We start from the raw sequence: 57,488 nt of genomic DNA, 5'->3' as shown, positions 1-57,488 counted from the left end.
CCGCCCCCAGCTTCATCGAGCGCGACCCGCAACAGGTCGTGCAGGACCTGGTCGCCCAGTACGAGGCCATGACGGGGCGCACGCTGTATCCCGCGCAGATCGAGCGCCTCATCATCGACTTGGTGGCATACCGGGAGAGCCTCACGCGCGAGCTGATCCAGGACACGGCGGCACAGAACCTCGTCGCCTTCGCACGGGCGCCGTTCCTGGATCACCTCGGCGCGCTGCTGGGCGTTACTCGCCTCCCAGCGTCCAGTGCCTATGTCACGGTCCGTTTGGAGTTTCAGGCGGCACTGACCCAGGCCGCCACACTGCCCGCGGGCTGGCGCGTCGAACTGCCCTCGGGACAGGTGTTCGTGACGGACGTGAGCGGCGATATTGCTCAAGGCACCACCGTGTACGAGTTCGTGGCACGCGCCCAGGAGGCTGGCGCAGACACCAATGGCTGGCCTCCGTCGATACTGCGCGCGCTGGACGAGCCGCCCGCGCCGTTGGAGTCGCTGCGCACGGTGTCGGTCACTCGGGGCGGCGTTGCAGCAGAGACGGATGAACGCTACCGTCTGCGCATCAAACTGGCGCCCGAGGCATTCAGCTACGGATCGGAAAACCGCTACCGCTTGACCGCCATGGCCGCGGCGCCTTCGCTGCTGGATGTGCGGGTGTGGAGCCCGCGGCCGGACGGCTCCGTCAGCGTGGTCCTACTGGGGGCGGACGGCGTGCCGGGCCCGGAAGTCGTCGCGCAGGTGCAGGTCGCACTCGACGACCCGAAGGCGCGCATGCTGGGCGACCGCATCACGGTCTATGCCGCCAGCCCGGTGGACTACGCCATTTCCGTGCGCCTTGACGTGGCACCCGGCTACGTCGCAGACCTGGTGCTGGCCACCGTCGAGCAGCGTCTGCGCACCTGGGCTGCGCAGCAGGCCAACCGCCTGGGCGGCGACCTGGTGCCCGCGCAGGTCATTGCAGCCGGTGCCGGCGTGGCTGGGGTGTACGACATGCAGGTGCTGGCACCCGCCCAACGGGTGCTGCAGGCCCACGAATGGCCGCGCCTCACCGCTTTGACCGTATCCCTTGGCCGGCAGTTGATCGATGGCTGACCTACTGATCCAGCCGTCGCTGGGCCAGGACGCCAACCTAGTCGCGCTGGCCCGTCTGCCCGAGCGCATCACCCATTTGGACATGCGGCCGCTGCTGGTCTATGACGTTGCCAACGTGGCTGCGTCCGCTCTGCCTTACCTCGCCGAACAGTTCAACATCGTCGGGCCGGTGTGGCAGTACCTGCAGGATGACGACGCTAGGCGTGCCGCCATCCTGGGCGCTATCGCTTGGCACAAGGCCAAGGGTACGCCGTGGTCAATCACTGAGGCGCTTCGCTGGATCGGCGTGCCTGCCGTGCCAGACGATCTGCGCAGCATGCCTTCGCAATGGGCCGCTTACGAGCTGGTGCTGCAACACCCGCCAGCGCCTGGCCAGGTGCCTGCCATCGTGGCCCTGGCGCAATTTGCCGCACCAGCTCGCGCCCACCTGGTGCGCGTGTACAACGCACTCAACGACGTGCGCCCCATCGTCCTGGATCGTGGGCCGGCGCTGGACGCCGGCATGCTCGATGGCTATTCGGGGGTGCCTGGGACGACAGGCGTCGTCGAGTCCTTCGGCATACGGCGCGGGGGCACGTTGCCAACGCTGTCGCCAGGATCGCCCGTGGGCATTGCCACCCACGTGCGCGTATCCGTCTCTCGCTACGACGACATGCCCGTGCTGGACGTGTGGCGCCTCGACTCCAAGGTGCTGTCCGGCCTGTCCGGCGGTTCCATGGAGCTGGTGGCCCACATCAGTACGGCCTTGCAGCCGGGTGGAGGCACGTTGCTTTCCTCCCGCATTCCGACGTCGGTGTCTGCTTGGACAGCACCTCCAGCCGTGGGCTGGCGAGTCGATACCGCGGCCAAGACAGCGCCCGTGCCCATTCACCCCGCACGCTACTGGAATGGCCCATGGGACGGCCCGTGGCGTGAGCACTTCCAACTGATTTCCTACGAGGAGCCTTGAGATGGCCGTTTTGCAAAACCGAGGGCGTGTTGCGATTGCGCGAGCCGTCGCCGCCATGCCGATTTATCTGGCCTGGGGACGCGGCCTGCCGCAATGGGACGCGCAGATCGAGCCCGAGCCCACCACGTCGCTGACCCTGGTTGACGAGATCGGGCGGCGGCTGGCGACATCGGTGCAGTTCGCGGAGCCGCACGCGGATGGCGAGATCGAACTGCCCGACGCAAGCCGCTATCGCGTCAGCGTCGCCGAGACCAAGTGGCTTTACGTCACGTGGGTTTTCAACTACGCGGATGCGGCGGGCGAGACGGTGCGCGAACTGGGGGTATTCCTGGGCGGCGAACTGGTCGCGGGCCTGCCTCCAGGGCAGCGGTACTTCACGGCCGCCCAGGTCGCCCAGCCAGGTGACCTGTACACGATGGAGCGGTTCGACAAGTTCACCCGCTCTGCCTCCACGCGCCAGGTGCAGGCGTTTGTGCTCCCGTTCTAAAGGTCGCCATGTCCACCACCATCCACAACCGTTTCGACCCCGCCAAGAACTTTGATGCCATCAAGTTCCGGCAGGACAAAGTGCTGCAGAGCGCCGAACTGAACGAGCTGCAGTCCATGGCCACCGCCCGCGTGCGTGGCATCGCCGATGCCTTGTTCCGCGACGGCGACGTGGTGCGCGATGCGCGCATCGTCATCAACTCCCTGACCGGCGCGGTGCAGGCCGAGGCGGGAGCGATCTACCTGCAGGGCGCTGTGCGCGGGGTTCCTACCGGCGAGTTTTCAGTGCCCGTGGCAGGGATCGTCAATGTTGGCATCTATCTCATAAAGGTCACGGTCACCGAGGTGGAAGACCCCTCCCTGCTGAACCCGGCTGGAGGCACGCCCGCGTACCAGGAGCCGGGGGCCTGGCGCGAGAAGGTGCAGCCGGTCTGGGGATTTGCTGGCGACGGCGGTGATGGCGAATTCTTCCCGGTTTGGGTGGTGGAGGATGGGTTCGTCCGCGCTAAGGAAGCGCCTCCGAACCTGGATGCTGTCACGCAGGCACTTGCGCGGTATGACCGTGACAGCGCAGGCGGGTCCTACATCGTCGACGGGCTGGAAGTGGTGATGGCGGCCGATCTGCCGTCCGGCGAGCAAGTGTTCACCGTGGCGGAAGGCCGCGCCCGGGTCGCAGGCTACCCCATCGAACTGCAAGCCGGGCGCCGCCTGGTGGCCGCCACCGCTGCCGAACTGCTGCTGATCGACAGCGAGCCGCACCAATCCACCACGGCCGGCGCGCAGCGCATCGACATCAGCCGTCCACCGTGCAAAGGCGTGCCGCAGGTTCGCATCACGTCCCGCAAGACCGTCAACATCGTGCACGGTGGCTTTGCCGGGGCGGCAGACCCCTTGCCCGACGCCACAGTCATCCAGATCGAAAAGGTCCAGCAGGGCGCCACGGTATACAAGACCGACGGCAGCGACTACAAGCTCACCGCCGCACAGGTGGACTGGAGCCCGGGCGGCGCGGAGGTGGCGCCTGGCAGCAACTACTCGGTGACCTATCTGTACGTGGCCACCATCGTGCCCACTGCAGTCGACAGCCGAGGCTGCACCGTGGAAGGCGCCGTGCCTGGCACGCTCATGCTGGTGACCTACCAGCAGCAGCTGCGCCGCATCGACCGGCTGTGCCTGACGCGGGACGGCGCCTTCGAATGGTTGCGCGGCATCTCCAGTCCGTGGAAGCCCACCGCGCCGGTGGTGCCCGATGACATGCTGGCCATCGCCAGCGTGTACCAAACCTGGGATGCCGAGCGGCGCGTCGTGAACGACGCCGTGAAGGTCGTGCCCATGGCACAACTGCTGGGCTACCGCGAACGGCTCGATAGCGTGATTCTCGACCTGGCTGAACTTCGCCTGGCCAGCAGCGCGCAAGGCTTGGATTCCGGCATCAAGAAAGGCATCTTTGCCGACCCTTTCCTCTCGGACGACCAACGCGACGCCGGCATCGCGCAAACAGCCGCAATCGTGCGCGGCTCGCTGCAGTTGCCGATCACGCCGACCGTTTTCGCCCTGGGTGCCAATCTGCCCGAACGCATGGCTCCAGCGCATGGCTACCGCGTGGTGCTGGCGCAGACCATGCGCACGGGTGCCATGCTGGTCAACCCATACCGCGCGTTCGAGCCGATACCCGCTGCCGTCACGCTGACGCCGAATGTGGATCGGTGGACCGATATCGTCACGCAGTGGGCTTCGCCAGTCACAGAGCGCCTCTATACGGGCTCCGGCACGCAGTCTTCCTTCGCGGGTTCGGGGGTGTCCTCCCGCGTGCTTTCCGAAAAGACGACCGACATCGAAACGCTGCGGCCCACCACGGTGCGCTTTGACCTGGCAGGTTGGGGACCCGGCGAAGCGCTGGGCGCGGTGACCTTCGATGGCCTGGCGGTCCAGGCGGCGGCACTCCCTGGCCGAACGCTGGTGGCGAGCGCCAATGGCGAACTGTCGGGCACGTTCGTCGTGCCGGCCAACGTGCCCGCGGGTGCGCGGGTGGTGCAGTTCTCCGGGCCGCTCGGCTCCAAGGGTTCTCAGACCTATATGGGCCAGGGCACCACGCTGCTGCGAACGCAGCAACAGGTGACCACGGAAACCTGGGCGCTCTCATACCCTGCGCCTGTGTCTACGGGCGGCGCGGTGTTCGGCCCCAGCGGCGCCGGCACGACGCCCACCCAGATCAACAGCAAGTGCAGCAGGTGGCTGTACGACGGCTATTTCGACCCTTTGGCGGAGACCTTCGTTCTGGACGAACTCACCCAGTGCGCGGGCATCGATCTGCCATTCACGGCCGTGGGTGGGCCGGTCGTGGTGCAGATTCGTGAAACGGCGAACGGCGTCCCCAGCCAAGCCGTCGTGGTGGAGGCACGGGTTGCCAAGGATGCCATCCAGTTGCAGGGATTCACACGCATCAGCTGGCCGCCTGTACTGCTGCAGGCGCGGCGCGAATACGCCATCGTGGTGCTTTGCGACGACGCCACCACCGCCGTGGCCATCGCCGAGCTGGGCAAGCAAGACCCCACCGCTGGGTATGTCACAAGCCAGCCGTACCAGGTCGGCGTGCTGCTCTCGTCCTCCAACGCATCGACGTGGACGGCGCACCACGACCGCGACCTGTGCTTCCGTTTGCTGGGAGCGCAGTACTCGGAGAACGAGCGCGTGATCGACCTCGGCACCGCCAACCTGGTCGCGGCCACGGATCTGATGGTCCTGGGCTTTGCAGAGCGGCCATCGGCCGCCGCCAACCTGTTTTTCGAGGTGCAGTTCCCGGCAGAGATGCAGAACGAAGTGGTGCGCCTGACCGATGGACAAGTTGTCTGGCTGGCGGCTCCCTTCACCGGCCAGGTGCATGTGCGGGCGCGGATCAGCGGAGACGCCACGCTGGCCGCCGTGCTGCAGGCCGGCATGCAAATGGTGGCCGGGCACATCGAGGCGACAGGCACCTACGTGTCCCGCACCGTTGCAGCCGATGCGAACAGCCGCGTGAAGGTGGTTTTCGAGGCCGACATTCCAGGCGGGTCTGCGGTGCAGGTGCATGTGCAGGGAAGCCAAGCCAACGCGCCCTGGGTACTGGTGCCTTATGTGACGGTCAGCACCACCACGGCTGGGGTGCGGGAAATCACGCACCAACTGGAGAACTTCAATGCCGGCGCGGGCGCTCGCGTGCGGCTCACCTTGACTGGGGGCACAACGGCCCGCCCACAAGTGCGCAACCTCCGTTGCGTCGTTCTGTGAAGGGAGGTCGTCCATGCCTGCATTGACCGATTACCGACAACCCGGAAACCCAGTGGACGAGCGCACCGCGGTGCTGCAATTGCCACTGCCGCACTGGCTCAACGATGGGCTCGACGATGTGATGCGCCTGCGTGCAGCGTTCGGTTTGATCGACACTGCGTACCGGCTGCTGGACATGGGCAAGGCCGACGCCGCCACCGTGGCGCAGGCCCTGGCAGGCAAGGTGGGCGCAGCCCAGCACGAAGCGCTGGCTGCGAGCGTAGGCACCAAGCTGGCTGCGGACTTCTCCGGGTTTTCGCTGCCCCAAGCGCTCGACGGGACCGAAGTTCTTGCTCTCAACAAGGCCGGCGCCACGGCGCGCTCCAGCCTGGCCGACCTGATGACGTGGTTGCGGACGAAATCTGGATCGTGGGCCGAGGCTCAGAAGTTCCTGGCCGGCTTACAAACTCCGGCGATCAATGGCGGGCAGCTCGCCGGCATGCGAAATCGCATCATCAACGGAAAGGCCGATCACGCGCAGCGCGGCACCAGTTCTGCGGGCGTCACGATTGCATCGGGTGTGTATCCGGTGGACCGATTCGTCTTTACGGGCTCTGCGACCCCAGCCATCGCCACGGTGGAGCAAGCCATCGATGGCCCCGCGGCAGAGCCCGGCTTGCGCCGCAGCGCGCGGGTGACCGTCACCACCGCGGACCCCGCGATGGGATCGGGCGAATCGGCGGGGCTGCAGCAGGTGATAGAGGGCTACAACATCGCCGACCTGTTCGGAGCCACCTTTGCGGTCTCTTTCTGGGTGCGTTCTGCACGGGTCGGCGTGCATTGCCTCGCACTGTTCAACGCGGCTTTCGACAAGTCCTACGTGGCGGAGTACACCGTCAACGCGGCCAATACCTGGGAGTACAAGGCGATCACGGTGACGGGAGGACTGCCGGCAGCGGGTGGTTGGAACCTTACCAATGGTGCCGGCCTTTACGTCCGGTGGTGCCTGGGCGTGGGTGCCGGGTATCAGACACAACCGGGCGCATGGCGTGATGCGCTCTTTCTCGGCAGCGCAAGCCAGGTGAACTGCCTGGACACCGCGGGCAACGTCTTCGCATTGACGGGCGCGCAGCTTGAACCAGGCCCGGTGGCCACGCGATTCGAGCACCGTCTGCATTCACAAGAGCTGGATCTCTGCCGCCGCTACTTCGAGCAGATGAACAATGCCAACGGCTACGCATATGCCACCGGGATGGTGCCCAACAGCACCCAGGTCTGGGCACCGCTGAACTATGCCGAAAAGCGCGCCTCGCCGACTATCACCTTCCCCGGAACGCTAGACAAATTTCAGTTCCAAATCGCGGGCGGGACCGCCTCATGCACGGACCGCCCCTTCGCCAGCACGGCCGGGGGGAAAGCCGCATTTTTGATTTTGCCCAGCACCAGCGCGGGCTTGGCATCCGACAGCAAAGCATGCCTGTGCCTGCTGTCAGGTGATGCGCGCATCAACATTTCCGCGGAGCTTTGACCATGGACGTGTACCAGCTCACAGCAACCACCGTGGTGATTCGCTTGACCGACGGCGCCAGCATTCCATCGGACCCGGACAACCGCGATTTCGCGGACTACCTCTCATGGCGTGCCGCAGGCAATGAACCTCTGCCTTACTTGCCACCGCCAGCGCCACCAGTGCGCGTTCCAGACGAAGTGAACATGGGCCAGGCCCGCTTGGCCTTGTTCGACCTCGGCAAGCTCGCCACGGTCGAGGCCGCGCTGAATGCGATGCCTGATCCAGGGCGGACCCGTGCGCGCATCGAGTGGGACTTCCGACCGACTGTGCGCCGCGACAGCCCCCTGGTCGCACAACTGGGCGGAGCGTTGGGCCTGGACGCCTCGGCACTGGACGAACTCTTCATCCACGCAGCCACCCTTTGATTCGAGCGCCCGCCTCAGCACTGCCATGCCCCCTTTATCCACTTACCTCAGTCAGCCCGTGTATCTGTTGCCGCTTCTCTTTACCGCGTTGCTTGGATTGCTGACTGGGTGCAGCGGCGGTGGTCCCGATGATCGCGCCCCAGAGTTGCTTACAGCCGAGATCTACGGGGACAGCATCGTCCGCAGCCCAGGAGGGGCGGATCGCGGTGCTGACCGGCATCGTCGGCCTGCCGGTATCCGAGGCGTTCCCCGCGCCCTGGGTGGCGCGCGGTGCCGAACTCAACGCCATCACGCGGGGTGGGGCGAGGCGTACGAAGGGCCGAAGGATGTGATCGACTCTGTGCATCGCACACAGGACGCCAGCGACCGGCTGGCCGCGCGCCTGGCGGCGGCAATGAGGAGGGCGATCCACTCATAAAAGACGGGCGACCCCTGCCGGTGCGGTAACACCGGCAAGAGCCCCAACCTGCAGATCAAGCCTGCAAGCCGACAAGGCCCGCCACCCGGCCGAGGTCGAAGTCCTGAACGACGTCAACGGCGACCTGGTCAACCTGTACCGGGTCGTCACCCACCACCTGGAGGAGTTCGTGCGCCAGTTCAAATGGGCGCTCACCAGTCGGCAGGTGTTCAAGTGGCTGCAGGAGACGCGGCCGGAAACCCTCACCGACGTCCAGCGCGCCGCCCGGTTCTTCTACCTGCAGCAGCAGAGTTTCGGTGGCAAGGTGGCTGGCCAGAGCTTTGGCACCGCGACCACCGCCCCGGCCATCAACCTGCTGCGTATCGAGGAAAACCTGTCGGCCGCCCATCTGCGCCTGGCTGGCGGCACCTACATCGAGCATCTGGACTGGGCGGCCTGCATCGACCGTTATGACCGGCCACACACCTTGTTCTATTTGGACCCGCCGTATTGGGAGACCGAGGGCTACGGCGTGCCGTTCCCCTGGGAACAGTACGCGGCCATGGCAACCAAGCTGCGCACACTCAAGGGCAAAGCGGTGGTCAGCATCAACGACCACCCAGCCATCCGGGAGTGTTTCGCCGAGTTCGACATGGAGGCGCTCAAACTGGACTACACAGTAGGGGGTGGAGCCAATCGAGTCGAGCGCGGCGAGCTGGTGATTTACAACTGGGATCGCAAAGCGGAGCCTGCGGGACTCTTCTGATGCAATTTGCTTTCACCCGGCGTAACGACAGGGCGGGACGTTTTTCGCAGATGAGAAAATCGAGTTTTCGCGCCGCGCTTCACAAGCAGCTTATTGCGCGGCCAAGGCAGGCATGGACCACTTCACCCGCTGCCTCGCGCTGGACGAGGCCGCCAAGCCCAACGGCGCCAAGGCCTGCTCGCTGGCGCCCGGCGTGATCGACACCGACATGCAGGCCCACCTGCGCGATGCGAACCCTGCCGACTTTCCCGACGTGCAGAACTTCGCCAACCTCAAATCGGGCGGAATGCTCACCTCGCCCACCGAGGCCGCCGCGCGCGTGCTGGCCTGGCTGGAGCGCGCCGACTTCGGCGAATCGCCGGTGGCGGATGTGCGCGACGCTTGAAGCTGTAGCATCGGCGAATCCGGATTGCTATTACTTCAATAGCACCATGCCGCCGTGAATCATGCGCTGGAGGCCTTTTTGGCCAACCATTGATGGCCTACCCCGGCCCGAATTTCCCCCTCGAAAAATGAAGACGAAACCAATGATCCGCCGCCTGCTTTCCTTCACCGCGCTGGCCCTGGCGCTGGGCGCCACCGCCCAGGCGCAAACGGCGGCGCCTGCCGCTGCCTACCCCACCAAACCCGTGCGCCTGATCGTGCCGTTCCCGCCCGGCGGCGGCACCGACATCCTTTCGCGCCTGGTCGCCACCAAGCTGACCGAGGTGACGAAGTGGACGGTGGTGCCCGACAACCGCGCGGGTGCCGGCGGCACCATCGGCATCACCGAAGCCGTGAAGGCGGCGCCCACGGGCTACGACCTGGTGATGGGCCAGAAAGACAACCTGGTCGTCGCGCCCTGGCTGTACAAGAACCTGCCTTGGGACCCCACGAAAGACCTGGTGGCCGTGGCCCACGTGGCCTATACGCCCGTGATCATCGCCACCGGCGCCAACTCCCGCTTCAAGACGCTGGCCGACGTGGTGGCCGCCGCCCGCGCCGAACCGGGCAAGATCACCTATGGCTCGCCCGGCAACGGCACCACCATCCACCTGGCCGGCGACCTGTTCGAGAAGGCCGCGGGCATCAAGCTGAGCCACATTCCGTACAAGGGCTCCAACCCGGCGCTGATGGATGCGCTGGCAGGCAACGTGGACCTGCTGGTCTCCTCCGTGCCGTCCGCCATGGGCCAGATCAAGTCGGGCAAGCTGCGCCCGCTGGCCGTCACCTCGGCCAAGCGCAGCACCTCGCTGCCGGACGTGCCCACCGTGGCCGAATCGGGCTACAAGGGTTTCGATGTGAGCTCGTGGTACGGCATCTTCGCGCCGGCAGGCACCCCTGCCAGCGTGGTGACCACGGTGAACGCCGAGGTCAACAAACTGCTGGCCTCGCCCGAGATGCAGGCGGCCATCCAGGCCCAGGGCGCCGAGGCCGAATCGCTGTCGGCGGCGCAGTTCTCGGCGCTGCTCAAGTCCGACTACGCGAAGTGGAAGGGCATCGTGGAAGCCTCGGGCGCCAAGATCGAATGACCGATCGGCCAGCCCCATGAAAAACGGCTCCCTCGGGAGCCGTTTTTTGCGGCGCGGCTTTCGAAAAGCCGCGCCGTGCGTCCGCAAGGCTCAGTCGCGCACGACCAGCACCGGCACGTGGACGACGCCCAGCACGCGCTGCGTCACGCTGCCCAGCACCAGCTTTTCGAGCCCGCGGCGGCCGTGCGAGCCCATCACGATCAGATCGGCCTGGGTGGTTTCGAGCGCGCGCAGGATGCCGTCGTGCACCGCATGGCCTTCGCCGATCACCGTGGTCACCTGCACGCCGGCTTGCTGCAGGGCGTTCTTGGCGCCTTCCAGGGCCTCGTTGGCTTCCTTGGTGGCGGCGCTCAGATACTGCGACTGGCCGTAGGCAAAGTCGGCGCCCACGCCCGTGAAAGGGTACGGGTCCACCACGTAGAGGGCCGTCACGGCCGAGCCGAACGCCTTGGCCAGACCCGCGGCCTTGGCCACGGCCGTCATCGAGGTCGGCGAGCCGTCCACGGGAAGCAGGATGTGCTTGAACATAGGAACTTCTCCTTTCGGTTGATGGATCAGGCAGGGCCTTTTGCGGGCAGCGGGCTTGGAGCCCGCCAGGCCGCCTTCAGGCCCGAGTGTCGCGGCGGCCGGCGTTCTGGCCGTTGATCCGCATCAAGTCATGCGGCATGGGCCGGTTTTTCGACCGCGTCCTGGAAGCCCCCGCGCCGGCAGGTCACGACCAGCGTGTCGCGGAACCCGCCGGGCGCCAGCGGCTGAATGGGCGTGGTCTCGTGGATCATGCGCGCATCGTCCAGCAGCATCAGCGACCACGGCTCGTTGAGCGTGAAGCGCTGGCCGCTGGGACCCGACGCTTCGAATATACGCGTCTCGCCGCCCTTCACGCCCTCGCGCCCCACCAGGAAAACCGCCACCAAATCCACGCCGTCGCGGTGCGCGCCCTCGGGCGTCGGACGGCCGATGCCGTCGGTGGTGTCGATGCGGAACTGGTGCGCCTCGATGAACCAGCGCTCGGGCTCGGTGGCCAGTGCCGCCTGCGACACCCGCGCCAGCGCCGCCAGCAATTGCAGCCACGCCGGGCGCACCACGGTGGTGTCCAGCATGGGTGCGAACCAGCGCTGCATGCCGCCGTGCAGCGCGTTGTACTCCACCGGCTGCCAGTGCGCGCGGTGCGGCACGGTCTGCACGCTGTCGCCGTCCGAGACGAAGCACGCGTGGCGCCGGCGCCGGTAGCGTCCGCCGTCCTTCAGGAATTCATCGGGCGGCAGGCCGCTCCAGTCGGCGTGCAGGGCCTGGAGATCGCCCAGCGGGCAACCGATCCATGCCGCGGTATCGGCAGGCCGCAGCACGGCATAACCGGCGCTGCGCAGATGGCTTGCCACTTGGTCCGGTGGCAAATACGGAGGGGGAAAGGTGATGTGCGCCATGGCGGCCAAGCTTAACCCGGCAGGGGCGTGGAACCTGGCCCCAAAGTTCCAGCCAACGGCAGGCGGCGGCACGGCCGTGCAGTAGCATCGCAGAGCCCCGCCACCCCCAGGAATTTCCATGTCCCATGAACGCCGCCACTACGTCCGCGTGGCCTTCGATGCGCCCGCGCTCTTGACCACCGGCCTCGGGACCTTCAGCGTCCAGGTGCTGGACCTGTCGCTGCAAGGCGCTCTGCTGCTCCTGGGCGACGAGGCGCCGGTGGCGGACCTTCCGCGCGGCGCGCCGTGCCAGCTGGTGCTGCCGCTGTCGGACGACAACGACCACATCGCCATGTCGGGCGACATCGTGCACATCGAAGGCCGGCAGGCGGGCCTGCAATGCCGCACGATGGATCTGGACAGCGTGACCCACCTGCGCCGCGTGATCGAGCTGCAACTGGGCGATCCCGCGCTGCTGGAGCGGGATCTGGCGGAACTCATCGCGTCGCACGCGGCGCATTGAAAGCCTGGCGGCGCCGGCGCCGCCTCGCCCGCAAGGCTGCCGATTGGGCCGAGTGGGCCGAGTGGAGGCGCCCCGTCAGGCCGGTGCGGTGGGGTCGGCGAGTTCGGACTCCTGCAGCGCCCGCCACATCACCTTGCCGCTACCGCTCTTGGGAAGCGCATCCACCAGTTGCACGATGCGGGGCACTTTGTACACGGCCATGTTGTCGCGGCACCAGGCGATGATGTCGTCGCCGCTCACCTGGCCCCGGTATTCCTGGCGCAGCACCACGACGGCCTTGACCGTCTCGCCCCGGTAGCTGTCGCGCGCCGCGATGATGCAGGCTTCCTGGATCGCAGGGTGGCGGAACATGAGGGCCTCGACCTCGGCCGGCCACACCTTGAAGCCGCTGGCATTGATCATCCGCTTGAGCCGGTCGGTCAGAAAGAAATAGCCCTCCTCGTCCACCCGCCCCAGGTCGCCAGAACGGAAAAAACGCTTGCCGTCCAGATCGATGAACGCCGCCTCAGTCGGCCCGGGCAGCTTCCAGTAGCCGCTGAACACGCCGGGGCCGTGCATGACGATTTCGCCCTGCTCGCCGGGTGGCAGCTCCTGCAGGGTGTCGGGGTCGATCACGCGCGAGTCGGTGCTGATGAAGGGAATTCCCAGGCACTGCTGCTTGGGATGGTCGGGCGGATTGGTGTGCGACGGCGCGGCGGTTTCGGTCAGGCCGTAGCCTTCGGTGTAGCGCAGGCCGTATTGCTCGAACAGCCGCTGCGCCACCGCCTGCGGCATGGCGGCGCCGCCGCCGCCGATGTACGACAGGCTGGACAGGTCGTACTGAGCGAAGTTCGGGCTGCCCATCAGGTCGATGACCATCGTTGGAATGTTGGTCCAGTTGGTCACGCGGTGGCGGGAGATGAGCCGGCCGGCCAGGTCGCGGTCCCAGCGCGGCATGAGCACCAGCGTGGCGCCCACGTAGAGGCACGAGTGCATCACGCTGACCATGCCGGTGATGTGGAACATCGGCACGACGGCCAGCGTCACGCTCTCCGGCGTGGCCGTGCTCCACAGGCTGCTGGCGACCGCGTTGTGCATGATGCTGCGGTGCGGGTGCATGCAGCCCTTGGGCAGCCCGGTGGTGCCGCTGGTGTAGGGCAGCACGGCCAGGTCTTGCGGCCCCACTTCGATGCCGGGCGGCGGTGCCGTGCAGGCCATGGCGTCTTCCCAGGCGTGCACTTGGCCGCCAGCGAGCGGCGGCAGTGGGTAACGAGTGCAGAGCCATTCCTGCCAGGCGGGCGGAATCGCATCCGCCCCGGCTTCCTCGACCGAGAACGCATCGGTGAACTGCGTGACCACCAGGTGCGCCAGCCCAGTGCCTGCCGGCAGGGCATCGCTGGCGCGGGTCAGTTCTGGCGCGAGGTCCGCCGTGGTGATGACCACGCGCGCGTCGGGGTCGGTGATGTAGTGGGTGAGCTCTTGCGCGCGGTTCATCGGGTTGACGGGCACCACCACCGCGTTGGCCCGCAGGATCGCGAAATGCGCCATCACCAGTTGCGGGCAGTTCTGCATGCACAAAACCACCCGGTCGCCTTTTCGCACGCCCAGCGAATGCAGGTGCGCTGCCAGCCGCTGCGCGCCATCGGCCAACTGGCGGTAGGTCAGCGCCCGGCCGAAGAAAACCAAGGCCGGTTTATCGGGATAGCGGTGGGCGCTGATCGCCAGGTTGTCCCAGAGCGAGGTGGCCGGAGGCGTGAGCGTGTGCGGAAGACGGCGAGGCCAGAAGGCATGGTGTGCGGGCATGGACGATTCGATTCCTTTGCCATGCAGCCTATTGTTCTTGCGCAGGCCCAGCATCGGGGATGCCCCCTACAGAGCGTCGCGTGGGCGACCCTGGCTTTCCGTGGGGCCCAAAGCCGGACACAGGCGGGGGCCGCAATGGTGCCAGGACGGAGACTTTTGTAACCGCCTGTCCCGCATCCACGGTTTGAGCGGGTTTGCGCGGCGACGCCGCCGCGCGCATCAACGACAATGTGCGGCTGGGCCGAACGCCCTGCCCCTGCCGGCACTGCCGGGCCGGGCAGTCCGCGCGGCGCCGTTCTTTCGATTTCTGCGGCAAGGCCTGTGCACAGGCCCTTGCCCAGCCAATCTTGCGGGTTTTACGGACAACATGAACATTGTCATTCTTGACGACTACCAGGATGCAGTGCGCAAGCTGCATTGCGCTGCACGCCTGGACCCCTACAACGCCAAGGTGTACACGAACACCGTCAAAGGGCTGGGCCAGCTTTCGGTGCGCCTCAAGGACGCGGACATCATCGTGCTGGTGCGCGAGCGCACCCACCTGTCGCGCCAACTGGTCGAAAAGCTTCCGCGCCTGAAGCTCATCGCGCAGACCGGCAAGGTCGGCTCGCATGTCGATGTGGCGGCCTGCACCGAGCGCGGCATCGCGGTGGCCGAGGGCGTGGGCTCCCCCGTGGCGCCAGCGGAGCTGACCTGGGCGCTCATCATGGCGGCGATGCGGCGCCTGCCCCAGTACATCTCCAACCTGAAGCACGGCGCCTGGCAGCAGTCCGGCCTGCGCGCGGCGTCCATGCCGCCCAACTTCGGCATCGGCACCGTGCTGCGGGGCAAGACGCTGGGAATCTGGGGCTACGGACGCATCGGCCAGATCGTCGCCGGCTACGGGCGCGCCTTCGGGATGAACGTGCGGGTGTGGGGGCGGGAAGCTTCGCGGGCGCAGGCCCTGAGCGACGGCCTGCAGGTGGCGACCACGCGGGAAGAGTTCTTTGCCCAGTGCGATGTGATTTCGCTGCATCTGCGCCTGAACGACGAGACGCGCGGAGCCATCCGGCTGGAAGATCTGTCGTGCATGAAGCCCACCGCACTGCTGGTGAACACCTCGCGCGCGGAGCTGATCGAAGCCGATGCACTGATCGCGGCACTGAACCGCGGACGCCCCGGCATGGCGGCGGTGGACGTGTTCGAGAGCGAGCCGATCTTGCAGGGCCACGCCCTGCTGCGGCTGGAGAACTGCATCTGCACGCCCCACATCGGCTACGTGGAGCAAGACAGCTACGAGCTGTACTTCGGCGCCGCATTCGACAACGTCATCAACTACATCAAGGGCACGCCGACCAACATCGTCAACCCGGGCGCGCTGCAAGTCCGGCGCTGAGCGCCTTTGGCAGGCTGGCCATGCTTTTCAGCCAGCGCCAAGAATGAAAAAAGGCCTCCGCATGCGGAGGCCTTTTGCTTTCGGCGAGCGCCGCCGGTCTTTCAACCCGCGGCGCTGCTGCGTCCTCAGTTCAGAGGCGTCTTCTTGCCGTCCTTGTACACGTACAAGGTGATGGCGGGGTTCTTCAGTTCGCCATTGGGTTCGAAGGCGATGTTGGCCGTCACACCCTTGTAGTTGGACTTTTGCAGTTCAGGGATGTAGACCTTCGGGTCCCACGAGTTGGCACGCTTCATGGCATCGACCAGCAGCATGGTGGCGTCGTAGGTGTAAGGGCTGTACACCTGGAACTGGTTGGGGTACTTGGCGTCGTACTTGGCGCGCCATGCGGTGCCGCCAGGCATCTTGCCCAGCGAAGCGCCGCCTTCGGCGCAGACCACGTTGTTCAGCGTCTTGGCGCCCGCTGCGAGCTTGGCGATCTCGGACGTGCAGATGCCGTCGCCACCGAAGAACTTGACGTTGCCCATGCCCAGTTGTTCCAGCTGGCGCAGCATGGGGCCGGCTTGGGGGTCCATGCCGCCGTAGAACACCGCATCGGGGTTCTTGGACTTGATGGCCGTCAGGATGGCCATGAAGTCGGTGGCCTTGTCGGTCGTGAACTGCTCGTCCACCACCTTCATGCCCTTGGCCGTTGCCGTCTTCTTGAACACGTCGGCAACGCCTTGGCCGTAGGCCGTGCGGTCATCGACGATGGCCACGGTCTTGAGCTTCAGCGTGTCGGCGGCATAGAACGCCAGGCCAGCGCCCAGGGCGTTGTCGTTGGCGATGATGCGGAACGTCGTCTTGTAGCCTGGCTTGGTCAGGTTGGGGTTGGTGGCGGCGCCGGTGACGTGGGGAATGCCGCAGTCGTTGTACACCTTGGAGGCAGGAATGGTCGTGCCGGAATTCAAATGGCCCACCACGCCAGCAACCTTTGCATCGCACAGCTTCTGTGCAGCGGCGGTGCCTTGCTTCGGATCTGCGGCGTCGTCTTCCGCCTGCAGTTCGAACTTGATCTTCTTACCGCCGATCGTGACGCCTTGTGCATTCAGTTCTTCAACTGCCATGCGCGCGCCGTTTTCGTTGTCCTTGCCGTAGTGAGCTTGCGGGCCGGAAACCGGTCCCACGTGACCGATCTTGACCACTTGCTCTTGTGCAGAGGCCGCGCCGGCAAAAGCCGCGATAGCGGCAACCACGGTCAGTTTCAACTTCAGTTGCATATGAATCTCCATTAAGGGGTGAGCGCTGAGAAATATTGTTGTGTCTCAACGCCGGAAACATATCGCAATTTATGGGCCAGATCACTAGGGAACACGATGAAATGCGGCAGAAACCACAGGGGAATACCCTGTCACTGCCCATTCCTGCGTCAACCGGGCGCCGTTCCCGGGTGGCTGGCCAGCTCTTCGGCCACGGCTTCGTACACCGCGTGGCGCACCACGGACTCCACTTCCTCGCGCAGGCGGGGCACGATGGAGCGGGTCTGTTCGAGCACCACCGTGGCGATCGCCTCGCGCAGGCGCTGGTCCAGCACCACGTCCACGCGCTGCATCACGCGGTGGATCACCACTTCCTCGATGTCCTTCAGGCCTGGAGCGGGCCTTGCGAAGACCGCAGGTGCCGGGGCGGCCGAGGGCGTGGGTGTCGAAGGCAGCGTGGGACGCACTGGCGGCAAGGGGTGAGGCGCCGGGTTCGGCAAGGTGCGCGCCACGGCGGGCACAGCCACCGACGGTCGAGGCACCGACGGTCGAGGCACCGGTGCGGGCACGGGCGATACCGCAGGAGCGTGCGGCACGGAAGGGCTCACGGCACCCTTCACTGGCACGCCCGGCTGCCCCACGCCGGGTACGCCGTCCGCCAGCTGCACCACATCGGTGAGCGTGGGCACGAATCTGGGAGGGGCCTTGGGCGGAGGGGAAGACATCAGGCGCCTTTCAGAACGAGGTCGTGCCGAACGATCTGGTAGCCCCGCGCCGCATAGTGGCGCCAGCGATCGCGTGCGCCGCTGCGGTCGGCCTCGTCGTGCGCGCTGACCACCTCCACCAGCTTGCCGAAGCGCTCGAAGCCCTGCGGCACCGTGCCGCCCAGGTTCAACAGCACTTCGTGATGGGGCACGCGCCGCAGGTCCTGGGCCAGCAGCACGGGCGAAGCCTCGCGCAGTTCCTCGCCGTCTCGATCGTTGCAGTGCGCAACGAAATCCTGCGGCGCCATGGCCCACAGCGCGCGGTCGAGGCTGTCGAGTTCGGACTCCGGCCCGGTGATCACCAGCCGTGCATCGCTGCGCAGCACCTTGCGCGCAAAGCGGCACGCATAGGCCAGCTTGTCAGGCGCATTGAAGTGGAAAGCGATTTCCGTCATGTCATCCAGGCCGGGCCGTGGCAACGATCAGCGGGCGGCCGCGCGCGGTGCACGCACGGCCTTCGCGGCGGGCTTGCGCGCCACCACGGGCTTGGGCTGCGCGGCGGCATCCAGCAGGTAGTGCATCAGCAGCGCCACCGGCCGACCGGTCGCACCCTTGGCGCCACCGCCCTTCCATGCCGTGCCGGCGATGTCCAGATGGGCCCACGGCGTGTCGCCCACGTAACGCTGCAAGAATTTCGCCGCGGTGATGGCGCCGCCAGCGCGGCCGGCCACATTGCCCATGTCGGCAAAGTTGCTCTTCAGGCCCTCGCCGTATTCGTCGTCCAGGGGCATGCGCCAGCACGGGTCGAGCGCCGCATCGCCCGCCGATTGCAGGCTTTGCGCCAGCGCATCGTCGGTGGCGAACAGGCCGCTGCGCAGGCCGCCCAGGGCAACGACGCAAGCGCCGGTCAGGGTCGCGATGTCCACCATCGCCGCTGGCTTGAAACGCGCGGCGTAGGTGATGGCGTCGCACAGCACGAGGCGGCCTTCGGCGTCGGTGTTCAGGACTTCGATGGTCTGGCCACTCATGCTGGTGACCACGTCGCCGGGCTTGACCGCACGGCCATCGGGCATGTTTTCGCAGGCGGGAATCAAACCCACCACGTTGATCGCGGGCTTGAGCTCGGCCAGCGCGCGGAACACGCCGAGCACGCTGGCCGCGCCGCCCATGTCGAATTTCATCTCGTCCATCTCGGCGGCAGGCTTGATGGAAATGCCGCCGGTATCGAAGGTGATGCCCTTGCCGATCAACACCGTGGGGGCCTGGCCGCGCGGGCCGCCGTCGTAGCGCAGTTCGATGAATCGCAGGGGCTCTTCCGATCCCCGTGCGACGGCCAGGAACGCGCCCATGCCCAGCTTGGCCACTTCGGCCGGCCCCATCACCTTGCACTGGATGGAAGGGAACTTGGCCAGGGCCTTGGCCGCACCGGCCAGCAGCGTGGGCGTGGCATGGTTGGCCGGGCGATTCGCCCACTCGCGGGCGTATTCGATGCCCGACACCAGCGCCACGCCCCGCGTGAATTCCGCCTTGGCCGCGGCCGCATCGGCCACGCCGACCACCACGCGAGAAAGCACCTGCGGCTCGGTCTTGGATTTGGTGGCGGTGTACACGTAGGTGGCTTCTGCCAGCGCCTGCACGGCGGCGGCAACCGCGCCAGCGGCAGGGGCCGCGGCAAAGCACACGGCCGCGCGCTTGATCTGGGGCGATTTCAGCAGCGAAGCCGCGGCCAGGATGGCCTGGCGCGTGGCGCGGGGCGAACCGTCGCCACCGCCCAGCAACACGACTCGGCGGGCTGACACGGCAGGCATCTGGTAAAGCTGCAGGCTCTTGCCGGCCTTCGTGTCGAAGTCGCCGTTCTTCAGGGCATGCGCGATCAGGCTGGGCAACGCACCGCCTGCGGGTTTGGCACCCTCTGCCACCACCACGGCGAGCAGGTCGCATTTCTCGGTGGCAGCGCCGTCCAGGCTCAGGGTCTTCAGATCGAAGTTCATAATCGGTGTTTTCCTTCGAGCCAATGTTATTCGATTCATCCATTCGCAAGGAGCTGGCGCGCAGCTTCGGCGCGACCCTGGTGGTGCTGGTCACCGTGGTCATGACCATGATGCTGATCCGCACGCTCGGCCAGGCCTCGCGCGGCAGCGTCAATCCGTCCGACGTGATGCTCGTCATGGGCTTCACGGTGCTCGGGCAATTGCCCACCATCCTCAGCCTGAGCCTCTTCGTGGCCGTGGTCGGCACGCTGTCGCGCATGTACCGCGACAGCGAAATGGTGATCTGGTTCGCCAGCGGCCGGGGCCTCATCAACCTGCTCTCTCCCTTGCTGCGTTTCGCGTGGCCGGTGATGCTCGTGATCGCGACGCTGGCGCTGGTGATCTGGCCCTGGGCCAATCAGCAGATCCAGGCGCTCAAGGTCCAGTATGAGCAGCGTGGCGATGTGGACCGCATCGCGCCCGGCGAATTCCAGGAATCCGCCAACGGCAGCCGCGTTTTCTTCATCGACCGCGAAAGCCCTGATGCCGAGCAGGCCAGCAACGTCTTCATCGCCTCCACCGAACGCGGCCGCGAAACCGTCACATCGGCCCGCAGCGCCCGGCTGGAGACGCGCAACGGCGAACGCATGGTGCTGCTGACCGATGGGCAGCGGCTGGAGACCACGGTGGACAAGCCCGGGCTCAAGGTGAGCGAATTCATCGAATACGGCACCCGCATCGGCTCGGCACCCGCAGGCGCGCAGGACGAGCAGGCCGTCAAGACCCTCTCCACGCCCACGCTGCTGGCCTCGGCCGAGCCCGCGTTCCGCGCCGAGCTGGGGTGGCGCTTCGGGCTTGCGGTCGCCGCGCTCAACTTCGTGGTGATGGGCCTGGCGCTGGCCAGCGTCAACCCCCGCGCGGGGCGCAGCAGCAGCCTGGTACTGGCGCTCTTTGCCTTCGTCGTCTATTACAACCTCATGACCCTTGGACAAAGCTGGATCAGTTCCGGACGGCTCGGCGTGGTGCCTTTCATGCTGCTGCTGCATGGCGGAACGCTGGCGCTGGGCGTGACGCTGCTCACGGCGCGGCACCACCGCTGGTCGCCCAGCATGCTGTGGCGTCGCGGAGTGCGCGCATGAAGACCATCCGCCGCCTGATCTACCGCGAGGCCCTGTCGGCCGTGGCGTTCGTCACGCTCGGGTTCCTCGCGCTGTTCTTCTTTTTCGACATGGTGGACGAGCTGCGCTGGGTCGGCCGCACCGGGCCTGAAGGCTACCAGCTGTCCCACGCCATGCTGTTCGTGGCGCTGAGCATTCCAAGCCATCTCTACGAACTGCTGCCGATCACGGTGCTGATCGGCACCATCTTCGTGATGGCGCGGCTGGCGCAAAGCTCGGAGTTCACCATCATGCGCACCAGCGGCCTGGGGCCATGGCGTGCGCTGCGCACCCTGCTGGTGCTGGGGCTGGGGTTCGTCATGCTGACCTTCGCCGTCGGCGACTACATCGCGCCGGTCACCGACCGGGCGGCACAGCTGGTCAAGGCTCGGCACCTGGGCCAGTTGACCACGGGCGCGACCGGCGCCTGGCTGAAGGAACGCCAGGGCAGCCATTCGATGGCCGTGAACGTGCGTGCATTGAGCCCCGACGGCGGCATGCTCAACATCCGCGTGTTCGAGTTCGATGCCGATGGCCGGGTGGCTTCCACGCTGCAGGCGGCCAGCGGCACCTTCGCCAGCGACCACTGGGAGCTGAAGCAGGTCAAACGCAGCGTGTTCCACCGCAGCGGCGACGCCGAAGCCCGCGTGGAGCGCCTGCAGGAGGCCGAATTGCGCTGGCCCACGCGCATCAGCACCGACATGGTGTCGGCCTCGCTGCTCAAGCCCGACCGCATGGCGACCATCGACCTGTTCCAGTACATCCGCCACCTGGAGTCCAACGGCCAGGCCGCGCAGCGCTATGAAATCGAGTTCTGGCGCAAGGTGTTCTACCCCTTGAGCTGCCTGGTGATGGTGGTGCTCTCGCTGCCGTTCGCCTACCTCCATTTCCGCTCCGGCGGCATCGCGGGCTACGTGTTCGGCGGGGTGATGGCAGGCATCAGCTTCTTCCTGCTGAACAACGTGTTCGGTTATGCGGGCAACCTGCAGAACTGGTCGCCCTGGCTCACGGCGGCGGCGCCGGGGCTGATTTATTCGGTGCTATCGCTGGCGGCCTTCGGCTGGCTGGTGCTGCGCCGTTGACCGAACGAGAAAGACTGCCTGAGTGAACACCCCTGCCCCCAAAGGCGTCGTCCTTTTCGCCCACGGCTCGCGCGACCCCCTCTGGCGCGCGCCGATGGAGGCCGTGCAAGCCCATCTGCAGCAGCACCGCCCGGAGTTGCTCGTGCGCTGTGCGTACCTGGAGCTGACCACGCCCGACCTGGCACAGGCCGTCGCGGCGCTGGTCGGCGAAGGCGCCCTGCATGTCACGGTCGTGCCCATGTTTCTCGGCACCGGCAAGCACGCGCGGGAAGACCTCCCGCTGCTCGTGCAGGCGCTGCGCGATGCACACCCCGACGTTCACTTCACGGTACAGGGAGCGATCGGCGAAGACCCACGCATGACGGCACTGATGGCTGAAATCGCTGGCGAGTCTTGACCTGACCGGGATGGCGCAAAGCCAAAGCGCTGCAAACCGCTGGGTAAAAACGGGGTTCACTCGGCTTTTCGCGTGTTTTCTTTAGATTGCTGCAGCATAATGACCGCCTTCTTTAGCAGCAATAAGATATGAACCTGCACCAATTCCGCTTCGTTCAGGAAGCCGCGCGCCGCAATCTCAACCTGACCGAAGCCGCCAAGGCGCTGCACACGTCGCAGCCTGGCGTGTCGAAGGCCATCATCGAGCTGGAGGAGGAATTGGGCGTGGACATCTTCGCGCGCCATGGCAAGCGGCTCAAGCGCATCACCGAGCCCGGCCAGCATGTGCTCAAGAGCATCGAACTGATCATGCGCGAGGTGGGCAACCTCAAGCGCATCGGCGAGCAGTTCAGCGCGCAAGACAGCGGCACCCTCAGCATCGCCACCACGCACACGCAGGCCCGCTACGTGTTGCCGCTGCCCGTGGCCAAGCTCCGCGACGCCTATCCCAAGGTCAACATCAGCCTGCACCAGGCCACGCCCCATGAAGTGGCGCGCATGGTGATCGACGAAGTGGCCGAGATTGGCATGGCCACCGAATCGCTGGCCGACTACCCCGATCTCGTGACCCTGCCCTGCTACGAATGGCAGCATGTGCTGGTGATGCCCACCGCCCACCCGCTGGCGCAAAAAGAGCGCCTGGGCCTGGACGACATCGCGCACGAGGCCCTCATCACCTACCACCCTTCCTTCACGGGGCGCGGCAAGATCGACCAGGCGTTCGCGGCCCGCAAGCTGCAGCCGCGCATCGTGCTGGAGGCGATCGACTCCGACGTGATCAAGACCTACGTGCGCCTGGGCCTGGGGATCGGCATCGTGGCCGAGATGGCGATGCGCGACGATCCGCTGGGCGACCTGGTGGTGCGCCCGGTGGGGCACCTCTTTGGCCAGAGCGTGGCGCGCGTGGCCTTCAAGCGCGGCGCCTACCTTCGCAACTTCGTCTACAGGTTTGCCGAGCTGCTGAGCGACCGCCTGAACCGCGAACTCATCGCCCGCGCCATGACCGGCCACGTGAACGACTACGAGCTTTGATCGTCACCCCGGCGTCCCACCCATTTTTTGTCCAAAGCCCCGTTTTCGCGCCATGACCTCCCACGACAGCACCCCGCGCACGCCCGTTTTCCCCAGCAAGCTGCCCCAGGTGGGCACGACCATCTTCACCGTGATGTCGGCCCTGGCGGCCGAGCACGGCGCCGTGAACCTCGGCCAGGGCTTTCCTGACTTTCACTGCGATCCGGCGCTGATCGACGCGGTGGACGCCGCCATGCGAGCAGGCCACAACCAGTACCCGCCGATGGCTGGCGTGCCCGCATTGCGCGATGCCGTTGCTACGAAAATAGAAGCGCTGCACCGCCGTAAATACTGCGCCAACACCGAAATCACCATCACGGCCGGTGCCACCCAGGCGATCCTGACCGCCATCCTGGCGACGGTGCACGCGGGCGACGAGGTGATCGTGCTCGACCCCTGCTACGACAGCTACGCGCCCAATGTGGCGCTGGCCGGCGGCACCGTCGTGCGCGTGCCGCTCACGCCGGGCAGTTTCCGGCCCGACTTCGGCAAGATCGCCGCCGCCATGACGGCGCGCACCCGCGCCATCATCATCAACAGCCCGCACAACCCCAGCGCCACGATCTGGACGGCCGACGACATGCGCACGCTGCAGGAGCTGCTGGCACCCACCGACGTGCTGCTGATCAGCGACGAGGTGTACGAGCACATGGTGTTCGACGGCGCGCAGCACGAAAGCGCGGCACGCTTTACCGGACTGGCGGCGCGCGCGTTCATCGTCTCCAGTTTCGGCAAGACCTTTCACGTGACCGGCTGGAAGGTGGGCACCGTCGCCGCCCCGGCCGCGCTGATGGCCGAGTTCCGCAAGGTGCACCAGTTCAACGTGTTCACCGTGAACACGCCCATGCAGCACGGGCTGGCCGCTTATTTGAAAGACCCGGCGCCCTACCTGCAGTTGCCTGATTTCTACCAGGCCAAGCGTGATCTCTTTCGCCAGGGCCTGGAGGGCTCGCGCCTGCGCCTGCTGCCCAGCACGGGCAGCTATTTCCAGTGCGTGGACATTTCTGCCGTGAGCGATTTGAACGAAGCCGACTTCTGCCAGTGGGTGACCCGCGAAGTGGGCGTGGCGGCGATTCCGCTGTCGGCCTTCTACGGCGATGGCTTCGACCAGCGCGTGGTGCGGTTTTGCTTCGCCAAGCAGGACGACACGCTGCGCGAGGCGCTGCAGCGGCTGCGCAAGCTCTGAGCGCCGCGAACGGAGCCGCAGCGCGTTCCGCTCGCCAGCGCCCAGCCTCAAAAACCGGCCCGGTCGCTGAAGGCCCAATGACCGAGGACGCACGCACCAGGCTTTGCGGGGCAGAGCGAAATCACTGCAGTCAGGTGCTTTCAGCAGCCCGTCACGTTGGGTGGATGGTGCGCCGCACACGCTGCAAAAAGCGGATGGGTTGGGGCCTTCACGCTTCGAACCGGGCACCGCCGCCGGCCAGGCGCCGGTCGCAGCGGCGGCCAAACGGTGCGATGAACGGGCCCTGGGCTCAACCCTTCTGCGCCATTGCCGCGAGCACCTGCCCCTCGCAATGGCCGAATCCGATGGAGCGGTAGCCCTCGCGTTCGCCGCGGGCACGCAGCATGACGCTGTCGCCGTCCTGCAGGAAGGTGCGCTGTTCGCCGTTGTCCAGCACCAGGGGGCGCTTTCCGCCTTGCGACAGTTCGAGCAGCGAGCCGCCCTGGTCCGGCCCAGGCCCGGATTGCGTGCCCGAGCCCAGCAGATCGCCCGGCTGCAGGTTGCAGCCCCCACCGTGTGGTGCGCCAGCAATTGCGCCACGGTCCAGTACGAATCGGCGAAGTTGGAGCGCATCAGCCGCTGGTGCGGCAGGCCGTTGCCGCGCATCGCGGCGGTCTGAAGCCAGACCTCCAGCTGCAGATCGAACGCGCCGTGCGCGCGGTTGTCGGCACTGTCCAGATAGGGCAGCGGCGGGGGATGGCCTTCGGGGCGCACGAAGCCCGTGCGGAACGGGGCCAGGGCCTCCATCGTCACGATCCAGGGCGACAGGGTCGAGGCGAAGTTCTTCGACAGAAACGGGCCGAGCGGCTGGTACTCCCAGGCCTGGATGTCGCGTGCCGACCAGTCGTTGAGCAGGCCCAGCCCGAAGCAATGCGACTCCGCCTCGGCCAGCGGCACCGGTTCGCCCTGGGCATTTCCGGTGGCCACGTAAATCGCCATCTCCAGTTCGTAGTCCAGGCGCTCGCAGGGCCCGAAGCGCGGCGTGCCGCCCGGGCTGGCCGGGCCCAGTTGCGCGACCGGGCGGGCGAACCGCTGCCCCGACACGCCCAGCGACGACGCGCGCCCGTGGTAGCCGATGGGCACCCAGGGGTAATTGGGCAGCAGCGGGTTGTCGGGTCGGAACAGCCGGCCCACGGCCGTTGCGTGGTGGATGCTGGTGTAGAAGTCGGTGTAGTCGCCGACGCGCGCCGGCAGCGCATGCTCCGCCTCGGCCTGCGGCACCAGCGCAGGCTGCCAGCGCGCGGCACCGGGCGCGCCGGCCCGAAGGCCGTCGGACAACGCCAGGCGCAGGGCGGCGCGGGCCGGCTGGCCACGGGCCATCAGCGGGTTGAGCGTGCCGTCCTCGGTGCCTTCGAGCGCCGCCGCCGCGTCGCCAGCGAGCCACCCGTCATCACGCAGCGCGAGCAGGTCCACGATCTGGTCGCCGATGGCGGCGCCGGGGCGAAACCGCTCGTTGCTACCCGCACGCCGGAAGATCGCAAGCGGCAGGTTCTGGATGGGAAAGTCGGTGTCCGGCGCGTTGGCGCAGTCCACCCAGCTTTGCAAGGCAGCGTCGTGTGTTCGGTCGATTCGGGTCATGGGATGTGAGGCGTGGGCGTGAGGCTTAGGGCGGAAGGCTTCAGGGCGCAAGGCGTGGATCAGATCGAGAAGATCCGTCAGGCCACCGCAGGAAGGCGGCGGTTCAGCCGGGGTTGAACTGGTCCGCCAGCCCCTGCCAGCAGCGCGGGTAGTCCGGGTCCAGCGAGCCGCCCTGCTCCTTCTCGCGCAGCGCGAACGCGGTGGGCACGAAGCGGTAGCGGCTCTCCAGCATGAAGGCCAGCGTGCCGTCCAGCTTTTGCGGCTGCAGGTCGCTGGCGGTGGCGCGCTCGAAGCTCTCTTCGTCCGGGCCATGGGGCACCATGCCTTTGTGCAGGCTGGCGCCGCCGGGCTTGAAGCCTTCCGGCTTGGCGTCGTACTGGCCTACCACGAGCCCCATGAATTCGCTCATGGCGTTGCGGTGGTACCAGGGCGGGCGAAAGGTGTCTTCCATGACCAGCCAGCGCGGCGGAAAGATCACGAAGTCGCAATTGGCCGTGCCGGGCGTGTCGCTGGGCGAGGTCAGCACGGTGAAGATCGACGGGTCCGGGTGGTCGAAGCTGATGGAGCCGATCACCATGAAAGTGGCGGTGTCGTGCTTTCAGGGCGTGAGGTTGCCATGCCACGCCACCACGTTGAACGGCGTGTGCGTCTGCGGTGCGGTCCACAGTCGGCCGCCGTATTTCTTCACGATCTCGTAGTCGCCGGGCAGGCCTTCCGCAGCCGCGACAGGGGCCAGGAAGTCGCGCGGATTGGCCAGACCGTTGGAGCCGATGGGCCCCAGCTCGGGCAAGCGGAAGGCGGCGCCGTAGTTCTCGCACGCGTGGCCGCGCGGTGGACCGTCGGGCAGCGCGACCTTGAAAGCCACGCCCCGCGGCACCAGCGCAACCTCGCCGGGCGCCACTTCGAGCACGCCCATTTCGGTGGTCAGCACGAGCCGGCCCTGCTGCGGGATGAGCAGCAGTTCGCCATCGGCATCGACCAGCGCGCGCCGCTCCATCGAGCGATTGGCGGTGTACACCAGCGCGGCCATGCCGGTCTGCGCTTCGACGTCGCCATTGGCTGCCACGGTGCGCAGGCCGTCCACGGAGTCGGTGGGCGCGGGATGGCCGCCAGCGGCGCCGGTCGTCCAGCCATCGTGCGCATAGGGCCGATAGCGGCCGGACACCACCGAGGGCTGGCGGCGATACAGCCAGGTGCGCCGGTTCTCGTGCCGCAGCGCGGTGAAGGCGCTGCCGGAGACCAGCTCCGGGTACGGCAGGAACGGCGCTTTCTGCGGGCTGTTGCGCCCCTGCGGAAGCGCGCCGGGCACCGATTCGGTGGCGAACTGGTTGCCGAAACCGCTCTGGTATCGCAGCGGCTCGGTGATGGGGTCGGGGGTCATGAAAACGTCCTTGCAGTCGATGCTATTAATTAAATAGCAATGTGCCCTAGTGTTAATTGCGCTGGAGGCCATTTTGACTCTAATCCAGGCGGATGCCGTTGTCGCGGATCAGCCGGCCCCAGCGCTCGCGCTCGCTCTTCACGTAGCGTGCCATGTCTTGCGGCGTGCCGGGCATGCCGTCCACGCCGAGGGCCTGAAAGCGGGCCTTGACCTCGGTGAAGTCGAGCGCCTCCACCAGCGCCTTGTTCAGTTTCGCGATGGTCTCGGGCGGCGTGCCGGCGGGCACCGACACGCCTTGCCAGGCATAGGCTTCGAAGCCTGCCAGGCCCTGTTCCTGCAGCGTGGGCACATCGGGCAGCGTGGCGATGCGCTGCGCGCTGGCCACGCCGATGGCACGCACCTTGCCGCCCAGCACGAAGGCGTTGCCGCTGGCGGGCCGAGCGCCGCGGCGGCAAGCGCCTCGCGCAGCACCGCCAGCGAACCGATGTGGTTGGCCAGCAGCAGCACCAGCCGGGCGTTGAAGGCATGGCTCTCTTCGACCGTCAAAGGCTGGTGCGCGTCGATGAGTGCCTGGTAGAAATCGTCGGGCGACTCCAGGTGCGGCGCGGTGATGAGGCTTTGCGAAGTCGTCATGCCAGGGCCTTCCGATGCGGTGTTTCGGCGTTCGAGGTCGATGGGGCAAAAGGCTCCGTGTCCGGCGCCGCAATGCGGCCCAGGGCCCGGTCGAGCGCAGCGGCCACGGCGGCGGGCGTGGGGCGGCGCCAGCGCGCGCACACATGCGGATCGGGGCGCAGCAGATAGACGGTGCCAGGGAGCGCGTCATAGCGCTGCCATGCGATGGCATGGCCCGGCGTGCGCGGGATGCACACGGTATTGAGGCCCGAGCCACTGAGGGCCTTCAGGGCGGCTTTCACGGCATCGGCATTGGCATCGATATCGGCACCGGCGCCCTCGCAACCACTGGCACTGGCGCAGCCCTCCCCGTCCCCGAACACCAGCGCCGTGAAACCCGTGTGCGTGGCCCGGCGCAGCAGCCAGCCCTCGCCATCGAGCGGTGCATCGGGTGCGGGCGCGCCGGGCAACAACGGTCCCGCGAAAGCGTCCTCGTCCGGTGTCACGAGCGGCGAACCGGCATGGACCGAGGGCATCGACAGCCGGCCGCTGTTGACCAGGCTGCGCGCAAAGTCATGCTGGCGCGACAGCTGCAGCACCGCGTCCCGGAACATGCGGCTCACCGGGCTCTTGGGCGTGATGAAGTCCGTCGAGCGGGTGGAGTGACGAATGTTTTCGTCCGCTGCGGCTTCGCGTTCCAGCGCATAGGTGTCCCGCAAGGCCTCGGGGGCCTGGCCTTGCAGCACGGCGGCAAGCTTCCAGCCCAGGTTGTCGGCGTCCTGCACGCCCGAGTTGGCGCCCCGCGCGCCGAAGGGTGAGACGCCATGGGGCGCGTCGCCCGCGAACAGCACCCGGCCATGGCGAAAGGCGTCCATGCGGCGGCACGCGAAGGTATAGACGCTGGCCCAGACGAGTTCGAAGGGCACGTGAGGCCCCAGCAGCGCACGCACGCGGAGCTCGATGTTCTCGGGCTTTCGTTCGTGGTCGGGGTCGGCCTCCCAGCCCCATTGGAAGTCGATGCGCCAGATGCCGTCCGCCTGCTTGGCCTGGGACGGGCCGGTGGCACGCGCGCTCAAGGCCTGCACGGCCGGGGTGTCGCAGCGGCTCGATGCCCAGGGCCGCTGAACCGGAACGGTGCCCGCACGGCTCTGCCCCGCCAGGTGGCAGCCCGCGGGCCCGCGCCCCGTACCCCGTACCCCTCAGCAGATGCGAACGCCCAAGCTGCCGATAAGGACGGCGGCCTGGTCCATCGACAGCATGGCGCCCCGAAACGACTGCGCCACCATGGCCACCGTCAACCCGCCCAGGTCCACCGACCTGAGATCCGCCCCATCGAACCGCGCATTTTTCAAGTTGGCATCGCGCAGGCTGCCGCCTTCGAAAACGGCATCGCGAAAGTCGCAGCCCGCCACATCGGCCTCGGACAGGTCCAGTTGTTCCAGGCTGCGCTTGCGAAACGAAAGGCCCCGCAGGTCTGCGCCCACCAGCCGACACTGGTGAAATTCGAGGCCCAGGGTGACGGCCTCGTTGAACACGGCCCCGGTCAGTTTGGCCTCGGTGAACAGCGCTGAGGAAAGCCGTGCGCGCGTCCAGCGGGTGTTGTTCAGATCGCTGCTGCAAAAGCGGGCGTTGGACAGGTCGGCCAGGGAGAAGTCCGCCTGCCGCGCCTTGCAATCGAGCCATCGCGAATCCGCCAGCAGCGCTTTCTCGAAACGGGTTTCCGCGAAGGTGCACTCCAGGAACCTTGCCCCGCCGAGGTCGAGGCCGGACAGGTCGGCGCCGTCGAAGCGGCATTGCTCGAACGACAGCGGCGCATGGGGCCGCGCAAGCCACTCCACCAGCGCGCTGCGTGAGACGACCTGATCGGTGATGGCCGACGGATCGGCGTCAGCGTCGGCATTGATGTGCGCCGTTTTGACGATGGTGGAGGTTTCGGTATCGAAATGAGTGCTCACGATTCAGTGCCCCGCGCTTTTAGAAAACAGATTGACCACCAGAACGCCCGCGATGATCAGCGCCATGCCGAGCATGGCCGGCAGATCGAGCCGCTGGTTGAACACCACCCAGCCCACCACCGAAATCAGCACGATGCCGACCCCTGACCAGATGGCATAGGCCACGCCGACCGGGATCGTCTTGAGCACCAGCGACAGCGCGTAGAACGAGGCGGCATACGCCACCCCGGTGATCAGGCTGGGCACGAGGCGCGTGAAGCCATCCGAGGCTTTCAGCGCGGTAGTGCCGCCCACTTCCATCGCAATGGCGAGTCCCAGAATGAGATAGCTGGAAGTCACGGTCATGGCGCGTCTCCTTGGGTGAGTCGAAGCAGCAGCGACAACAGGCGGTCCTTGCGGTCCGGCGCCGTGCCGTAAATGTCCAGCAGTTGGTCGAGCCAGGCGCCGTCCGCAGCGAGCCGGCAAAGGAACAGCCGGTCGGCAGCAGCAGGATCAGCGCCGTCTTCTGCCACCAAGGCACGCATCTTGGCGCCCCACCGCTCGCGGCACGACGGCAGCGTGAAGGCGAGCAATGCGATCGCGCGCTGCGTGCGAAGCTCGTCCGGCGTGCTGGCCTGGAACGACGATGTCAAGTAAGCACGCGCATGCCGCGCCGGGCCCTCGGGCTCGGCTTCGAGCGCGGCGGCAAAGAAGACATCGAACCTGTCGAACAGTTGGTCGCACAGGCCCTCCAGCAATGCCTGTTTGCTGCGAAAGTGATGCTGCAGACCGCCTTTGGTGACACCGGCACGCTGTGCGACGGCGTCCAGGGTCACGGCATGCGGGCCATCCTGAACGAGCAGGTCGCCAGCGACCGCGAGCAACTGCGCACGGACGCGTTCGGGTTGTTTGAGACGTTTATGGGCTTCCGACATAAAAAACCATCCAGACGGATTTTTTATTGTAGCCATCGAATGCATCCCGTCAGATCGGTGCGCCGCGTGCCGCAGGGGTTATCGAAGTACCGTGATTTGACTCAAGGGCCGAAGCGTGACCGCATCCACACCCGGTGTGCGGCCATGCCCGTCACAGCAGCACGATGTCGTATTGCTCTTGCCCCACGGCCGTTTCGGCCTGCAGCGAAATGGGCTTGCCGATGAAGTCCGACAGGCCCGCCAAGTGCTGGCTTTCTTCATCCAGAAACAGCTCCACCACGCGCGGCGAGGCCACGACGCGAAACTCGCGCGGGTTGAACTGGCGGGCTTCCCTGAGGATTTCGCGCAGGATGTCGTAGCACACGCTGCGCGCCGTCTTGACGATGCCTTTGCCCTGGCAGTGCTCGCAGGGTTCGCACAGCATGTGGGCCAGCGACTCGCGCGTGCGCTTGCGCGTCATCTCGACCAGGCCCAATTGCGAGAAGCCGCCGGCCATGGTCTTCACCCGGTCGCGCGAAAGTTGCTTCTTGAACTCCGCCAGCACGGCGTGCTGGTGGTCCTCGCGCGCCATGTCGATGAAGTCGGCAATGACGATGCCGCCCAGGTTGCGCAGCCGCAGCTGGCGCGCGATGGCCTGCGCGGCCTCCAGGTTGGTCTTGAAGATGGTGTCGTCGAAATTGCGCGCGCCGACGTAGCCGCCGGTGTTCACATCGATGGTGGTCAGTGCTTCGGTCTGATCGACGATCAGGTAGCCGCCCGACTTCAGATCGACCCGGCGGCCCAGGGCGCGGGCCACCTCTTCGTCAATCGCATACAGGTCGAAGATGGGCCGCTCGCCCTTGTACAGCTGCAGCTTGGGCGCGGCGGCCGGCATGAACTCCCGCCCGAAAGCCTGCAGCATGGAAAACTGCTCGCGAGAGTCGATGCGGATGGTGGCCGTCTCTTCGCCCACCAGATCGCGCAGCACACGCTGCAGCAGGCTCAAATCCTGGTGCAGCAGCGACATGGGCGGCAGGCGCAGCGAGGCGTCCTTGATGCGCGCCCAGGTCTTGCGCAGGTAGGCGATGTCTTCGGCCAGCTCGGCGTCGGTGGAGTCCTCTCCATTCGTGCGCAGGATGAACCCGCCGCCACCACCCGAAGCCTTGTCGCCCACCAGCGCTTGCAGGCGCGCCCTCAAGGCGTCGCGCTCGTCCACGGGAATTTTCTGCGAGACGCCCACGTGGTCGTCCTGGGGCAGGAACACCAGCAGCCTGCCCGCAATGCTGATCTGCGTGGACAGGCGCGCGCCCTTCGTGCCGATCGGGTCCTTGATGACCTGCACCATCAGCGACTGGCCCTCGAACACCTGTTTTTCGATCGGCACGGGCGGCTCGCCCTTGCGCGCGAACATGGGGGCCTCGCCGCCTTCCTGGCGGTGCCAGACGTCGGCAACGTGCAGAAACGCGGCGCGCTCCAGGCCGATGTCGATGAAGGCCGACTGCATGCCCGGCAGCACGCGAGACACCTTGCCCAGATAGACATTGCCCACCAGACCGCGCTCCAGGGTGCGCTCTACGTGGAGTTCCTGCACGGCACCGTGCTCGACCACGGCCACGCGGGTTTCTTGGGGGGACCAGTTGATCAGGATGTCTTGTTGCATGGGCTCGGAAAAAAGTGGCCGCCCATGATGCCTGAATAGCGAGGCCACGGCTGACTTGGCCGCCCCGCCGCGCGAATCAATCGCGCAGCACGCCCGCGCCCCGCAGCAATCGGGCGGTCTCGAACAGCGGCAATCCCATGATGCCCGTGTAGCTGCCGGCCAGATGCGACACGTGCTGCGCTGCAGGCCCCTGGATGCCATAGGCCCCTGCCTTGCCCATGGGTTCGCCACTGTCCACATAGGCGGCAATCTGCGCCGGCGACAGGGGGGCGAAGGTCACCTTCGAGATCGATAGGGCCACCGACCGCTCGGTGCCTTGCTGCAGGGCCACGGCCGTGAGCACCCGGTGGGTGCGGCCCGCCAGCTCGGCCAGCATGCGGCGGGCATGGGCCGCATCTTCGGGCTTGCCGTAGATCGTGCGGCCCAGCGCCACGGTGGTGTCCGAGCAAAGGATGGGCGCATCGGGCAGGCCGCGCCGAATGCGCCGGGCCACGGCCGCATCGAGCTTGAGCCCGGTCACGCGCTGCACATAGCGTGCGGGTGCTTCACCGGGCCGCTCCGCCTCGATGGCTTCGCTGTCTTCGGCCACGTCGCCGTCGGCATTGGGCAAGAGCAATTCGTGCCGCACGCCCAGTTGTTCCAGCAACTGGCGCCGGCGCGGGCTCTGCGATGCGAGATAGATGAAAGGGATCAAGGACGGCACGGGGCGGGAGGATAGCCGATTGCCGAACCGGCGCTTCGGATGGCCGGCATCTGTTTCGGCAAGCGCCCTCTTCGCGCAAACAGCCTTTCCACAATGAGTGCATGACCTTCTTCCCCATTCTAGAAACACCACGGCTGCGGCTGCGCAAGATGGTCGCCAGCGATGCGCCCGCAGTGCTGTCCATGCATTTGCAGGACGAATCGCGGCAATGGGCGGGCTACAACGCCATCACGAATCTGGAGGGAGCGATCGGTTTCGTGCAATGGACCGAAGAGATCACGCGACGGCACATTCCGGAGTTCTGCTGGGCCATCGAGCGCAAGGACACGCCGGGAATGATCGGGCAATGCAACTTCACGCAGTGCGACGCCGGATCGCTCAGTGCGGTAGTGGGCTACGAACTGGCACAAGCGCATCAAAACCAGGGCTTCATGCACGAAGCCCTCGGCCGGGTACTGAATTGGTGCTTCCTGCACCTCAAGCTCATGCGCATCAGTGCCACGGTCCATCCCGACAACACGCCATCGATCCGCACATTGCAGCGATGGGATTTTCAGTATGAAGGCTTGTTACGAAGCGCTGGACTATGGGGCGGAAAACACCATGATCTGATGTCCTTCAGCCTGCTGGCACCGGAATACCTGGCGGCCATTTCACCGCTGATCTCTGAACCCTCGACGATGCAAGCGCATATCGGTCTGCCATCGGGTGCAATGGCGGATCGCACCGCACTGCAGAGGGAAATGGCAGCGGCCTGAACCGGCCCGCATCGCATCGCAAAGCAAAGAGCGGCCTATTCCCGATGGTAAGGATGCCCCGCGTTCACCGACCAGGCCCGGTAGATCTGCTCGATCAGGAGCACGCGCACCATGGCGTGCGGCAGGGTGAGGTCGGACAAGCGGATGCGCTCGTGCGCCGCTTGCCGAAATGCGGGGTCCAGCCCGTCGGGCCCGCCGATGACCAGCGCCACATCATCGCCCCCCAGTTGCCAGCCCTTGAGCCGCGCGGCAAGCGCCTTGGTGGTCATTGATGTGCCGCGCTCGTCCAGTGCCACGACGCGGGTGCCGCGCGGTATCGCCGCTTCGATGCGTTCGCGCTCGGCCGCGTAGAGGGTTTCCAGCGTCTTGGAGCCCCGCGGCTCGGTCTTGACGGCCTTGAGTTCGACCTTCAATTCCGGGGGAAACCGCTTGGCGTAGTCGTCATAGGCCGTCTGTGCCCAGTCGGGCACTCGCTGGCCCACGGCCACGATGAGCAGCTTCATCGATCAGCTCGGCTCAGCGACAAATCGGCTTCAACCCCTGCGCGCCGGCGCCTTCTTGGCAGCCGGCCGCTTGGTGGAGGCGGTCTTCACGGCAGCCGTGCGCGGGGACGACTTCGGCGCGGCAGGCGCCGAGCGGCCTGACGTTTTCTTCGCCGCCGGCTTGCCAGCCGTCTTCTTGGCGATCGGCTTGACGATCAACGTCTTGATGGGTGCCTTGGTCGCGGTCTTGGCAGGGGTCGCCTGCTTGGCGGTGCTGCGGGTCGCCGTCTTGGCGGAGGTCTTCGCAGCGGTTTTCGCCGGGCTCTTGGCCGAAGTTTTAGCCGAGGTTTTGGCCGAAGTCTTCGCCGTGGTCTTTGCGGGGGCCTTGGCTCCGGGCCTTTGCGGTGCCTGGGCCGGTGCCTTGGCGGCCACCTTGCTCACGCCGGGCTTGCGGGCTGGCTGGGCCGATGCGGCAGCGGCCTTCTTGGCGGCGGCCTTTTTCTTGGCGGTGCCGTCAGCGGCTTCCGGCGCCTTGGGCTTGGCGGCGCCCAGCTTCAGGCGGACAGGCGTGTCGCCCCAGATCTCTTCCAGGCGGTAGTACTGGCGAATGGCGGGCTGCATGATGTGCGCTACGGCGGCGCCGCAGTCCACGATGATCCATTCGCCGTTGTCTTCGCCCTCGATGCGGGGCTTGCCGAAACCCGCTTCACGCACCGCATCGCGCACGCTGGCCGCCAGGGCCTTCGTCTGGCGGTTGGAAGTGCCCGAAGCCACGATCACGCGCTCGAACAAGGGCGAGAGATGCTCGGTGTTGAACACCTGGATGTCTTGCGCCTTGACGTCTTCCAGGCCATCGACGATGGCGCGTTGGAGTTTGGTGACGTCTTTCTTGGCGGCGGATTCCGATTTGGAGGTGGTGGTCATCAGGCGTTTGTCTAAAAGGGATGGGGCAATATAGCGTGCAACCCGGGCCTGGGCCAAGGCCGCGGGCCGGGGTGCCGGCTCGGCGTTCGGATGCACATCAAGGGTGTTTTTGGCCTCTGGCGCTCATGGAATGAGCGCGGGCAGCTATTGAAATTATAGCTTTCGGTGTTTTGGAGCGATCCAGCGCCGGCTCACAGCCAGTCTCGCCGCACCAGGAAACGCCGTGTCAGCTCGGCCTCGGGCGACCCGGGAGGGTCTTGGCGCTGGTACGACCAGCCCGCCATGGGAGGCATCGACAGCAGGATCGATTCGGTGCGCCCGCCGGACTGAAGGCCGAAGTGCGTCCCCCGGTCCCACACCAGGTTGAACTCGACATATCGACCGCGCCGATAGCATTGAAACTCGCGCTGGCGGTCACCGAAAGGGATCGGGTGGCGCTTGTGAACGATGGGCAGATAAGCGCCCAGCAGCGCGTCGCCCACCGACTGCACCATGCCCAGGCTGCGCTCGAATCCCAGTTCGGAAAAGTCGTCGAAGAAGATGCCGCCCACGCCGCGCTGCTCGCTGCGGTGCTTGAGGTAGAAATACTCGTCGCACCAGCGCTTGAAGCGCAGATAAAGGCCTTCGCCGAACGGGTTGAGCGCGTCCCGGCAGGCCCGGTGGAAGTGCACCGCGTCTTCCTCGAAGCCGTAATACGGGGTCAGGTCCATGCCGCCGCCGAACCAGCACACGGGCGGGCCCTCCGCCGGAGCCGCGACGATCATGCGGACGTTCATGTGCACCGTCGGCACGTAGGGATTGACCGGGTGGAACACCAGCGACACGCCCATCGCCTCGAACGGCGCGCCGGCCAGCTCGGGCCGGTGCTGGGTCGCCGAAGGCGGCAGCGTGGCACCGCGCACGTGCGAGAAGCCGCAGCCGGCCCGCTCGAAAACGCGCCCGCCCTCCAGGATGCGGGTCACGCCATCGCCCTGCAGCGGCTCGCCGGGTGCCTTGCGCCAGACATCGTTCAGGAACCGCGCTCCGCCGCGGGCCACCGGGCCTTCGACCTCTTCCAGGGCGGACGTGATCCGGTTCTGCAGCCCTTCGAGATAGGCGCGCACGCGGGCAGCGGCATCGGCCGCGTTCATGGTGGGCGCCGGGGGCGCTGCGGGTAACGGCATCAGCTCTTCACCGCACGGTGGCCGATGTCGCGGCGGTACTGCGCGCCATCGAAGTGGATGCCCCGCGCAACGTCGTACACGCGCTGCTGCGCCTGCTTGACGCTGTCCGCCAGCACGGTCACGCAAAGCACGCGCCCGCCTGTCGTTTGGGGAACGCCGTCTTTGAGCGCCGTACCCGCATGGAACACCATGGCATCGTCGGCATCCGCAGGCAGGCCGGTGATGGCATCGCCCTTGCGCGGGTCTTCCGGGTAGCCGTGCGCGGCCATCACCACGCCCAGCGCGGTGCGGCGGTCCCACTGCAGCTCCACCTGGTCGAGCTTGCCATCCACGGCGGCGCCGAGCACATCGACGAAGTCGCTCTTGAGGCGCATCAGGATCGGCTGCGTCTCGGGGTCGCCCATGCGGCAGTTGAATTCCAGGGTTTTGGGGTGGCCGGTCGAATCGATCATCAGGCCGGCGTACAGGAAGCCCGTGTACGGAATGCCGTCCTTTTCCATGCCGCGGATGGTGGGCAGGATGATCTCGCGCATGGCGCGGGCATGCACGTCGGCCGTGACCACGGGTGCAGGGGAATACGCGCCCATGCCGCCGGTGTTGGGGCCCTGGTCGCCGTCCTTCAGGCGCTTGTGGTCCTGGCTGGTGGCCAGCGCAGTGACGTTCTTGCCGTCGCAGAGCACGATGAAGCTGGCTTCCTCGCCCTGCAGGAACGCTTCGATCACGACGCGGGCGCCGCCTTCGTTGTGGGTCACGCCGTATTTGTTGTCCACCAGCATGAAGTCCACCGCGTCGTGCGCTTCCTGCAGCGACATGGCGACCACCACGCCCTTGCCCGCTGCCAGGCCGTCGGCCTTGATGACGATCGGAGCACCGAGCCGTTCCACGAAGGCATGGGCCGCGGCGGGGTCGGTGAAGGTGTCGTAATCCGCCGTGGGAATGCCATGGCGGCGCATGAAGGCCTTGGAAAACGCCTTGGAGCTTTCCAGCTGCGCGGCGGCCTTGGTCGGCCCGAAAATGCGCAGCCCGTGCGCACGGAACTCGTCCACCACGCCGGCCGCCAAAGAGGCCTCTGGGCCGACGACCGTGAGGGCGATCTTATGCGCCTGGGCCCAAGCGCGCAGTTCGCGCACATCGGTGACGTCCACGTTCTCGAGCTTGGAGTTGAGCGCCGTGCCGCCGTTGCCAGGCGCCACGTAGACCTTCGTGACCTTGGGAGACTGCGAAAGCTTCCAGGCCATCGCGTGTTCACGGCCGCCGCCACCAATCACTAGGACTTTCATACCGGACTCCGATGGGCCGCTTCGATGAGGCCGGTGTGCCCATGGGCGGGCACGTTTCGATGGCTGAGGTTCGGGCTCATTTTCATAGGGCAGCGTTGTGGTAGACCTCTTGCACGTCGTCCAGGTCTTCCAGCACGTCGAGGAGTTTTTGCATGCGCGCGGCGTCTTCGCCTTCGAGCTCGATGGTGTTTTCGGCGCGCATCGTGACTTCGGCCACTTCGGGCACCAGGCCGGCGGCCTCCAGCGCGTTCTTGACGGTTTCGAAGTCGGCGTAGGCCGTCAGCACTTCGATGGCGCCGTCTTCTCCCGTCACCACGTCTTCGGCACCGGCTTCCAGCGCCACTTCCATCACGCGATCCTCATCGGTGCCGGGTGCGAAGATCAGTTGGCCGCAATGCTTGAACTGGAAGGCGACCGAGCCTTCGGTGCCCATGTTGCCGCCGTGCTTGCTGAAGGCGTGGCGCACTTCGGCCACGGTGCGCACGCGGTTGTCGGTCATGGTGTCCACGATGATGGCCGCGCCGCCGATGCCGTAGCCTTCGTAGCGGATTTCCTCGTAGCTCACGCCCTCGGCGTTGCCGGTGGCCTTGTCGATGTTGTATTTGATGCGGTCGGCCGGCATGTTAGCGGCCTTGGCCTTTTCGATGGCCAGGCGCAGACGGGGATTGGCGGAAATATCGCCCCCGCCGGCCCGAGCCGCCACGGTGATCTCACGAATGATCCGGGTCCAGATCTTGCCGCGCTTTTCATCCTGCCGCCCCTTGCGGTGCTGGATGTTTGCCCATTTGCTGTGTCCTGCCACAGGAGTCCTTCTGGTATTGATTTAATCTACTGACCGCGATTTTACTTTTGACGCATCCCCTACCTCCCGCACCCCCACGCCATGGCCGAACCTCTTCTCATTGCCAAGCACGGCACCACCGAATGCCACCTTCTTCCCGGCCTGGCGAACCGCCATGGCCTCATCACCGGGGCCACGGGCACGGGCAAGACCGTCACCCTGCAGACCCTGGCGGAAGGCTTCTCGCGCATCGGCGTGCCGGTGTTCATGGCCGACATCAAAGGCGACCTGACCGGCATCAGCCAGCCGGGCAGTATCGGCGAGAAGCTGGCAGCCACGCTCAAGGAACGTGATCTCGCCGTCCCCGAGCCCCTGGCCTGCCCCACCACGCTGTGGGACGTGTTCGGACAGCAGGGCCACCCGGTGCGCGCCACGGTCTCCGACATGGGCCCGCTGCTGCTGGGCCGCATGCTGGCCTTGAACGAGACACAACTGGGCGTTCTCAACCTGGTTTTCAAGATCGCCGACGACAACGGCTTGCTGCTGCTGGACCTGAAGGACCTGCGCGCCATGCTGCAATACGTGGGCGAGAATGCCAAGGAATTCACCACAGGGTACGGCAATATCAGCGCCGCCAGCGTAGGCGCCATACAACGGGGCCTGTTGCAGATCGAGCAGCAAGGCGGCACCCAGTTCTTCGGCGAGCCGATGCTCGACATCAGCGATCTCATGCAGACGGTGGACGGTCACGGCGTGGTCAACATCCTCGCGGCCGACAAACTGATGAATTCGCCGCGCCTTTACGCCACCTTCCTTCTGTGGATGCTGTCGGAGCTGTTCGAGCAGTTGCCCGAGATCGGCGACCCGGAAGTCCCCAAACTCGTCTTCTTCTTCGACGAGGCCCACCTGCTGTTCAACGAGGCGCCCAAGGTGCTCGTCGAGCGCATCGAACTGGTGGTGCGCCTGGTGCGCTCCAAGGGTGTCGGCGTGTACTTCGTCACCCAGAACCCGCTCGACATACCCGACAGCGTGCTGGCCCAGTTGGGCAACCGCGTGCAGCACGCACTGCGCGCCTTCACGCCGCGCGACCAGAAAGCGGTGAAGGCCACGGCCACCACCATGCGGCAGAAACCCGGGCTGGACATCGAAACGGCCATCACCGAACTGGCCGTGGGCGAGGCCCTCGTGAGCTTTCTGGACGCCAAGGGCCGCCCCAGCGTGACCGAGCGCGTGTTCGTACTGCCCCCCGGCAGCCAGCTGGGGCCGATCACGCCTGCCCAGCGGCAAGCATTGCTGGCCGGCTCGCTCGTGACCGGGGTGTACGAGAAAACCGTGGACCGCGAATCCGCCTACGAAAAGCTGCAGGGCCGCACCGCAGCTGCGACGGCGACGGCGCCGGGCACTCCGAAAGCGGGCCCAGGCACTGCGATCGGTGGCACGGACGGCGGCGCAGGCGGCGGGCTCATGGGTGGCCTGAACGACGTGCTCTTCGGCTCGACCGGCCCCCGCGGCGGCAAGCACGACGGGCTGGTGCAGACCATGGCCAAGTCCGCCGTGCGCACCATGGGCACCTCGCTGGGCAAGGAGATCTTGCGCGGCGTGCTGGGCAGCCTCTTCGGTGGCCGCAAGCGCTGACGCGGCATCCCCCTGGCCGGTTCGCCATCGAAGCGGGCCCAACCCTGGAGTTCTTTCATGATCGATCTGCACTACTGGACCACGCCCAACGGCCACAAGATCACGATGTTCCTCGAAGAGGCCAGCCTGCCCTACCGCGTGCTGCCCGTGAACATCGGCCGGGGCGAGCAGTTCCAGCCCGGCTTCCTGCGCATCGCGCCCAACAACCGCATCCCTGCCATCGTGGACCACTCGCCCGCTGGTGGCGGCGAGCCGATTCCAGTGTTCGAGTCCGGCGCCATCCTGCTGTACCTGGCCGACAAGACCGCCCGGTTCATTCCCCAGGAACTGCGCGGGCGCACCGAAGCCCTGCAATGGCTTTTCTGGCAGATGGGAGGACTCGGTCCGATGGCTGGCCAGAACCACCATTTCACGCAGTACGCGCCCGAGCCCATTGCCTACGCCATCGATCGCTACGTGAAAGAAACCGCGCGCCTGTACGGCGTGCTGGACAAACACCTGTCGGATGGGCGCGATTACATCGCTGGCGGCTATTCCATCGCGGACATGGCCTGCTACCCCTGGATCGTTCCGCACGAGCGCCAGCGGCAGGACCTGGTTCGGGCAGGACGCCCGCACCGTGCGCCGCTGAAAGCGCGCGGCTTGTTCATTCAAGGCCGCGCCGCCCGTCCAGACATCAAACCCGGTCGCTGCGGGCCAGGTGGCTTTCCAGCCTGCGCAGCGCGCCGGTCAACGCGAGCGTCATGACCCAGTACGCCAGCGCAATCGCCAGATACGGCTCCCAATCGCGCGAATACGCCCCGGCCACGGTGCGCGCGGCATAGGCCATCTCGGCCAGGCCGATGGCGGAGATCAGCGAGGTGTCTTTCAGCAGCGCGATCGCGTTGTTGCCCAGCGGCGGCAGCATGCGGCGCCAGCGCCCCGCATCCGATTACCCGAGCGCGACCGACTGGATGCCCGCGCGAAACACCTCCGAAATCTAGGCCGCCGAATTGAGCGGCAGCGCCACGATGCCCAAGATCGGCGCGCCGTGTTCCTGCTTGAGGGTGCGGGCGAAGTCGCCCGTCACCAGCACTATGCGCGCGATCATTCGGTGGACGACAGCCTGCGCCAGATGGGCTGGGTGCAAGGCGCGATCTGGAGCAACCGGCATGTGAGCGAATCGGTCGAGGCCATGCGCGCCAAACGCGCGGGCGACTTTCCGCCGCTGGCGCCCCTGCACCGCTTCAGCGAACTGGGCTGACAAACTCGCACCGCAGGTCGGCCACGCCGCAACCCGGGCTGAACGCATCAATTTCGATAGCTGCCCGCGCTTGATGGGCGTGCGCTGGAGGCATTTTCGAGGCCTGATACCCGGCGTGCGGGCTTATGATGCGGGCTCCGTTCCGATCCCGTCACGCAAGGACGCAGCCATGGTCACGCACATCCCGGCCCTCCCCACCTACAACGATGTCGCCGACGCGGCCGCAAGGCTGGAGGGCGTGGCCCACCGCACGCCCGTGGTGCGCTCCAGCACGGCAGACCAGCAATGCGGCGCCCAGCTCTTCTTCAAGTGCGAGAACCTGCAGCGCATGGGCGCGTTCAAGTTCCGTGGCGCCTACAACACCCTGGCGCAGTTCGACGATGCGCAGCGCGACCGCGGCGTGCTCGCCTTCTCTTCCGGAAACCACGCGCAGGCCATCGCCCTCTCGGCCCGCCTGCTCGGCATGCCGGCGCTGATCGTCATGCCCGAAGACGCCCCCGCCGCAAAAATAGCCGCCACGCGCGAATACGGCGCCCAGGTCGTCACCTACAACCGGTTCACCGAAGACCGCGAAGCCATCAGCCAGCGGCTCGCCCAGGAACGCGGCATGACGCTCGTGCCGCCGTTCGACCATCCGCACGTCATCGCCGGCCAGGGCACGGCCGCCAAGGAACTGTTCGAAGAGATGCCCGACCTGGACTACCTCTTCGTCTGCCTGGGCGGCGGCGGGCTGCTCTCCGGCAGCCTGCTGGCGGCCAAGGCGCTCGCACCCGACTGCCAGGTGATCGGGGTGAAACCCGCCGCAGGCAACGACGCCCAGCAATCGCTGCGCGCCGGCCACATCGTGCGCATCGACACGCCCCACACCATTGCCGACGGCGCGCAGACCCAGGCGCTGGGCCACATCACCTTCCCCATCATCCAGCGCGACGTGGCCGACATCGTCACCGCCACCGACGAGCAGCTCGTGCAGTCGCTGCGCTTCTTCGCCGAGCGCATGAAGCTCGTCGTCGAACCCACTGGCGCCCTCGCCTTCGCGGGGGCCGTACACGGCGGCGTGGAGGTACGCGGCAAGCGGGTGGGCATTCTGATCAGCGGCGGCAACGTCGACCTGGCCCGCTACGGGCGCTTTCTGGCAGACTGATCAGCGAGCCGGGCAGGCCCCCGCGCGGCCGGCGCTACCGGCCAGCCCTCCGCCCTCCGCCCTCCGCCCTCCGCCCTCCGCCGCAAATGGTTTTCCGCTTTTTCACTTCCCCAACAAGAGGCCCCAGCCCATGAGCAATGTCCACGTCATCACCCATCCCCTGGTCCAGCACAAGCTGACCCTGATGCGCAAGAAGGACGCCAGCACCAACAGCTTTCGCCGCCTGCTCGGCGAACTCAGCACCCTGATGGCCTACGAGGTCACGCGCGACATGCCGCTGCAGGACGTGCAGATCGAAACCCCGCTGGAAACCATGACGGGCCAGGTCATCGACGGCAAGAAGCAGGTGCTGGTTTCCATCCTGCGTGCCGGCAACGGCTTCCTGGACGGCATGCTCAACGTGATTCCCGGCGCCCGCGTCGGCCACATCGGCCTGTACCGCGACCCGCAAACCCTGCAGCCGGTCGAGTACTACTTCAAGATGCCCTCCGAAATGGAAGAGCGCGACATCATCGTCGTGGACCCCATGCTCGCCACCGGCAATTCCGCGGCGGCCGCGGTGGACCGCCTGAAGAAGCTCACCCCCCGCTCGATCAAGTTCGTCTGCCTGCTGGCGGCACCGGAAGGCGTGGCGACGCTGCAGAAAGCGCACCCCGACGTGCCCATCTATACAGCCGCCATCGACCGCGAGCTGAACGAGCATGGCTACATATTGCCCGGACTGGGCGATGCGGGGGATCGCATTTTCGGGACGAAGTAGCCCGTATCGATTGACCCAGCAAGACACCACGCCGGACTGCATTAAAAACGGCCCCCCGCATGGGCCTGTCCTTCATCGTAGAACGCGGCGCAGCCCGGTGATGCGGGCTGCGCCAACTCTCACTTCCAGTTGGCCGCCAGCACCGACTCCAGCCCGCTCTGGTAGTTGGCCGGCAGCGTCGTCTGTCCCGCCGCAGGCGGCGAGAACGAGGCCATGGCCTGCACCAGGTTTTGCACCTGGCCGTTGGTGAGGCTCTTGCCGTCCCCCGCCTCGAAGCGCTCCACCTGGTTCTTGGTACCGGAGTACCAGTCGCTCACCGTGAACTTGTCGCTCGTGCCGATGACGCTCACTTCCAGGTGGTTGCCCGACTTGCGAAACCACAGTTGCCGCGAAGAGATATCGCCCGCGAACTTCGCGATGTCCTGGTTGCCGCTGGTGGTGTCGTTCTCCTGGATCGTGTCCAGGCCGTAGCCTCTGCCGAGCCAGTAGGTGTCGCTGCCCACCCCGCCGATCAGCGTGTCGGCCCCGGCCGCGCCGTCCAGGTAGTCCGCACCCGCGCCGCCGGTCAGCGTGTTGGCGCCTGCGTTGCCCAGCAGCCGGTTGTTCAGCGCGTTGCCCGTGCCGTTGAGCGCTGCCGACCCCGTGAGCGTGAGGTTTTCCACTTCGCTGCCCAGCGTGTAGGCGATGGAGGACTCCACGGTGTCCGTGCCGCCGTTGGCGCCTTCCGTCACGGTGTCGCTGGCGCTGTCCACCACATAGACGTCGTTGCCCGCACCGCCGCTCATCGCATCGGCCCCCGCGCCGCCGTCCAGCCGGTTGGCCCCGCTGTTGCCCGTCAGGGTGTTGGCAAGGGCGTTGCCCGTGGCGTTGATGGCGGCCGTGCCGGTGAGCGTCAGGTTCTCCACGTTCGCCGACAAGGCGTGGGTGATGGAGGACTCCACGGCATCGGTGCCGCCATTGGCGGCCTCGGTCACCGTGTCGCCCGCGTTGTCCACCACATAGACGTCGTTGCCCGCACCGCCAGTCATCGCATCGGCACCCGCGCCACCGTCCAGCCGGTTGGCCCCGCTGTTGCCCGTCAGGGTGTTGGCAAGGGCGTTGCCGGTGCCGTTGATGGCGGCGGTGCCGGTGAGCGTCAGGTTCTCCACGTTCGCCGCCAGGGTGTGGGTGACGCTGGACAGCACCGTGTCGGTGCCCGCGTTGGCAGCCTCCACCACCTTGTCGGAGGCGTTGTCGACCACGTAGGTGTCGTTTCCACCCAGGCCCGTCATGGTGTCGGCACCCGCGCCGCCATCGATGGTGTCGTTGCCGCTGGTGCCGGTGAGGGTGTCGTTGCCAGCGGTGCCCGTGATCGTGCCGGACTGCACGGTCACTGCAAACCGGTGGGTGGCTTTGGCGCCTGCCTTGTCGGTCGCCGTAAGGGCAATGTTCACGGTGCCTGCCGGCGCGCTGCTGCCCGTGGTGCGAAAGACCTCCTGGATGGGATCGAAACTCAACCAGGACGGCAAGGCACTGCCATCCGTCAGCGTTGCGGTGTAGGTCAGCACATCGTCATAGTCCTCGTCATAGAACATCGCGGAAGGCAACCAGAACTCCCAGGCCGCGCCTTGTTTGAATGTCTGCGCCGCCAGAGTGCCCGTGGCGACCGGAGCATCGTTCACGGCGGCGACCCTCAGCTCGAAATCGATCTGGGCAGAAGCGCCCGCAGGATCTTTGACGACCACCTGCAAGCTGCGCACGCCGCTGTCCTCGCCGGTCGGCGTGCCGCTGAACGTGCGGGTGGCCGCGTCGAAGCGCATCCAGGAAGGCAATGGCCCGCCATTGCCTGCCCTTGCGCTCCAGGTCATCGCGGAGCCGTCCGGATCGGAAAAGGTATCTGCAGGCACGGTGAATGACCAAGCAGAATCTTCTGCCGCGTTCTGAACCGCAATCGCGTGCGCAATCACCGGCGCCCGGTTGGATGCGGCAATTGCCTGTGCGAAATCCGCCAGGGCATAATTTTGGCCCCCAAACTCGATGCGGAAGTCACCGCGCAACCGGACCGTATCGGTGGTCGAGTAGCGCAGTAGCCATAGGCCTTCGCCATCGCTCCAGTTCAGCTGCATGTCCGCCAATATTCCGCCCGTCAGTCGCACGGTATTGCTGCCTTTTAGGTCCTCCACCCAACTTAATCCGTCCTTTTCGCTGGCCGCGTCATCGCCCGGCGCGAAGACATAGACATCGTTTCCGGCTCCGCCGGACATCTCGTCCCGGCCCGCGCCGCCAACGATCGTGTCGTCGCCATTTCCACCGTCAAGGCGATCATCGCCAGCGTCGCCCAGGAGGGTGTCGTTGCCATCGTTGCCGTAGATCGTGTCGTTGCCATCTCCGCCGTGGACCACGTCGTCGCTCGCAAAGGCAAGCAGCGTGTCCGCCCCCGCCGTGGGCAAGAGCGACTGGGCCATGATCTGCTCCTGATTCCAAACCGTGCCGTCCGCGAAGCGGATGAACTCGATGGCATCGCCGGGGCGCAAGCTGCCATCGGAATTGAACATGTTGGTGATCCCCAAGAATTCACCGCTGCGCAGCGCCAGACCGTTACTTCTCATGACCACGTCGGCAGGGTCGATTCCCGCTCCGAGCTCGATCGTGTCGATTCCGCCGCTGTCCTCGATGTAGTCCTGTCCGCTACCCACGCCAAAGCGGTACGTGGTGTCGCTTTCATGGCCATAGAGAAAGTCGCGCCCCGCCCCACCGATCAGCACGGCGGCGCCGGTGGCGCCCGCATACAACTGGTCATCTCCGGCGCCGCCATCCAGCACATCGTCGCCACCACCGCCACGCAACACGTCGTAGCCGGCCCCTCCCAGCAAAACATCCGCCCACTTGTCGCCGTTCAACTTGTCGTTGCCAGCACCGCCGTCCACCCTGGAGCCGGCCACGACCGTCTGCAGTTCATCGTCGCCGGCCGTGGTCTTCACGGCGGCGGCCAGAAGGTCGGCAGAGGTCATCACCGTCCCGTCGGAAAACGCCAGGGACTCGATGGTGCTGGTGTTCCCATTGATCGCTATCCCGCCCTGTCCCGCAAACGTCACGGCAAGCAGATCACCAAAACGGCGCACCGTCAGGTCGTCGGCCGACAGGCCGGACATGAACTCGATGCGGTCCACCCCGCCAGCATCCACGATGGTTTCGTTGGCACCCTCGAAATCGCCGGCCGCAAAACGGTACACGTCATTGCCCAGTCCGCCGTCCAGCCAGTCGAAGCCAGTGCCGCCGACCAGGATGTCGTTGCCCTCGCCACCACTCAGCCGGTCGTTGCCAGCCCCGCCCTCCACCGTGTCGTCGCCCCCGTCGGCAAAGATCGTGTCTTCGCCCTCACCCCCGTCGATCAGGTCATTGCCGTGGTACTGCACGTCGATGGCATAGCGCGCCGCATTGCGGTCGCCGCTGTACTGGTCGCCATAGATCGTGTCATCGCCTCGCCCGCCCAGCAGCACGTCCGCACCGCCACCGCCCAGCAGAAAGTCGTTGCCCTCGCCCCCATCCAGAAAGTCCGCGGCATGGAACTGCCCCGGAATCCACAGCAGGTTCTCGCCAGTGGGCAAGGCATAGCTGTTGGTGTCTCCGAAGAGCTGGTCGTCTCCCTCGCCCCCGAAAAGCTGGTCTTCGCCCACGCCGCCCGTGAGGATGTCCTTGCCCGCCTCGCCCATGAGGGTGTCGTTGCCCCGGAAGGTGTAGCCCCGGATCATTTCGCCCGACACTTCGCCGTCCTGCGTGTACACGCCATCGCCGTACAGGATGTCGGCGCCCTCGCCCCCCATCAGCAGGTCGTCGCCCTCCATGCCGCTCACATAATCATTGCCGCTGCCGCCGAACAGCACGTCGCTGCCCATGCCGGCGCGGATGGTGTCGTTGCCCGCGCCGCCGTCCACGAAGTCGGAGCTTTCCGCATCGTCCGCATCGTGGTTCTGCGACACCATGCCGTACACGGCATCGAAGGAGCCGCCACCAAGCACTGCGGAGTACTCGCCCACCTCTGCGGAGAACAGATAGTCATTGCCGTCCCCGCCCTCGATCACGTCGCTGCCGTATCCGGTGAGCACCACGTCGTCGCCCGCGCCCGCGAACACGTGGTCTTCGTCCTCGCCAGCCTTCGGCCCCCAGTTCTGCTGGCCCGGTACCGTGAGCGACTCATAGGGCCGGCCCACGAAGATGCGGTCGTTGCCCGCGCCGGTCGCCACCGTCTGCCCGCCGTTGGAGTCATCGGCATAGACCCACTGGTCAGCACCGCTGGTGCTCGAATATTCCAGCGTCCCAGTGGATTCGGATATGCGCGGCGTGCTGCGGTCCGCCGCCCGCGTCGGGTCATCCGGCTGCGCGGCCAACACCACCAGCGACGTGTCGGTGCCGCCCGCGGCCTGGGGCTTGTCGGCCGCTTCCGCCAAGTTGAGGCCGAAAGTGCCCGCCCGGTAGTTGCGCACCGTGACCGTGCCCTGCACGCTCTTGTCCGTGGCGGAGGTGTACTTGGTGATGCGCAGGTCGGTGCCGCCCTGCCCATTCGCCACCTGCGTGAACAAAAACTGCCCGCTGGCGTCCTCCCAGGCGTCGTCCGCGCCGTAGCGCTTGACGGTCGCCAGCGGCATGGCCACGCCGTCGAACTCCAGCGTGCCCGCGCCGTCCGCATCCCACACGGTGTCGTTGCCGAACTGGCCGTTGAAGCGGTACACGTCCTTGCCCGCGCCGCCTTCCAGGTAGTCCGCGCCGCCCTTGCCGTCCAGCGTGTCGATGCCGGCTCCGCCGTACAGGTGGTCGGTGAAGCCCTGGCCGTCGATCTGGTCGTTGCCGCTGCCGCCGAACACGTACTGGGTGCGCTGTGCGCTGCCTGCACCCACCAGCACCTGCACTGCCGGGGTGCCGCCGCCGCCGCCATTGCCCATCTCGATGTACGCCACGTTCTGGCTGCCCTGCAAGATGCCGCCCCCGCGCTGCTGCTGTTCGTAGAACCGCGTGGTGAATGCGGCCCGGTCGGCGATCCACGACTCGCTGAGCTGGCCCGTGCCGGTGGCCGGGTCGTACAGCGCCACCCGCGCCGCCACTTCGGGGCTGACCTGCACGCTGACCACGCTCAACGCGGCCAGCGCCGCACGGGCGCTGGCGCCTTCCGGGGTGTTGGCCAGTGCCTTGCCAGCCAGCGCGCTGGCGGATTGCGGCAGCAGTTCTGCCTTGAGCGACTGCAATTGCGTAGGCGTCAGCGCGCCCAGGAAGTTGCGCGCGTTGGCGGTGAACTGCGCGTCGGTCTTGGTCGTGCCGATCAGGTTCTTGCCCTGCACCGCGCCCATCAGCATGTCCAGGAATTTGTGCGGCCCCACACCCACGATGGCATCGACCACCGGGCTGATGCCCGGCGTGCGGGCCGCAACGTCCTGGACCAAACCCAGGACGTTGCCGCTGCTGACCATGATGGCGAACTGCGCCGCCAGCGGGCCAGCGTTGTCGGCGGGCCACTCGCCGGTCATGGCGAAGTGCTGGCTGGCCGCCAGGTAGTTGATGAAGTCCGAGCCGCCGCTGGCGCGGCCTGCGGCCACCCCGGTCGTGAACGAATCGACCGCGTACAGCAGGTTCTTGAAGTCGTCCAGGGTGTTGACCGTGCCTTGGCCGTCCACGTCGTTTTGCGCTACGTCATTGAGCAAGCGCCATGTTTCGTAAGGGGCTCTGCCTCCAAGCATGCTGAAACCCAGGGCGCCGGACCATGCGGAGTTGGAGACGATGGCATCGTCTCCAGAGGCGAGAGGTTGAGACGAACCGGCACCAAAGAGATTGCGGCCGATGGAACTGGCGTCCGCTTCTGCAATGCCGTCGATGGATGGTACGGTCCAGGGAGCAGATCGAGAATTTGGGACGCGGCCTGTGATGTTGAGATAAAGATTCAGCGCCACTCCGTTCGATGCCTTCTGCATCTCAGCACTGCTGAACGCGCTTCCGCGTCGCAGCTCTCCTTGGCGATCGGTGTAGGTGCGGATGAAGGCGCTGTGCATGCCGGTCCCCCCGTTGGCCCCCACTGCCACGTCAAGCCACAGCTTGGCGCTTTTGAAATTGGCTTGGTCCTCTTTATCCAGATTTCCAGCGGAAAGATGTTTTTGCAGGAGGTTGGAGAGGGTTGTGTAAAAAGGAACCCAATTACCAGTCGCACTCACATCGCGCGGATCATCTCCGGAGGCACTTTTAAGTCGCGCCGCTTCAATTTCCGCACGTTCTTGATTGTTGAATAAGTACGTCATCTTTTAATCCACAGTCATTTCAGAAAGTTTTTTAGCCAACTCATCATATATTTTGTCAATATCTTTTACAGCGGCACCAGGGACATCAATCATTGCCGAGATAAATTTCCCATTATCAGCACCCACATAGCCTCTGCAAGTATTTCCCACAGTATCGCTCTCATATGTTTTAGCCTGAACAAGCCATGATGGATCGCGCGCTTTCGTTGCTTCGTCCGTATAGTCTTTTGGGTCACGCTCAGGCGGAGACCTAAGACTACAAAATGTTGTATAGGGTGTTCCACTTAATTTATCCATTGTTCCCCTAATAGCCCAATAGACAGTAGGTTTGGATTTAATTTTTCCTACTCCGGCCTCAGGATCAGGAACGTCCAGACCGAAATTAGGCAGCAAATCGATAGGATAAAGCTTATGAGGTATTGCAGGCTGATACCACCAATCCTTAGGCAAATCCTTTTCCGCAGGAATACCCTGCCTTTCAAAATCTATGAGAATTTTCACCATAGGCACTTCCTCTTTCGGCCATTTCCCCTCTCGAAGCAATTCCGAGTATTCTTTCATGGTGAACAAACGATTTTCTCGCCAATAAAAATTGTTAAATCCCATTCGTACATATTTTTCTTCACCCGGCGTGCCACCCTTACCCCCTCGTCCACAACCGCTCACCGGAAAATCCTCCTTAAGGTAAATTCCATTGACCGATTGCTTCACTCGCTGCCCATTCCTCTCAAAAACCTGCACTGTTTCTTGGCAAATCGGCTCTGGCTTATGCTCCTTGCACGACGCCAATGCGGACAGACTCAAAATCACGGCCACCCAATAAACTGCTCTTTGCATAAAACTCCCTGATTGAATAATTAATCGACACCCATTACCGGGTCGCGTGTCTTGCCGGGACCACGGGGTAAGCCTCGGCGCCTGTCCTGGTTCGGCGTGTTCGAGGCTTCGCCGTATTTCTCTTGGCACAGGGCGGTTTGATGCCGAATCGGCCTCCAAGGCAATCGTTACTACGGCATATCGCTATATTTTTAATAGCAATCGATGCATTTACTCTTCTTAAATTTGGCTTGATCTTTTTCGTCCAGATTTCCAGCAGCGAGGTGTTTTTGCAGAAGGTTGGAGGGGCCGTATAGAACTGCACCCAGTTGCCTCCGGCATTGACTGCTTCTGGTCGATCACCCGGAGAACTTTTCAGCCGGGCTGCTTCGATTTCTGCTTTTTCTTGATCGTTGAAAACATATGCCATTTTTTACTTACTCCGCAGTCATTTCAGAAAGATAAGCCGCTACAGCCTTGTATATTTTGTCGATGTCTTTTAAAGCCGCGCCTGGCACGTCAATCATTGCGCCAACGCGTTTTCCATTATCTGCACTGACACTTCCTCTACATGTATTTCCCAAAATACTTTCTTCATATGTTTTAGCTTGAATAAGCCATGCAACATCTCGCTCTTTTGTGGCTTCTGGCGAATAATTTTTTCCATCCCAACCGGGCGGAGACTTCATACTGCAAAATGTTGTATATGGACTTCCGCCATCTATCCTCGCAGTACCTCGAACAGCCCAATAAGGCGATGGCCTAGATTTAATCGACCCAACACCGGCTTCGGGGTCAGCAACATCAAGCCCAAAATTCGGCAGTAAATCGATGGGATATATTTTGTGCGGTATGGCAGGTTGCCACCACCACGATTTTGGCTTATCAGCCTCACTGATAGACTGATTCTCGCCAAATCTAATGTATATCTCAATGCGTGGCTTATGCTCGTCAGGCCAATCCCCCTTTCTTTTTCTTTCAGAATATTCACGACCACTTGCCAAACGCCCCTCATACCAATAAAAAGCATAGCTACCGCCTGCTACGAATGTTTTCGCGCCTGGCTCCTTTCTGCCAGGCTCCACTGAACAGCTTGTAATATTGAAATCCTTTTTCAAATAGACCCCATTGGTTGCTTTTAGCACCTGTTGCCCATTCCTCTCAAATACCTCAACACTCTCTCTGCAAGTAAGTTCCGGCTTATGCTCCTTGCACGATGCCAATGCGGACAGACTCAAAATCACGGCCACCCAATAAGCTGCTCTTTGCATAAAAATCCCTGATTGAATAATTAATCGACACCCATTACCGGGTCGCGTGTCTTGCCGGGACCACGGGGTAAGCCTCGGCGCCTGCGCTGCTTCGGCGTGTTCGAGACTTCGCCGTATTTCTCTTGGCACAGGGCGGTTTGATGCCGAATCGGCCTCCAAGGCAATCGTTACTAGGGCATATCGCTATATTTTTAATAGCAATCGATGCATTCGCTCTCCGCGTGAACAAAAACTGCCCCCTGGCATCCTCCCAGGCACCGTCCGCACCGTAGCGCTTGACGGTCGCCAGCGGCATGGCCACGACGTCGAATTCCAGCGTGCCCGCGCCGCCTCTACGACGACACCCCCACGGCAATGGCCTGGTTCCACAAAGCCGCCTGGGTCGCCGAAGCCGTTGCCGCAGTCCCCATCGCCGATGGCGCAAAGCCCGCCATGGCCTGCAGCAATTGCTGTGCGCTGCCTTCCAGTGCCAGTACCGGCGCAAGGGGCTGCTCCAATGCGCTGCGCATCGAGGGCGACAGCTCCAGCGGCTTGGTCGTTCCTGCAACGTCCGTCACGTCGGACAGCAGCATCGGTTTGGTGGACTCGAACATTCCCCACGCCGCCATGTCGGTCGTGTAGGGCCGGGTGCTTTCCATGCCCCCAACGGCCGCGGACCACTCCAGCGGCTTGGCGTGCTGCAAGGACGTTGCATGCTGCGCCGCATCCATCTCTGCCTCGTACCCATAGGGGCGCGTGCTCTGCACGCTGGCGTCGGTCTGCGAAGCCATTTCCGTGCTGGCCAGGTCGCCCGGCACGCCATTGCGGCCACGCTGCAGCGCCTCCAGGTTCCATTGCACGGCGCCTGGCGCAGTGGTGGTCGCCTGTGCGATGGAGGTCTGCGTCAGCCGCGCATCCTGCATGGCGGCAGAGAGCGCGGGCGCGGCAGCGGCGGCGCCTGCAGGGGGCGCCGCCGCGCTGGCCAGTTCCGCCGCAAGGGTGGACTCGGCATAGCTTTCCTTCCAGGGCGTCGCTCCCTGCGGGCCCTTGAAGCGCCATGAGGCGGCGGGGGTGTTCTGGTTGTTGTTGTTGCTCATCGGGATTTCTTTCGTTTTTCAATGAATCTGTCAATGGATCTGTCAAACCCACGCCCATCGCAGCCGCAGCCGCGGCTGTGCGATGGCTCGCAGGAGGTGTTTCGTCGTGCGGACGCGCTGGGCTGTCGTGCCCCATTGGCAGGTGGCGAGTGGGAAGCGACGGCGGCCCCGTGGTGCGTCGCGCTGACCGCGCCAGTGGTGCCGTCAGCGCTCCTGTCAGCGTTCTCTCAAGCTCTCGCTGCCCGCCCGCTGGATGGGGCTTAACAAATACTCAATCACCCGCCGCTTGCCCGTCTTGATCTCCGCCGTCAGGTTCATCCCCGGCGCCAGCCGGATGGGCTTGCCGTCCACGTCGATGTGGCTTTGGTTCAAGGTGATGAGCGCCGGGAAGATCGCGCCGCGCTTTTCGTCGGTGACGGCGTCCTGCGTCACCTTGTCCACCGTGGCCTTCACGGTGCCGTAGCGCGTGAACGGGAAGGTCTCCAGCTTGATGGCGACTTCCTGCCCCGGCGCCACGAAGCCGATGTCCTTGTTTTCCAGGGTGACCTCGGCGCTCACGCCGGCGCTGTCGGGCACGATCACCATGAGGGCCTGGGCCTCGGTGACGACGCCGCCTTCGGTGTGCGCGGCCAGTTGCTGCACGGTGCCGGCGACCGGCGCCGTGAGCGTGGCGAGGCGCTCGCGCTGGGTGGCCTTGGCCAGTTCCTGGCCCGATTGCTGGCGCCTCAGGTCCGCCTGGGCCTGGCGGTCGCTCAAGGCGCGGCGGGTTTCGGCCAGATAGGCACTGCGGGTTTGCTCGGCTTCGCGCAGCGCGGCCTGGGCTTCGTCCAGGCGGGCCTGCTGGGTGGCCAGGTCACGCTCCAGCTCGATGCGTTCGCGGGTGCGGTCCTGGTTGGCGTGGCCGGACATGAAGCCCTGGTCCGCCAGCGCCTTGAAGTCCTGCTCGCGTTGGCGTGCGATGGGGACGGTGGCTTCCAGCTTGCCGATCATGGCGCGCACGGTGGCCATTTCGGCTTGGCGGCGCTGGCGCTCTGCGGCCAGCTTGGCCAGGCGCGCGGTGATGTCGCTCCACTCCGCAGCCAGGTAGGCGTTGGCCTCGGCGGTTTCTTCCCGGCTCCATCCGACCGGCACGTCCTTCGCCGTCAAACGTGCCGCCAGCGCATTCGCAGTCACGGTCTTTTGCTCCTGATTCAATAGCATCTGCAACAGCGCGCGGCTGCGCAGCCATTCCGAATCGGCAGAGCGCCGCGCTTCATGAAAGCTGGCTTTGTCGGCCCGAGCGGCGGTCGGGTCCAGTTCGACCAGCGGCTGGCCGGCTAGCACGTGGTCGCCGTCCTTGACCAGGATGCGGCGGATGACGCTGTTCTCCAGCGGCTGCACGAGCTTGGTGCGGTCGCTCACGATGACTCGCCCGGGCGCCACGGCCACGATGTCGATCTTGCCGAAGATGGCCCACAGCAGCGCGATGACGAAGAGCGCCATCAGCACGAAGGCGATGCGCCGGGGCGCGGGGTGGACCGGCGTTTCCTGCAGGCTCAGTGCCGCGGGCAGGAAGGCCTGTTCGTCCGCCAGGCGCGAGGGGCCGGCCAGTTCGGCGCGGTGCGCCCAGGCGGCACGAAAGACGGCGCGGTAGCGGCCCAGCAGTTCGATGGCGGGGTGGCGCGGTTTTTCGATTTTGGCGAGCGGGGTGCCAGGCGCAGACGGCGCGGCGCCTGCGGTCATCGAGGTGTCCGTCATGCGATGGCTCCCTCGGCGGCGGCTGCAGCAGCGCTGCTGCCAGCGGCGGTGGCTGCGGGCGCGGACTGGCTTCCATCCTGCATGCGCCACAGGTGGGCATACAGGCCCTGCTGGCGCTGGATCAGCGCATCGTGCGGGCCGGCCTCGACGATCTTGCCCTTGTCCATGACGATGATGCGGTTCGCGTGCCGCACGGCGCTCAGTCGGTGGGCGATGATGAGCACGGTGCGCCCTTTGCAGATGTGCGCCATGTTGCGCTGGATGATGGCTTCGCTCTCGTAGTCGAGCGCACTGGTGGCTTCGTCCAGGATGAGGATGCGGGGGTTGGTGAACAGGGCCCGCGCGATGGCGACGCGCTGGCGCTGGCCGCCCGACAGGCTGCCGCCCTGCTCGCCCACCAGGGTGTCGTAGCCTTCGGGCAGTTCGCTGATGAAGTCGTGAGCGCCGGCCAGGCGGGCGGCATGCACCACGGCTTCGATGGGTGCTGCGGGGTCGGCGATGGCGATGTTCTCGCGCACGCTGCGGTTGAAGAGCAGGTTCTCTTGCAGCACCACGCCCACCTGGCGGCGCAGTTGGGCGGCATCGATGAGGCTTATGTCGATGCCATCGACCAGGATGCGGCCCTGCTCCGGCACGTACAGGCGCTGCACCAATTTTGTAAGGGTGCTCTTGCCCGAGCCCGAGCGGCCCACGATGCCGATGACTTCGCCGGGGCGCACGTCCAGGCTGACGCCGCCCAGGACGGGAGAAGCCTCGGGCCGGTAGCGAAAGTGCACGCCATCCAGGGTGATGCGGCCCTGGATGGGCGGCAGCTGCGCGGCGCTCGCGGGCGGCACTTCGGTGCGGGTGTTGAGGATGTCGCCCAGGCGCGCCATGGAGATGCCGGTCTGCTGGAAGTCGGTCCACAGCTGGGCCATGCGCATGATGGGCTGGGCCACGCGCTGCGCGAACATGTTGAAGGCGACGAACTGGCCGACCGTCAATCCCGCGCCGTTGAGCTGGTTGTCCATGACGAGGTGGGCGCCATACCAGAGGGTGGCGGCGTTCACCAGTTTGCCGATCAGGTTGACGCCCTCGTGTGCCCAGGCGGCGATGTTCTGCGTCTTGAAGCTGGCGCTGACATAGGCGGCCAACTGGTTGTCCCAGCGGCGGGCGAACGATGGCTCCAGCGCGCTGGCCTTGACGGTCTGAATGCCGGTGACGGTTTCCACCAGCATGGCCTGGTTCTCCGCGCCACGCGCGAACTTGTGGTCCAGCCGGCGGCGCAGCACGGGCACGATGGCCAGGCTCAGGCCGAAGTACAGCGGCAGGCTGACCAGCACGATCAGCGTGAGGGGCACGCTGTAGAACAGCATCACGGCGATGAAGATGACGGAGAACAGCACGTCCAGCACCACGGTGAGTGCGTTGCCGGTCAAAAAGCTGCGGATGTTCTCCAGCTCCCGCACGCGGGCGACCGAATCGCCCACGCGGCGCGCCTGGAAGTACGACAGCGGCAGTTGCATGAGGTGGCGAAACAGCCGCGCACCCAGCTCCACGTCGATGCGGTTGGTGGTGTGGCTGAAGACGTAGCCGCGCAGGCCGTTCAGCAGGCTCTCGAAGACCACCACGACCACCAAGCCGATGACCAGCACGTCCAGCGTGGTCACGCCGTGGTGGACCAGCACCTTGTCCATCACCACCTGGAAGAACAACGGGCTGATCAGCGCGAAGAGCTGCAGCATGAAAGAGATGAGCAGCACCTCGCCCAGGAGCTTGCGGTGCTTGATGAGGCTGGGAATGAACCAGGAGAAGTCGAACTTGGCCAGCTCGCCCGCCAAGCTGGCTCGGCTGGTGATGAGCAGCAACTCGCCGGTCCACTGCGCGGCGAAGTCTTCCAGCGATTCGATGGTTGGGCGGCTCGCTCCGGGGCCGGCGGATGGGTCTTGCAGCAGCACACGCTGGCCGTTGCATTGGGCCAGCACGATGGCCCGCACTTCGCCGGCCGCGTTGCGCACCATGGCCAGGGCCGGCAGGGGGCTGAGGGCCAGGCGATCCACAGTGGTAGGACTGATCTTCGCCTTCAAACCGATGTGCTTGGCCGCCCTGACCAAGTCCTGCAAGGTCACCGCATCGCTGGGAGCCAGCCCCATCTGGTGCATCAGCGTGGCGGGGTCGGCTGCGATCTGGTGCAGCCTCGCAACAAGGCACAGAGCGGCAACGCCACCGTCCCCGCTTGGCCTGGTGAGGGGATCGGCCGGCTGGCTTTCCCTCGTTGATCCGCCGGCACTGGGAAGTGCATTGATCGCCACCATCGCTTGCTCCTGTCTATCGGTGGCGCGGATGCTATTCGACAAAACCGTGTAATTTCCATGTCGCTTTTGCGTCTATTCCATATATTTCCAAATGTAGGCAACTGAACGACAAGTAAAAAAATTTCATTGACTTGCACGCAAAAAAATCTTATACGCGGGTAAACCCTTGCCTTGCTGGGCGCGCAAATTGCTTAATCTCGTTATCGAGCTTGACCCTTTGCAAAGAAAGAGCCTCCCATGACCTCTCGCCGCCTCTTCACCGGCCGCCTGTTGTGCACCTCCCTCGCCATTTCCGCCACGCTGGGCTTCGCGCCCACGCTGGCTTTCGGGCAGGCCCGGTTGAAAGTGGCGGCGATCTACACCGTGCCTTATGAACAGCAGTGGGTGAGCCGCATCCACAAGGCGCTCAAGGCGGCGGAAACGCGCGGCGAGATCGAATACAAGAGCAGCGAGAACGTGGCCAATGCCGATTACGAGCGCGTGATGCGCGAGTACGCCACGGGCGGCAGCCAGTTGATCTTCGGCGAGGTGTTCGGGGTGGAGGCGGCGGCGCGCAAGGTGGCCAAGGACTTTCCCAAGACGGCCTTCGTGATGGGCTCCTCGGGCAAGCCGCAGGCGCCCAACTTCAGCGTGTTCGACAACTACATCCAGGAGCCGGCCTACCTGTCGGGCATGGTGGCGGGCGGCATGACCAGGACGAACAAGATCGGCATGGTGGGCGGCTTTCCCATCC

Annotated in this window: 43 protein-coding genes and 9 pseudogenes (2 of these 52 cut by a window edge); 23 read left to right on the top strand and 29 right to left on the bottom strand. The window is 65.6% G+C overall.

Annotated features, from left to right (window positions below; translation table 11 throughout):
- The 9 genes and pseudogenes from AVHM3334_RS05590 to AVHM3334_RS05550 form a co-directional block, all read left to right on the top strand.
- Positions 1 to 1,097: the 3' portion of a baseplate assembly protein gene (locus AVHM3334_RS05590; protein ID WP_284410375.1), read on the top strand. Its footprint begins 4 nt before the window's first position; the window shows 1,097 of its 1,101 coding nt (coding positions 5–1,101); its start codon lies off the left edge, out of view; its stop codon occupies positions 1,095 to 1,097.
- A complete protein-coding gene (locus AVHM3334_RS05585) occupies positions 1,090 to 2,046 on the top strand; it encodes a phage tail protein (RefSeq protein WP_284410346.1) in 957 nt (318 codons plus the stop codon). Before AVHM3334_RS05590 ends, AVHM3334_RS05585 begins: the two co-directional genes overlap by 8 nt.
- Before the next feature lies 1 nt (position 2,047).
- Positions 2,048 to 2,533 (top strand): BW3TFN family phage tail fiber component, encoded by a 486-nt coding sequence (locus AVHM3334_RS05580; protein WP_502869859.1) that lies wholly within the window; start codon positions 2,048 to 2,050, stop codon positions 2,531 to 2,533.
- An 8-nt stretch (positions 2,534 to 2,541) separates the two neighbouring features.
- A complete protein-coding gene (locus AVHM3334_RS05575; RefSeq protein ID WP_284410342.1) occupies positions 2,542 to 5,799 on the top strand; it encodes a DUF4815 domain-containing protein in 3,258 nt (1,085 codons plus the stop codon).
- 175 nt (positions 5,800 to 5,974) lie between these two features.
- On the top strand, positions 5,975 to 7,306 hold the full coding sequence (locus AVHM3334_RS05570; RefSeq protein ID WP_284410340.1) for a hypothetical protein: 1,332 nt from the start codon (positions 5,975 to 5,977) through the stop codon (positions 7,304 to 7,306).
- 2 nt (positions 7,307 to 7,308) lie between these two features.
- Positions 7,309 to 7,713 carry a hypothetical protein gene (locus AVHM3334_RS05565; RefSeq protein WP_284410339.1) on the top strand — a complete coding sequence of 135 codons (405 nt, stop codon included), beginning with the start codon at positions 7,309 to 7,311 and terminating at the stop codon, positions 7,711 to 7,713.
- Between the two features lie 494 nt (positions 7,714 to 8,207).
- Positions 8,208 to 8,876 (top strand): annotated as a pseudogene (locus AVHM3334_RS05560) (DNA adenine methylase); the annotation flags it as partial.
- A 76-nt stretch (positions 8,877 to 8,952) separates the two neighbouring features.
- Positions 8,953 to 9,261 (top strand): annotated as a pseudogene (locus AVHM3334_RS05555) (SDR family NAD(P)-dependent oxidoreductase); the annotation flags it as partial.
- A gap of 142 nt (positions 9,262 to 9,403) precedes the next feature.
- Positions 9,404 to 10,387, top strand: coding sequence for a Bug family tripartite tricarboxylate transporter substrate binding protein (locus AVHM3334_RS05550; protein ID WP_284410472.1), 984 nt, complete (start codon positions 9,404 to 9,406; stop codon positions 10,385 to 10,387).
- Between the two features lie 90 nt (positions 10,388 to 10,477).
- Here the strand turns inward: AVHM3334_RS05550 and AVHM3334_RS05545 are convergent, their stop codons facing one another.
- Positions 10,478 to 10,915 (bottom strand): universal stress protein, encoded by a 438-nt coding sequence (locus tag AVHM3334_RS05545; protein WP_284410337.1) that lies wholly within the window; start codon positions 10,913 to 10,915, stop codon positions 10,478 to 10,480.
- 128 nt (positions 10,916 to 11,043) lie between these two features.
- On the bottom strand, positions 11,044 to 11,811 hold the full coding sequence (locus tag AVHM3334_RS05540) for a 2OG-Fe dioxygenase family protein (protein WP_284410335.1): 768 nt from the start codon (positions 11,809 to 11,811) through the stop codon (positions 11,044 to 11,046).
- A 118-nt stretch (positions 11,812 to 11,929) separates the two neighbouring features.
- Here AVHM3334_RS05540 and AVHM3334_RS05535 point away from each other — a divergent pair, with 118 nt between their 5' ends.
- A complete protein-coding gene (locus tag AVHM3334_RS05535) occupies positions 11,930 to 12,313 on the top strand; it encodes a PilZ domain-containing protein (protein ID WP_284410333.1) in 384 nt (127 codons plus the stop codon).
- A gap of 75 nt (positions 12,314 to 12,388) precedes the next feature.
- Here the strand turns inward: AVHM3334_RS05535 and AVHM3334_RS05530 are convergent, their stop codons facing one another.
- A complete protein-coding gene (locus AVHM3334_RS05530; RefSeq protein ID WP_284410331.1) occupies positions 12,389 to 14,095 on the bottom strand; it encodes a long-chain fatty acid--CoA ligase in 1,707 nt (568 codons plus the stop codon).
- Positions 14,096 to 14,462: 367 nt separating this feature from the next.
- Here AVHM3334_RS05530 and AVHM3334_RS05525 point away from each other — a divergent pair, with 367 nt between their 5' ends.
- Positions 14,463 to 15,470, top strand: coding sequence for a D-2-hydroxyacid dehydrogenase family protein (locus AVHM3334_RS05525; protein WP_092743921.1), 1,008 nt, complete (start codon positions 14,463 to 14,465; stop codon positions 15,468 to 15,470).
- Positions 15,471 to 15,595: 125 nt separating this feature from the next.
- Here AVHM3334_RS05525 and AVHM3334_RS05520 read toward each other — a convergent pair whose 3' ends face one another.
- The 4 genes from AVHM3334_RS05520 to AVHM3334_RS05505 all read right to left on the bottom strand — a co-directional run bounded on the left by AVHM3334_RS05520 (position 15,596) and on the right by AVHM3334_RS05505 (position 19,400).
- The gene (locus AVHM3334_RS05520) at positions 15,596 to 16,726 is read right to left on the bottom strand and encodes a branched-chain amino acid ABC transporter substrate-binding protein (RefSeq protein WP_284410328.1); all 1,131 of its coding nucleotides are present in this window, start codon (positions 16,724 to 16,726) and stop codon (positions 15,596 to 15,598) included.
- 149 nt (positions 16,727 to 16,875) lie between these two features.
- Positions 16,876 to 17,430, bottom strand: coding sequence for a hypothetical protein (locus AVHM3334_RS05515; protein ID WP_284410326.1), 555 nt, complete (start codon positions 17,428 to 17,430; stop codon positions 16,876 to 16,878).
- Entirely contained in the window at positions 17,430 to 17,864 is a 435-nt protein-coding gene (locus tag AVHM3334_RS05510) for a DNA polymerase III subunit chi (RefSeq protein ID WP_284410325.1), read from the bottom strand. The genes AVHM3334_RS05515 and AVHM3334_RS05510 overlap by 1 nt, the downstream gene beginning before the upstream one ends.
- A gap of 27 nt (positions 17,865 to 17,891) precedes the next feature.
- Positions 17,892 to 19,400 carry a leucyl aminopeptidase gene (locus tag AVHM3334_RS05505; protein ID WP_284410323.1) on the bottom strand — a complete coding sequence of 503 codons (1,509 nt, stop codon included), beginning with the start codon at positions 19,398 to 19,400 and terminating at the stop codon, positions 17,892 to 17,894.
- Between the two features lie 23 nt (positions 19,401 to 19,423).
- On the opposite strand from AVHM3334_RS05505, the gene lptF reads away from it, so the two are divergent.
- From lptF to AVHM3334_RS05480, 5 genes are all read left to right on the top strand, one after another.
- Positions 19,424 to 20,518 (top strand): LPS export ABC transporter permease LptF, encoded by a 1,095-nt coding sequence (lptF, locus tag AVHM3334_RS05500; RefSeq protein ID WP_284410321.1) that lies wholly within the window; start codon positions 19,424 to 19,426, stop codon positions 20,516 to 20,518.
- Positions 20,515 to 21,618 carry an LPS export ABC transporter permease LptG gene (gene lptG / locus AVHM3334_RS05495; RefSeq protein ID WP_284410320.1) on the top strand — a complete coding sequence of 368 codons (1,104 nt, stop codon included), beginning with the start codon at positions 20,515 to 20,517 and terminating at the stop codon, positions 21,616 to 21,618. Before lptF ends, lptG begins: the two co-directional genes overlap by 4 nt.
- 22 nt (positions 21,619 to 21,640) lie before the next feature.
- Positions 21,641 to 22,015 (top strand): sirohydrochlorin chelatase, encoded by a 375-nt coding sequence (locus AVHM3334_RS05490; RefSeq protein WP_284410318.1) that lies wholly within the window; start codon positions 21,641 to 21,643, stop codon positions 22,013 to 22,015.
- A gap of 128 nt (positions 22,016 to 22,143) precedes the next feature.
- Positions 22,144 to 23,085, top strand: a complete 942-nt coding sequence (locus tag AVHM3334_RS05485) for a CysB family HTH-type transcriptional regulator (RefSeq protein ID WP_284410316.1) — start codon at positions 22,144 to 22,146, stop codon at positions 23,083 to 23,085.
- A gap of 52 nt (positions 23,086 to 23,137) precedes the next feature.
- Positions 23,138 to 24,310 (top strand): pyridoxal phosphate-dependent aminotransferase, encoded by a 1,173-nt coding sequence (locus tag AVHM3334_RS05480; protein ID WP_284410314.1) that lies wholly within the window; start codon positions 23,138 to 23,140, stop codon positions 24,308 to 24,310.
- Between the two features lie 289 nt (positions 24,311 to 24,599).
- Here the strand turns inward: AVHM3334_RS05480 and fahA are convergent.
- The 10 genes and pseudogenes from fahA to AVHM3334_RS05430 form a co-directional block, all read right to left on the bottom strand.
- Positions 24,600 to 25,927, bottom strand: a pseudogene (fahA, locus tag AVHM3334_RS05475) (fumarylacetoacetase).
- A 103-nt stretch (positions 25,928 to 26,030) separates the two neighbouring features.
- Positions 26,031 to 27,308: pseudogene (hmgA, locus tag AVHM3334_RS05470) on the bottom strand (homogentisate 1,2-dioxygenase).
- Between the two features lie 79 nt (positions 27,309 to 27,387).
- Positions 27,388 to 27,723: a Bug family tripartite tricarboxylate transporter substrate binding protein gene (locus AVHM3334_RS05465; protein ID WP_284410312.1), complete on the bottom strand. Its 336-nt coding sequence runs from the start codon at positions 27,721 to 27,723 to the stop codon at positions 27,388 to 27,390.
- Positions 27,724 to 27,752: 29 nt separating this feature from the next.
- A pseudogene (locus tag AVHM3334_RS05460) lies at positions 27,753 to 27,941 on the bottom strand (DUF2783 domain-containing protein); the annotation flags it as partial.
- Positions 27,938 to 28,960 (bottom strand): annotated as a pseudogene (locus tag AVHM3334_RS05455) (FAD-dependent monooxygenase); the annotation flags it as partial. The pseudogenes AVHM3334_RS05460 and AVHM3334_RS05455, both read right to left, overlap by 4 nt.
- A 159-nt stretch (positions 28,961 to 29,119) precedes the next feature.
- Positions 29,120 to 29,875, bottom strand: a complete 756-nt coding sequence (locus AVHM3334_RS05450) for a pentapeptide repeat-containing protein (protein WP_349816610.1) — start codon at positions 29,873 to 29,875, stop codon at positions 29,120 to 29,122.
- Positions 29,876 to 29,878: 3 nt separating this feature from the next.
- A complete protein-coding gene (locus AVHM3334_RS05445) occupies positions 29,879 to 30,220 on the bottom strand; it encodes an SMR family transporter (RefSeq protein WP_284410310.1) in 342 nt (113 codons plus the stop codon).
- Positions 30,217 to 30,789, bottom strand: coding sequence for a TetR/AcrR family transcriptional regulator (locus AVHM3334_RS05440; RefSeq protein WP_284410308.1), 573 nt, complete (start codon positions 30,787 to 30,789; stop codon positions 30,217 to 30,219). Before AVHM3334_RS05440 ends, AVHM3334_RS05445 begins: the two co-directional genes overlap by 4 nt.
- A 151-nt stretch (positions 30,790 to 30,940) precedes the next feature.
- On the bottom strand, positions 30,941 to 32,428 hold the full coding sequence (rng, locus tag AVHM3334_RS05435; RefSeq protein WP_284410306.1) for a ribonuclease G: 1,488 nt from the start codon (positions 32,426 to 32,428) through the stop codon (positions 30,941 to 30,943).
- Between the two features lie 76 nt (positions 32,429 to 32,504).
- The gene (locus tag AVHM3334_RS05430; protein ID WP_284410304.1) at positions 32,505 to 33,122 is read right to left on the bottom strand and encodes a Maf family protein; all 618 of its coding nucleotides are present in this window, start codon (positions 33,120 to 33,122) and stop codon (positions 32,505 to 32,507) included.
- Positions 33,123 to 33,232: 110 nt separating this feature from the next.
- On the opposite strand from AVHM3334_RS05430, the gene AVHM3334_RS05425 reads away from it, so the two are divergent.
- A complete protein-coding gene (locus AVHM3334_RS05425) occupies positions 33,233 to 33,889 on the top strand; it encodes a GNAT family N-acetyltransferase (RefSeq protein ID WP_284410302.1) in 657 nt (218 codons plus the stop codon).
- Between the two features lie 35 nt (positions 33,890 to 33,924).
- Here AVHM3334_RS05425 and rlmH read toward each other — a convergent pair whose 3' ends face one another.
- The 5 genes from rlmH to AVHM3334_RS05400 all read right to left on the bottom strand — a co-directional run bounded on the left by rlmH (position 33,925) and on the right by AVHM3334_RS05400 (position 38,540).
- Positions 33,925 to 34,392, bottom strand: coding sequence for a 23S rRNA (pseudouridine(1915)-N(3))-methyltransferase RlmH (gene rlmH / locus AVHM3334_RS05420; RefSeq protein WP_284410300.1), 468 nt, complete (start codon positions 34,390 to 34,392; stop codon positions 33,925 to 33,927).
- Between the two features lie 30 nt (positions 34,393 to 34,422).
- Positions 34,423 to 35,295 (bottom strand): ribosome silencing factor, encoded by an 873-nt coding sequence (gene rsfS / locus AVHM3334_RS05415; protein WP_284410298.1) that lies wholly within the window; start codon positions 35,293 to 35,295, stop codon positions 34,423 to 34,425.
- A 191-nt stretch (positions 35,296 to 35,486) separates the two neighbouring features.
- Positions 35,487 to 36,425: an oxygen-dependent coproporphyrinogen oxidase gene (hemF, locus tag AVHM3334_RS05410; RefSeq protein WP_284410296.1), complete on the bottom strand. Its 939-nt coding sequence runs from the start codon at positions 36,423 to 36,425 to the stop codon at positions 35,487 to 35,489.
- A gap of 32 nt (positions 36,426 to 36,457) precedes the next feature.
- Complete coding sequence (gene purD, locus AVHM3334_RS05405) at positions 36,458 to 37,738, bottom strand: phosphoribosylamine--glycine ligase (RefSeq protein WP_284410294.1); 1,281 nt, start codon at positions 37,736 to 37,738, stop codon at positions 36,458 to 36,460.
- 82 nt (positions 37,739 to 37,820) lie between these two features.
- Positions 37,821 to 38,540, bottom strand: a complete 720-nt coding sequence (locus AVHM3334_RS05400) for a YebC/PmpR family DNA-binding transcriptional regulator (protein WP_284410290.1) — start codon at positions 38,538 to 38,540, stop codon at positions 37,821 to 37,823.
- 81 nt (positions 38,541 to 38,621) lie between these two features.
- On the opposite strand from AVHM3334_RS05400, the gene AVHM3334_RS05395 reads away from it, so the two are divergent.
- On the top strand, positions 38,622 to 40,154 hold the full coding sequence (locus AVHM3334_RS05395; protein WP_284410289.1) for a helicase HerA-like domain-containing protein: 1,533 nt from the start codon (positions 38,622 to 38,624) through the stop codon (positions 40,152 to 40,154).
- 57 nt (positions 40,155 to 40,211) lie between these two features.
- A pseudogene (locus AVHM3334_RS05390) lies at positions 40,212 to 40,751 on the top strand (glutathione S-transferase N-terminal domain-containing protein); the annotation flags it as partial.
- A gap of 79 nt (positions 40,752 to 40,830) precedes the next feature.
- Here the strand turns inward: AVHM3334_RS05390 and AVHM3334_RS05385 are convergent.
- A pseudogene (locus AVHM3334_RS05385) lies at positions 40,831 to 41,229 on the bottom strand (ABC transporter permease family protein); the annotation flags it as partial.
- Here AVHM3334_RS05385 and AVHM3334_RS05380 point away from each other — a divergent pair.
- The 3 genes and pseudogenes from AVHM3334_RS05380 to upp all read left to right on the top strand — a co-directional run.
- Positions 41,227 to 41,397, top strand: a pseudogene (locus AVHM3334_RS05380) (enoyl-CoA hydratase); the annotation flags it as partial. The pseudogenes AVHM3334_RS05385 and AVHM3334_RS05380 overlap by 3 nt on opposite strands.
- 169 nt (positions 41,398 to 41,566) lie before the next feature.
- Entirely contained in the window at positions 41,567 to 42,541 is a 975-nt protein-coding gene (locus tag AVHM3334_RS05375; RefSeq protein WP_284410287.1) for a threo-3-hydroxy-L-aspartate ammonia-lyase, read from the top strand.
- 130 nt (positions 42,542 to 42,671) lie between these two features.
- On the top strand, positions 42,672 to 43,301 hold the full coding sequence (gene upp, locus AVHM3334_RS05370) for a uracil phosphoribosyltransferase (RefSeq protein WP_284410285.1): 630 nt from the start codon (positions 42,672 to 42,674) through the stop codon (positions 43,299 to 43,301).
- Between the two features lie 119 nt (positions 43,302 to 43,420).
- Here the strand turns inward: upp and AVHM3334_RS05365 are convergent, their stop codons facing one another.
- From AVHM3334_RS05365 to AVHM3334_RS05340, 6 genes are all read right to left on the bottom strand, one after another.
- Positions 43,421 to 48,973, bottom strand: a complete 5,553-nt coding sequence (locus AVHM3334_RS05365; protein WP_284410283.1) for a putative Ig domain-containing protein — start codon at positions 48,971 to 48,973, stop codon at positions 43,421 to 43,423.
- Between the two features lie 591 nt (positions 48,974 to 49,564).
- Complete coding sequence (locus tag AVHM3334_RS05360) at positions 49,565 to 50,398, bottom strand: hypothetical protein (protein ID WP_284410281.1); 834 nt, start codon at positions 50,396 to 50,398, stop codon at positions 49,565 to 49,567.
- Positions 50,399 to 50,814: 416 nt separating this feature from the next.
- Entirely contained in the window at positions 50,815 to 51,648 is an 834-nt protein-coding gene (locus AVHM3334_RS05355) for a hypothetical protein (RefSeq protein WP_284410279.1), read from the bottom strand.
- Between the two features lie 332 nt (positions 51,649 to 51,980).
- Complete coding sequence (locus AVHM3334_RS05350) at positions 51,981 to 52,724, bottom strand: hypothetical protein (RefSeq protein ID WP_284410278.1); 744 nt, start codon at positions 52,722 to 52,724, stop codon at positions 51,981 to 51,983.
- Positions 52,725 to 52,940: 216 nt separating this feature from the next.
- On the bottom strand, positions 52,941 to 54,446 hold the full coding sequence (locus AVHM3334_RS05345; protein ID WP_502869861.1) for an HlyD family type I secretion periplasmic adaptor subunit: 1,506 nt from the start codon (positions 54,444 to 54,446) through the stop codon (positions 52,941 to 52,943).
- An 11-nt stretch (positions 54,447 to 54,457) separates the two neighbouring features.
- A complete protein-coding gene (locus tag AVHM3334_RS05340; protein ID WP_502869858.1) occupies positions 54,458 to 56,755 on the bottom strand; it encodes a type I secretion system permease/ATPase in 2,298 nt (765 codons plus the stop codon).
- 237 nt (positions 56,756 to 56,992) lie between these two features.
- Here AVHM3334_RS05340 and AVHM3334_RS05335 point away from each other — a divergent pair, with 237 nt between their 5' ends.
- Positions 56,993 to 57,488 carry the 5' end (the start) of a BMP family protein gene (locus tag AVHM3334_RS05335; RefSeq protein ID WP_284410275.1) on the top strand. The gene runs 515 nt beyond the window's last position, so the window shows 496 of its 1,011 coding nt (coding positions 1–496); it begins with the start codon at positions 56,993 to 56,995; its stop codon lies beyond the right edge, outside the window.

The organism is Acidovorax sp. SUPP3334, from assembly GCF_030159055.1.
Taxonomy (GTDB): Bacteria; Pseudomonadota; Gammaproteobacteria; order Burkholderiales; family Burkholderiaceae_C; genus Paracidovorax.
Note: the sequence above shows the minus strand (reverse complement) of the source record. Positions and strands in the feature narration are given on the sequence as shown.

What these genes read in the sequence shown, in the direction of transcription:
- AVHM3334_RS05350 (WP_284410278.1), bottom strand. Translation starts at nt 52,724, where the DNA reads ATGAGCAACAACAACAACCAGAACACCCCCGCCGCCTCATGGCGCTTC.
- AVHM3334_RS05570 (WP_284410340.1), top strand. Translation starts at nt 5,975, where the DNA reads ATGGGCAAGGCCGACGCCGCCACCGTGGCGCAGGCCCTGGCAGGCAAG.
- AVHM3334_RS05585 (WP_284410346.1), top strand. Translation starts at nt 1,090, where the DNA reads ATGGCTGACCTACTGATCCAGCCGTCGCTGGGCCAGGACGCCAACCTA.
- rsfS (WP_284410298.1), bottom strand. Translation starts at nt 35,295, where the DNA reads ATGACCACCACCTCCAAATCGGAATCCGCCGCCAAGAAAGACGTCACC.
- AVHM3334_RS05545 (WP_284410337.1), bottom strand. Translation starts at nt 10,915, where the DNA reads ATGTTCAAGCACATCCTGCTTCCCGTGGACGGCTCGCCGACCTCGATG.
- AVHM3334_RS05445 (WP_284410310.1), bottom strand. Translation starts at nt 30,220, where the DNA reads ATGACCGTGACTTCCAGCTATCTCATTCTGGGACTCGCCATTGCGATG.
- AVHM3334_RS05580 (WP_502869859.1), top strand. Translation starts at nt 2,048, where the DNA reads ATGGCCGTTTTGCAAAACCGAGGGCGTGTTGCGATTGCGCGAGCCGTC.
- AVHM3334_RS05360 (WP_284410281.1), bottom strand. Translation starts at nt 50,398, where the DNA reads ATGCAAAGAGCAGTTTATTGGGTGGCCGTGATTTTGAGTCTGTCCGCA.
- AVHM3334_RS05505 (WP_284410323.1), bottom strand. Translation starts at nt 19,400, where the DNA reads ATGAACTTCGATCTGAAGACCCTGAGCCTGGACGGCGCTGCCACCGAG.
- AVHM3334_RS05345 (WP_502869861.1), bottom strand. Translation starts at nt 54,446, where the DNA reads ATGACCGCAGGCGCCGCGCCGTCTGCGCCTGGCACCCCGCTCGCCAAA.
- lptG (WP_284410320.1), top strand. Translation starts at nt 20,515, where the DNA reads ATGAAGACCATCCGCCGCCTGATCTACCGCGAGGCCCTGTCGGCCGTG.
- AVHM3334_RS05440 (WP_284410308.1), bottom strand. Translation starts at nt 30,789, where the DNA reads ATGTCGGAAGCCCATAAACGTCTCAAACAACCCGAACGCGTCCGTGCG.
- AVHM3334_RS05340 (WP_502869858.1), bottom strand. Translation starts at nt 56,755, where the DNA reads ATGGTGGCGATCAATGCACTTCCCAGTGCCGGCGGATCAACGAGGGAA.
- AVHM3334_RS05355 (WP_284410279.1), bottom strand. Translation starts at nt 51,648, where the DNA reads ATGCAAAGAGCAGCTTATTGGGTGGCCGTGATTTTGAGTCTGTCCGCA.
- AVHM3334_RS05550 (WP_284410472.1), top strand. Translation starts at nt 9,404, where the DNA reads ATGATCCGCCGCCTGCTTTCCTTCACCGCGCTGGCCCTGGCGCTGGGC.
- AVHM3334_RS05520 (WP_284410328.1), bottom strand. Translation starts at nt 16,726, where the DNA reads ATGCAACTGAAGTTGAAACTGACCGTGGTTGCCGCTATCGCGGCTTTT.
- AVHM3334_RS05540 (WP_284410335.1), bottom strand. Translation starts at nt 11,811, where the DNA reads ATGGCGCACATCACCTTTCCCCCTCCGTATTTGCCACCGGACCAAGTG.
- AVHM3334_RS05525 (WP_092743921.1), top strand. Translation starts at nt 14,463, where the DNA reads ATGAACATTGTCATTCTTGACGACTACCAGGATGCAGTGCGCAAGCTG.
- AVHM3334_RS05510 (WP_284410325.1), bottom strand. Translation starts at nt 17,864, where the DNA reads ATGACGGAAATCGCTTTCCACTTCAATGCGCCTGACAAGCTGGCCTAT.
- lptF (WP_284410321.1), top strand. Translation starts at nt 19,424, where the DNA reads ATGTTATTCGATTCATCCATTCGCAAGGAGCTGGCGCGCAGCTTCGGC.
- rlmH (WP_284410300.1), bottom strand. Translation starts at nt 34,392, where the DNA reads ATGAAGCTGCTCATCGTGGCCGTGGGCCAGCGAGTGCCCGACTGGGCA.
- AVHM3334_RS05530 (WP_284410331.1), bottom strand. Translation starts at nt 14,095, where the DNA reads ATGCCCGCACACCATGCCTTCTGGCCTCGCCGTCTTCCGCACACGCTC.
- AVHM3334_RS05480 (WP_284410314.1), top strand. Translation starts at nt 23,138, where the DNA reads ATGACCTCCCACGACAGCACCCCGCGCACGCCCGTTTTCCCCAGCAAG.
- AVHM3334_RS05575 (WP_284410342.1), top strand. Translation starts at nt 2,542, where the DNA reads ATGTCCACCACCATCCACAACCGTTTCGACCCCGCCAAGAACTTTGAT.
- AVHM3334_RS05395 (WP_284410289.1), top strand. Translation starts at nt 38,622, where the DNA reads ATGGCCGAACCTCTTCTCATTGCCAAGCACGGCACCACCGAATGCCAC.
- hemF (WP_284410296.1), bottom strand. Translation starts at nt 36,425, where the DNA reads ATGAACGCGGCCGATGCCGCTGCCCGCGTGCGCGCCTATCTCGAAGGG.
- AVHM3334_RS05535 (WP_284410333.1), top strand. Translation starts at nt 11,930, where the DNA reads ATGTCCCATGAACGCCGCCACTACGTCCGCGTGGCCTTCGATGCGCCC.
- upp (WP_284410285.1), top strand. Translation starts at nt 42,672, where the DNA reads ATGAGCAATGTCCACGTCATCACCCATCCCCTGGTCCAGCACAAGCTG.
- AVHM3334_RS05375 (WP_284410287.1), top strand. Translation starts at nt 41,567, where the DNA reads ATGGTCACGCACATCCCGGCCCTCCCCACCTACAACGATGTCGCCGAC.
- AVHM3334_RS05485 (WP_284410316.1), top strand. Translation starts at nt 22,144, where the DNA reads ATGAACCTGCACCAATTCCGCTTCGTTCAGGAAGCCGCGCGCCGCAAT.
- AVHM3334_RS05515 (WP_284410326.1), bottom strand. Translation starts at nt 17,430, where the DNA reads ATGTCTTCCCCTCCGCCCAAGGCCCCTCCCAGATTCGTGCCCACGCTC.
- purD (WP_284410294.1), bottom strand. Translation starts at nt 37,738, where the DNA reads ATGAAAGTCCTAGTGATTGGTGGCGGCGGCCGTGAACACGCGATGGCC.
- rng (WP_284410306.1), bottom strand. Translation starts at nt 32,428, where the DNA reads ATGCAACAAGACATCCTGATCAACTGGTCCCCCCAAGAAACCCGCGTG.
- AVHM3334_RS05565 (WP_284410339.1), top strand. Translation starts at nt 7,309, where the DNA reads ATGGACGTGTACCAGCTCACAGCAACCACCGTGGTGATTCGCTTGACC.
- AVHM3334_RS05425 (WP_284410302.1), top strand. Translation starts at nt 33,233, where the DNA reads ATGACCTTCTTCCCCATTCTAGAAACACCACGGCTGCGGCTGCGCAAG.